Here is a 54955-nt window from a genome sequence, read left to right on the forward strand (position 1 = left end):
GAACCCGGAAGCTAAGCCTTTCAGCGCCGATGGTACTGCAGGGGGGACCCTGTGGGAGAGTAGGACGCCGCCGAACAATTTTTAGCCTCAACCCCCGGACACCGTCCGGGGGTTGAGGCATTTTTGCGTTCTAGGCTGTGGCCATGCGATACGACCTGGTGATCTTCGACAACGACGGCGTGCTCGTGGACAGCGAGCCGATCTCCAACACCCTGCTGGCCGGCTATCTGACGGAGCTTGGGCACCCCACCACGTTCGAGGAGTCCGTGCGCGACTACATGGGCTCGGCCATGCACACCATCCATGAGCTCGTCGAGGAGCGGAGCGGGAAGAAGCTGCCTGCGGACTTCGACGATGTCTTTCACGCGCGCGTGTTCGCCGCGTTCCAGGCCGAGTTGGAGGTCGTGGCCGGGGCCGGGGACGTGCTCAAGGGGCTCGCCGCGGCCGACGTTCCGTACTGTGTGGCCTCCTCCGGGAGCCACGAGCGGATCAGGGTCGGTCACCGGAAGACCGGGCTCGACGTCTGGTTCACGGACGAGACCATCTTCAGTGCCGAGGACGTCGGCCGGGGCAAGCCGGCGCCGGACCTCTTCCTCCACGCCGCCGAGCAGATGGGGGTCGCGCCCGAGCGGTGTGTGGTGGTCGAGGACAGCGGGCCCGGGGTGCAGGCCGCCCTGGCCGCCGGGATGGACGTCTACGGGTTCACCGCGATGACCCCGGAAGCCAAGCTCACGGGGGCCAAGGGCTTCTTCGCCAGGATGGAGGAGCTTCCCGCGATTTTGGGGACGTGATCCATCTACCCAGCGGTAGTTTCCGGCCGTACGCTGTGCCGCCATGACGGATGCACGTTTGCGGCGTGGGCGGGGATCCCTGGCGGTCAGTTTCTTCGTGCAGGGGGTCACCTTCGCCCTGCTCGTGACGCGAATACCGGCGATCCAGGACCAGTACGGGATCTCGGACGGGCTGCTGCCGGCCTTCCTGGCGGCGGTCCCGATCCTGGCGGGTGTGGCGAGCGTGGTGACCGAGAAGGTCGTCGCCAGGGTCGGGCCGGCGGTGGTACTGCGGTGGGCGCAGCCCTTCGTGCTGCTGGCTCTCCTGGCCGTGGGCCTGGGGTCCGAGCTCTGGCACGCCGCGATCGCCCTGGGACTCTTCGGGCTCGCCGTGGGCGCCCTGGACGCGTCCATGAACATGCTGGGCGTGAGCCTCCAGCGGGCGTACGGCCGGAGCATCATGCTCGGCTTCCACGCCGCGTACAGCCTCGGCGGGATCGCGGGGGCCTCGCTGGCCTGGGCGGGGGCGCACTGGCACCTGTCGCTGTTCGTGTCCTACCTGCCGGTGGTGGCCGTGCTGCTGCCCGTCGTGTTCGTCGGCAGCCGGTGGTACGTGGCCGGTTCCGGGGAGGCCGGCGCGGTCGAGGCGGGGGAGGGCAAGGGGAGCGGTGTCGTCTTCAAGGTGCTGCTGCCGCTCTGCCTCGTGATGACCTTCGCGTACATCGGGGACTCGACGGTCTCCAACTGGAGCGCCAAGTACCTCCAGGACGTGCTCGGCAGTTCGGAGGAGCTGGCGACCGTCCCGTACAACGCGTACATGGTGACGACGCTGCTCGGGCGGGCCGTCGGGGACTTCGGGGTGCGGCGCTTCGGGGCCGTCGTGGTCGTCCGGGCCGGCGCGGTGCTCGCGGCGCTCGGGTTCGCGGCGGTCGCGGCGGCTCAGGGTGCCTGGGCGGGGATCGCCGGGTTCACGGTGCTCGGGCTCGGGCTGAGCGTGATCGTGCCGCAGACCTTCGCCGCGGCGGGGCGGTTGTTCCCGGGGGCCAGCGACGCGGCGGTCGCGCGGCTCAACGTCTTCAACTACGTGGGCTTTCTCGTCGGGTCCCCTCTGGTGGGGGCGCTCGGGGACGCGTGGAGCTATCGGGGGGCCATGCTGGTGCCGATGGTGCTGGTCCTGGTGACGGTGGTGTACGCCACGTCGTTCGGTTCGCGCGAGGCCCGATACCGTGGCGGGCATGAGCGGCCGCGCACTGTTGATGTGGGATGAAGCTGTCACGCAGTACGACTTCGGGTCCGAGCATCCGATGGATCCGGTACGGCTCGCGCTGACGATGTCGCTGGTGCGGGCCTACGGGCTCGATCGGGCGGTGGACGTGGTCGCGGCGAAGCCGGCCGGGGACTCGACGCTGCGGCTCGTGCACCGCGAGGACTACGTGGCGGCGGTGCGGGCGGCCTCGGCGGACCCGCGCCACGCCGACCAGGCGTACGGGCTCGGCACGGTCGACGATCCGGCGTTCGCCGGGATGCACGAGGTGTCCGCGCTGATCGCCGGGCAGTCGGTGGGTGCGGCGGAGGCCGTGTGGCGCGGAGAGGCCCAGCACGCGGTGAACTTCGCGGGCGGGCTGCACCACGCGATGCCGGGCTCGGCCTCCGGGTTCTGCATCTACAACGACGCCTCGCTCGCCATCGCCCGGCTGCTCGAGCTCGGTGCCGAGCGGGTCGCGTACGTGGATGTGGACGTGCACCACGGGGACGGGGTGCAGGCGGCGTTCTGGGAGGACCCGCGGGTGCTGACGGTGTCGCTGCACGAGCATCCGCGGACGCTGTTCCCGCAGACGGGCTGGCCCGAGGAGACGGGCGCTGCGGGGGCCGGTGAGGGCGGGGCGGTGAACGTGGCGCTGCCGGCCGGGACGGGCGACGCGGGATGGCTGCGGGCCTTCCACGCGGTCGTACCGGAGCTGCTCGCGGACTTCCGGCCGCAGGTGCTCGTGACGCAGCACGGCGCGGACACGCACTTCGAGGATCCGCTGGCGCACCTGGCGGTGTCGCTGGACGCGCAGCGGGCGGTGCAGGAGGCCTGTCACGAGCTGGCGCACGCGCACGCGGAGGGGCGCTGGCTGGCCCTGGGCGGTGGCGGGTACGCGGTGGTGGACGTCGTACCGCGGTCGTGGACGCATCTGGTGGGGATCGTGGCGCACGCTCCGGTGGATCCGGAGTCGGTGATCCCGGCGTCCTGGCGGGACGAGGTGTACGCGCGGACCCGGCAGCTCGGGCCGGCGCGGATGACGGACGGGCGGTGGCCGGTGGGCTTCCGGGACTGGGCCGAGGGGTACGACCCGGCGGACCGGCTCGACCAGGCGGTGCTTGCGACGCGGAAGGCGGCGTTCCCGCTGCGGGGGCTGCTCGCCTAGCGATCTGAGGCGTTCCCCCGGGTCATCTAGAACGTTCTCCTGGGGGTTACGCCGACTGTGGGGTGTCCGGGAGGTTTGGACGTCCGGGCGGCGGTGTTCCGGCAGCATCGGACGGGTGTGGAGTACCGGGGCGCTGCGGGCGCATCTGTTGGCGTCGGGGTTGGCCGGGACGGTGGCGACTTCGCGGGAGGAGAACCTGCGGAGCTATCGGCTCTTCGCCGCGCGTGATCCGCGGGTGCTGCTCGGGCTCGACCCTGCGTGGGGGTGGGACGAGGCCGGGCTGCTGAGGCTGATGGCCGACAAGTGCGGGGTGTCGGGTGATCCGGCGCACCGGTCGGGGCCGGACGTGATCGATCCGGAGCGTACGGTGCGGGGGCTCGACGCCTTCGCGGCGCGCCTGGGCGCGGCGGCGGCGCGGCGGGTGCCGGTGCTGCTCGGGACGGGGCATCCGCACCGTCTGCTCGGTTTCTACGCCGCTCTCGCAGACGCCTTGTCGGCGGCGGGATGTCTTGTCCTCACACCGGCGCAGGGGAGATGTGTCGACATAACGACCCGGTTCGGCGTACGTACGTACCTCCTCGACTACGTACGCGGGGTCGCGCTGGTACGGGAACCGGGGCCGTCCGCCGGCGGGCGTGTGCCGGGGGCGCACTCCCACTCGCCGCTGCCGGTTAGGGCCGCTCTGGAGAGTGCGGCCGACGGTGGCGGGCCGCTGCCGGAGCTGGTGGTGGGGGACCACGGCTGGGTCTGCGGGGCAGGTCAGCTGGGTATCGAGGCCATCGGTCTTGCCGATACGGATGATCCGGCGTTGTTCGTCGGGGAGGCGGAGGGGCAGGTGTCGGTGGCCGTTCCGCTTGATGACGGCGTGCGCTCCGCCTCGTACCTCCCGCTCACGCGCTATGTACTCAATCGAGCGTGTCTGTCACGGTAAACGGCCGATGGCAGCTCCTCTTCCCCACTCGTACCACCCGCCCCTAGTCTGGAGAGTGAGCGCTCGGCGACGAAGAGTCACCGGAGGGGAAGCCGGTGGGCGTCGCGGCGGAAGGTACAGGTGGGTCATGGCTGCTGGCGATCGACCTCTCAACGAGGTCAAGTTTCTGACCGTGGCGGAAGTCGCCTCGGTGATGCGCGTGTCGAAGATGACCGTGTACCGCTTGGTGCACAGCGGTCATCTGCCGGCGATCCGGGTGGGGAGGTCCTTCCGGGTGCCGGAACAGGCCGTTCACGAGTACCTGAGGGAGTCCTTCGTGGGGGTGGGGACCGCGTAGCGGGCGCGCTGCGGTAAAGCCGGGAAAGCTCTGTATGGCCCTCGGATTACAAGCGTGGTCCTCGGGACGGTAGGCTAGGCCGACGTAGGTCGTGTGGGCCCAGACGCCCCGCACCGATTCCCGCCGAGGCGGGGATGTTCCGAGAAGTGAGCGAGGGTAGTCGTGGGCTCTGTTATCAAGAAGCGGCGCAAGCGGATGGCGAAGAAGAAGCACCGCAAGCTGCTCAAGCGCACGCGCGTTCAGCGTCGCAACAAGAAGTAAGGCGACAGCTGCTTCGCAGCGTTTGTGCGTCAGGCGTGGCCCTTCACCGTTCGCGGTGGAGGGCCACGCCTTTTGTACGGGGCCTGTGCAGGGCCCCGCTTTTATCCCGCGGAAATGTCGAGGCGCTACGGTGTCGACCAACGGAAGCGACCGACGGAAGACGGACGGAAGGCGCTGATCTTGGGCAAGGTCGTGCTCGTCACCGGTGCCGCGCGGCATCTGGGCGGCCGCTTCGTGCGGCGGATCCAGCGGGACCCGGAAGTGGAGCGGGTGATCGCCGTGGACGCGGTGGACCCCGCGCACCAGCTCGGCGCCGCCGAGTTCGTACGGGCGGACATCCGCCGGCCGGAGATCGCCAAGGTGCTCGCGGAGCACGACGTCGACACGGTGGTCCATCTGGACGTCACCGGTACGGCGCTGGGCGGCGGCGGCCGGACGTCGGTCAAGGAGACCAACGTCATCGGCACGATGCAGCTCCTCGGCGCCTGCCAGAAGTCGCCGCGGATCGGGCGCCTGGTCATCAAGTCCAGTACGAGCGTCTACGGCTCCGCGCCCCGGGACCCGGCCGTCTTCACCGAGACGACACCCGCGAAGTCCCTGCCGAGCGGCGGCTTCGCGAAGGACGCCGTCGAGGTCGAGGGGTACGTCCGGGGCTTCGCCCGGCGCCGGCCGGACGTGGCCGTGTGCGTGCTGCGGTTCGCGAACATCCTCGGTCCCCGGGTCGACTCCCCGCTCGCCGAGTATCTGGCGCTGCCGGTGCTGCCGACCGTCCTCGGCTACGACCCGCGGCTGCAGTTCGTCCACGAGGACGACGTCGTCGACGTCCTGCGCCTGGCGGCGCACGAACCCCGGAGGGCGACCCAGAACAGCGGCACGTTCAACGTGGCCGGGGACGGGGTGCTGCTCCTGTCCCAGTGCGCGCGGCGGCTCGGGCGGCCTACGGTGCCGGTGCTGCTGCCCGCGGTCACCTGGGTGGGCACCGCGCTGCGCACGGTCGGGATCACCGACTTCGCGCCCGAGCAGATCCGGCTGCTCACCCACGGCCGGGTCGTCTCGACGGTCCACACGCGCGAGGTCCTCGGCTTCTCGCCGCGCTACTCGACGGCGGAGGCGCTCGCCGACTTCGCGCGCGGCCGGGGGCCGGGGCTGCTGCCGCCCGAGCTGCTCGCCGGGGCGGTGGACCGGCTCGCCGGTCGCCTCGCCACCCCTGACGCTTCCACCCTTCACCACGGCGCCTGAGGAGACCCGACTGCGATGGCGGACGCCAAGGTCATTCCGTTCGACGACGACCGCTCACGGGCCCGTCGGCGGCCTGCCAGGGCCGAGGGCGAGGCGGCGGCCGTACGGGCCCTGCCGGGGCCTCAGCAGGCCTCCGGGGAGCCCGCTCCGGCTGCGAAGCCCGAGCCGACGCCGGAGCCCGAGCCGGCGCCCGTCGCGGGTGGGGGGAGCGGCTGGGAGCGGCGGCTCGCGGGCGGGCTCGCGTTCCTGCGGCGGCGCGTCACCGGCGAGTACGAGGTCGACGAGTTCGGCTACGACGAGGAGCTGACCGACCAGGTCCTGATGTCGCTGCTCCGCCCGCTGTACGAGAAGTACTTCCGGGTGGAGGTGAAGGGCGTCGAGAACATCCCGGCCGAGGGCGGGGCGCTGATCGTCGCCAACCACTCCGGGACGCTGCCGCTGGACGGGCTGATGATGCAGGTCGCCGTCCACGACCACCATCCGGCGGGTCGGCACCTGCGGCTGCTCGCGGCGGACCTGGTCTTCGTCCTGCCCGTCGTCAACGAGCTGGCCCGCAAGGCGGGGCACACGCTGGCCTGTGCGGAGGACGCGGAGCGGCTGCTGCGGGCCGGCGAGATCGTCGGCGTCATGCCGGAGGGCTTCAAGGGGATCGGGAAGCCGTTCGGGGAGCGGTACAAGCTCCAGCGGTTCGGGCGGGGCGGCTTCGTGTCGACGGCGCTGCGGGCCGGGGTGCCGATCGTGCCCTGCTCGATCGTGGGCGCGGAGGAGATATACCCGATGCTCGGGAACGCCAAGACGCTGGCGCGGGTCCTCGGTTTCCCGTACTTCCCGCTCACCCCGACCTTCCCCTGGCTGGGGCCGCTCGGGGCGCTGCCGCTGCCGACGAAGTGGACGATCCAGTTCGGCGAGCCGATCCCGACGGACTCGTACGCGCCGGAGGCGGCGGAGGACCCGATGCTGATGTTCAACCTGACGGATCAGGTGCGGGAGCAGATCCAGCACACGCTCTACAAGCTGCTGGTGCAGCGGCGGTCGGTGTTCTTCTGACCCGTGGGTCTCGGTGGCATGAAGAAGGGGCGCCCCCCGTCCGTGGGGGCGCCCCTTCTCCTTGCTAGCGAGCGTCCTCGCTGTCGATGCCGAGGCCCGGAAGGAGGCCCGGCAGGAGTGGCGGCAGGGTCACGTCCGGCACGTCCGGGGTCGGCTGGCCCTGGGTGGGTGTCGTCGGTGTGCCCGTCGGGGACGGGTTGAGCAGTCCGCCGGTGTTGCCGCCGAGGAGGCCGTCGTCCTCGTGCGAGCCGGTGCTGCTGCCCGCGCTCGGGGTGGTTCCCGTGCTGGACCCGGACGGGCGGGGCGCGGCGGAGTGGCTGCCCGAGGGGGACGTCTCCTGGCCGGCCGGCGGACGCTGGGTGTCCGCGCCGGGGGTGTCCTTCGGGGTGCCGGGCCTGCTGCGCGGTCCCTCGGAGTCGATGGCGCCCTTGCCGGGGGTGCGGGGGAGCACCGACTGGAGCGGCTCGACGTCTTCGTCTATGGCGTCGAAGACGTCCGTCACCTCGCTGCCGACGTCCGCCAGCTGGACGGGGAGCCGGTCGCGGAGGCCGTTCCAGGTGTCCCGGTGGGCCTGCGCGAAGGAGTTGAGACGGGCCATCGGGCCGATCTCGCCGTCCCGCTCGTACGCCTCGCGGAGCAGCCTGCGGCCCTCGGAGGCGTCGTGCTTCATTCCGCCCAGGACCCGGCGGATCTCGGCGAGGGACTCGTGGTCGAGCTCCCCGGCGCGGTCGCGCTCCATGAGGCGGCGGGCCTCGCTGAGGCGGGTGGAGGCCTGGTCGAGGTAGATGCCGCCGCGGTCCGCGTCGTCGTCCGCCATGCCCAGTTTGATGTCCTCCATGCCCCGCTTGAGCCCGTAGAGCGAGTCACCGGGGAGGGCGTCGGAACTAGCAGCGGCCACTCCGCCGAAGGCGCCCGCCGCCACACCGACCGTGAGGCCGCCGGCGGCGAGGCCCTTGGTCCAGCGGGACCGGGGTCGCAGCTTCCGGAGCGGGGACGCCCGGTGGGTTCCCTTGCCGGTGGATGTCCGCTGCTCCGGCACCGTAGGGCCCCCGGCCGCGCTGCCCTCCATGAGCATCGCTTCCATGGCGGCGACGAGCTGGGCTCGCTGCACCACCTTGACCTCGGGGTCGAGCTGTGGCTTCGGCAGCTCGCCCAGGCCGTTCGCCAAGGCCAACAGCCGCCCCTGTTCGGCGGGTTCGGCCGGTTCCGCCGGGGCCTCGGGCTGCTCGGCCGCCGCGTCCTCGGACGCCCGGTCCTCCAGGGCCTGGGCGAAGGCGTTCGCCCGCCGGTGCGCCGATACGTTCGCGATCACTGGCGGCACCTCCTCTCGTCATGACGGTCGACTCCCCGGGGTGTCCGGAAGGTTGCACGCCTTGAGCACATCCACACGAAAGAGTGAGTGGCTGCGGACATGGCGTGACCACAGGGAGCCTGCATCCCGCACAACGAGCGGCGCGGCACTTGGGTTACGCGCGAAAGATGATCGGACCAGTGCGTCATCGGGGCGTCACCGACTGTGAGTTGGACGGGGGTCGTGGGGATGTGGGGGGAAGGGTGGGCATGGGGGCGCGGACCGGGGTAGGGGGGTGCGTGTGGGGGGCGCGGAGCGGTCAGCGGGCGTCGTCCGGGAGGAGGCGGGCCAGGGTGCGGACGGCCCGGTACTGGAGGGTCTTGATCGCGCCCTCGTTCTTGCCCATGACCCGGGCGGTCTCGGCGACGGAGAGGCCCTGGAGGAAGCGCAGGGTCACGCACTCCTGCTGCTGGGGGTTGAGGCGGCGGACCGCGTCGAGCAGGGCGGCGTTCGACAGGGACTCCAGGACGGAGTCCTCCGGGCTGCGCTCGACCTCGTTGGCGTCGAGCATCTCGCCGGTGGTGACTTCCAGGCGGAAGCGGCTGGACTTGAAGTGGTCGGCGACCAGGTTCCGGGCGATGGTGACGAGCCAGGCGCCGAAGTCGCGGCCCTGCCAGGTGAAGGTGGAGATCCGGCGCAGGGCGCGCAGGAAGGTCTCGCTGGTGAGGTCCTCCGCCGTCGCCTTGCCGCCGACGCGGTAGTAGATGTAGCGGTAGACCGTGTCGCTGTACTGGTCGTACAGGCGGCCGAAGGCCTCGGCCTCGCCGGCCTGGGCGCGCTCGACCAGGTCCATCATGCGGGCGCTGTCGCTGTCCGCGGTGGGGCGGCGGGCGGTGGTCGAGGCTCCTGAGCGGGCGCCGCGTCTGCTCACGGCGGCGCCGCCGTCGGCCAGGGCGTAGCAAGGGCCGACGGGTGCCGGTGCGGCGAAGGCGAAGGCGGGGACAGGGCCGGCGTACGCGGTGGGGACGAAGCCGCGCAAGTGGTCGAGGACCGTTGCGCGCAGCGTAGCCAGGCCCGAGGTGTCAACCCCGACGTGTGGGTACACGGGACTCCCAGAGGCAGAGCTTCCATCACGTGCAGTGCGGGACCGTTCACCCGTCGTGGCGACGTGAGGGGTCCTTTGTGCGTCTGAGGAGAATAACGCTTCGTACAGGCAGCGCTACACCCAGTTGCTCAAATCACCGGTTACGTCGTATCTGTTACTGCTTGTAGTCGCATCAAGGCGCAGTTCGTGACCGGTTGTTGATCGCTTTGCTTCCGAGTGTGACTGCGCGGGCGATGCGTTGTGCTCAAGTACGGGGCGCGTGAGTGAACGGGGCCGCTGCGGGGTAAGGGGGCGAGAATGCCCGGGAGTCGACCTGTGCGGTGCTGTTCGACCACGGACGGGTGAGCGGGGCTGGTCCGGGGTTGTCGCAGATGATCGCAGCCGAAACGTATCGGCAGGACCCTGCCGTGAACCGGCGCCGGACCCGCGTCAGTGGCGGCGGCGGTGCAGGGCGACCGCGGCGGCCGTGCCGCCCGCCAGCGCGCCCAGGCCCGCGGCGGCGGGGATGCCGACCTTCGCGGCCTTCCGGCCGGTCCGGTAGTCGCGCAGCCGCCAGTCCCGGTCCTTCGCGTGCTTGCGCAGCTTGGTGTCCGGGTTGATCGCGTACGGGTGCCCCACCAGCGACAGCATCGGGATGTCGTTGTGCGAGTCGCTGTACGCGGCGCAGCGGGCGAGGTCCAGGCCCTCGGCGGCGGCCAGCGCCCGGACCGCCTCGGCCTTGGCCGGGCCGTGCAGCAGCTCGCCGACCAGCCGGCCCGTGTAGACCCCGTCCACCGACTCCGCGACCGTGCCGAGCGCGCCGGTGAGGCCGAGGCGGCGGGCGATGATCGTGGCCGTCTCGACCGGGGCGGCCGTCACCAGCCAGACCTTCTGGCCCGCGTCCAGGTGCGCCTGGGCGAGGCCACGGGTCCCGGGCCAGATGCGGTCGGCCATGTACTCGTCGTAGATCTCCTCGCCGATCGACATCAGTTCGGAGACGCGGTGGCCCTTGACGATGGAGAGCGCGCTGTCGCGGGCCTCCTGCATGTGCGCCGGGTCCTCGACGCCGGCCAGCCGGAACCAGACCTGCGCCCAGGCGAAGCGTGCGAGTTCACGGCGCTGGAAGAACTTCCGCTTGTACAGGCCGCGGCCGAAGTGGAAGATCGCGGCGCCCTGCATCACGGTGTTGTCGAGGTCGAAGAAGGCGGCTGCGCGCACGTCGCCGACGACCGGGAACTCGGGCTCCGCGGCCTCGGGTTCGGCGGCGGCGGACTCCTCGCGCTCCTGTTCCAGCTGGAGCGAGGACTTGCGCGCCGCCTCGGCGGCGGCCTCGCCTGCCAGGACGCTGCGCGCGGTGGCGGAGCGCCTACGGGGGGTGAGCCATCCCAGTGCGGCCATGCCGTTGAGCATAGCCAGTCTGTTCGGTACTTCCCGACTTGTGAGGATGCCGTCGTGTGAACAGTGGGGGACTCCACTGTTACCCGGCGCCAGAATGGACGCCATGTTCGGACGTACGAAGAAGAAGGCCGCCGCTTCGCGGACCGTCACGCTGATCGGCAAGCCGGGGTGCCATCTCTGTGACGACGCCCGCGCGGTGATCGAGACCGTGTGCGCGGAGACCGGAGCATCCTGGGAGGAGAAGGACATCACCCGGGACGAGGAGCTCCACCGGGCGTACTGGGAGCAGATTCCCGTCGTCCTGATCGACGGCGAACAGCACACCTTCTGGCGCGTGGACGCCGGCCGGCTCCGGCGCGAACTGGGTGCCTGACCGAAAGACGGCTACCATCATGGACGTTTTGTTGGGTTTCGGGGGCGGCATCGTGAGGAGAGTGTGCGGCTTTGCCCCCTTCGGGATCTCAACGCGCTGACACGCTCCGCGGTTCCGCGACGATGCGAACCGGCCGCGTGACCCCGGTCACTTTGGCCGGACAAAACGGACACCATCTTTGTGCACGCGTTCACAAAGACATAGCCTGCATTCGACGGGGCGGTCTTGTGACGTATGGCCGCCTGCAGCCCCGCTCATCCCGCAGGAGCACCGTGGCAACTGGCCGAACTCACCGACCGGCGACCCGTAGCCGAGGAATTCCCGAGGCCACCGTCGCCCGGCTTCCGCTGTATCTGCGCGCACTCACCGCGCTCTCGGAGCGCTCCGTACCCACGGTCTCCTCCGAGGAGCTCGCGGCCGCGGCGGGGGTCAACTCCGCGAAGCTGCGCAAGGACTTCAGCTACCTCGGCTCGTACGGCACCCGCGGTGTCGGCTACGACGTCGAGTACCTCGTCTACCAGATCTCCCGTGAGCTGGGGCTCACCCAGGACTGGCCCGTCGTCATCGTCGGCATCGGCAACCTCGGCGCCGCCCTCGCCGGCTACGGCGGCTTCGCCTCCCGCGGCTTCCGCGTCGCCGCGCTCATCGACGCCGACCCCGCCATGACCGGCAAGCCGGTCGCCGGGATCCCCGTCCAGCACAGCGACGACCTCGAGAAGATCATCAGCGAGGACGGCGTCTCCATCGGCGTCATCGCGACCCCGGCCGGCGTCGCCCAGCAGGTCTGCGACCGGCTCGTGGCCGCCGGAGTCACCTCCATCCTGAACTTCGCCCCGACCGTGCTCTCCGTGCCCGACGGCGTCGACGTGCGCAAGGTCGACCTCTCCATCGAGCTGCAGATCCTCGCCTTCCACGAGCAGCGGAAGGCCGGCGAGGAGACCGGTGCCGAGGAGGGCCCCGACGCGCTCGCCGAGCCGGAGCCCGAGCCCGCCGCCGTCGTACCGCCGGCCCCGCGCGCCACCACGGGCACCACCGGTCGCAAGGGACCCGACGGGGACGTCCCCGCGGTGATGCCGGCATGAGCCTTCTCGTCGTCGGCCTCAGCCACCGCAGCGCCCCCGTCTCCATCCTGGAGCGGGCCTCGCTGTCGGCGGACACCCAGACCAAGCTGCTCCAGGACACCCTCGCCGCCGAACCGGCCGCCGAGGGCACCGTCCTGGCCACCTGCAACCGCATCGAGCTCTACGCCGACGTGGACAAGTTCCACGCCGGGGTCGCCGAGCTGTCCACGCTGCTCGCGCAGCACAGCGGCGTCGGCCTGGACGAGCTCACTCCTTATCTCTATGTGCACTACGAGGACCGGGCCGTCCACCACCTCTTCTCGGTGGCCTGCGGACTCGACTCCATGGTCGTCGGCGAGGGTCAGATCCTCGGCCAGATCAAGGACGCCCTCGCCCTCGGCCAGGACCTCCACACCGCGGGACGCCTCCTCAACGACCTGTTCCAGCAGGCCCTGAGGGTCGGCAAGCGCGCCCACAGCGAGACCGGGATCGACCGGGCCGGGCAGTCGCTCGTCACCTTCGGCCTGGAGCAGCTCGCGCAGGACACCGACGTCGAGACCTGGGCCAAGGGCAAGAAGGCCCTCGTCATCGGCGCCGGCTCGATGTCCTCGCTCGCCGCCGCCACCCTGGCGCGCTCCGGCGTCTCCGAGATCGTCATCGCCAACCGCACCCTGGCCCGCGCCGAGCGGCTCGCCCAGATCCTGAACGAGCCCGGGGGAACGGGCGTGGCCGCACGCGCGGTCGAGATGGTTGCCGTCGGCGACGAACTGACACGTGCCGACGTCGTCGTCTCCTGCACCGGCGCCACCGGACTCGTCCTCACCGGCGAGGCCGTCGAGGCCGCCGCGCGCGGACGCCGCGACCCGCTCTTCCTCCTCGACCTCGCCATGCCCCGCGACATCGACGCCGCAGCCCACCGCATCCCCGGTGTCCGGCTCGTCGACATCGAGTCGCTCGCCGAGGCCTCCGCCGACGCGCCCATGGCCTCCGACGTCGACCAGGTCCGCGGCATCGTCTCCGACGAGGTCGCCGCCTTCGGCGCGGCCCAGCGCGCCGCCCACATCACCCCGACCGTGGTCGCCCTGCGCACCATGGCCGCCGAAGTGGTCGCCGGCGAGGTCGCCCGCCTCGAAGGCCGCCTCCCCGGCCTCGACGACAAGCAGCGCGCCGAGATCACCCAGACCGTGCGCCGCGTCGTCGACAAGCTCCTGCACGCGCCGACCGTGCGGGTCAAGCAGCTGGCCAGCGAGCCCGGCGGCGCCGGGTACGCGGACGCGCTGCGGACACTCTTCGACCTCGACCCGGAGACGGTGGCTTCTGTCAGCCGGGCCGACCTGAATGACGCCGACGTCAAGAACCGAGGGCGAGTATGACCGAGAGGGCACTGAGGCTCGGGACCAGGCGCAGCAAGCTCGCCATGGCCCAGTCCGGGCACGTGGCCGATGCCGTCCGGCAGCTGACCGGCCGGCCCGTCGAGCTCGTGGAGATCACGACGTACGGGGACACCTCCCGGGAGCACCTCGCGCAGATCGGCGGCACCGGCGTCTTCGTCGCCGCGCTGCGTGACGCGCTGCTCGCCGGCGAGGTGGACTTCGCCGTGCACTCCCTGAAGGACCTGCCGACCGCCCAGCACCCCGACCTGGTGCTGGCCGCGATCCCGCTGCGCGAGGACCCGCGCGACGTACTGATCGCGGGCGAGGGCGTCACGCTGGACACGCTGCCCGCGGGCGCGCGCGTCGGCACCGGCTCCCCGCGGCGCATGGCGCAGCTCCACGCGTACGCACGCAACCACGGCCTGGACATCACCTGCGTCCCGATCCGCGGCAACGTGGACACCCGCGTCGGCTACGTCCGCAAGGGCGAGCTCGACGCGGTCGTCCTGGCCGCCGCCGGACTCAACCGCATCGGCGGGACCGACGAGCTCCTCGGCGGCCTGACCGCCGAGCCGCTGGCCGTCGACACCGTCCTGCCCGCCCCCGGCCAGGGGGCCCTGGCCGTCGAATGCCTGGCGTCGAACACCGAACTCGTCGCCGCGCTCGCGCCGCTCGACGACCCGCACACGCGGGCCGCCGTGACCGCCGAGCGATCCCTGCTCGCCGCCCTGGAGGCCGGCTGCTCCGCACCCGTGGGTGCGCTGGCCGACCTGCTGGCCGACGACCCCGGTCACGGGCAGGTTGTCACCGAAATGCGCCTGCGCGGCGTCGTCGGCACCACCGACGGCTCGACGCTGGTGCAGCTGTCCACCACCGGACCCGTACCCACCTCGCACGACGAGGCCCTGGCGCTCGGACGCGAACTCGCGGACGAGATGCTCGCCAAGGGTGCGGCCGGTCTTATGGGGGAGCGAGCACTTTGAGCCCCACCAGCCCGACCACCAGCCCCCTGTCCCCGGCCTTCGCGGGCCATGGGCACGTCACGTTCCTCGGCGCAGGCCCGGGTGACCCCGGACTCCTGACCCTCAGGGCCGTCGAGGCCCTCGCGGGGGCGGACGTCCTGATCGCCGAGCCGGAGGTGCTCGAGGTCGTTCGCGGCCATGCGCGCGTGGGGGTGAGCACGCCTGAGCTGACGGTTGTTGACGAGGCGTCAACAACCGCCGGTGTCCCCGTGTTGAGGGATGCGGCCAATCTTGTCATGGAGGCCGCGCGGGGCGGCAGGCGGGTCGTCCGTGCGGTGACCGGCGACCCCGGCCTCGACGGGAACGCCGGAGCCGAGATGCTCGCCTGCGCCGCCGAGGGCATCCCCTTCGAGGTCGTCCCCGGAGTCGCGACCGCCGTCGGCGTGCCCGCGTACGCCGGTGTCCCGCTGCGCGACGCGCAGGGCACCGACGTGCGCTTCGTCGACGCGCGGACCGCCGACGAGCGGTGCTGGGCCGAGGTCGGTGCCTCGGACGGGACCGTCGTCGTCTCCACCTCCCTCGACTCGGTCGCCGCGGCGGCCGGTGAGCTGGTGGCGGCTGGCCGTAAGCCGGACACCCCGCTCACCGTCACGATCGCGGGTACGACGACGCGCCAGCGCACCTGGAACGCGACCCTCGGGACGATCGCCCAAGTCTTCAAGCAGGGCAAGGTCCTCCCCTCGCCCGAAGGCCACCGGCCCGTCATAGCCGTGGTCGGCGAGCGCAGCGCCCCGGCGCAGCGGGACCAGCTGTCGTGGTTCGAGTCGAAGCCGCTCTTCGGCTGGCGGGTCCTCGTGCCGCGCACCAAGGAGCAGGCCGCGTCGCTCTCCGACCAGCTGCGCTCGTACGGCGCCGTGCCGCACGAGGTGCCGACGATCGCCGTCGAGCCGCCGCGCACGCCGCAGCAGATGGAGCGCGCGGTCAAGGGGCTCGTCACCGGCCGCTACGAGTGGATCGCCTTCACCTCCGTCAACGCGGTGAAGGCGGTGCGGGAGAAGTTCGAGGAGTACGGGCTCGACGCCCGCGCCTTCGCCGGGATCAAGGTCGCGGCGGTGGGCGAGCAGACCGCCGCCGCCCTGGTCGACTTCGGTGTGAAGCCGGACCTCGTGCCGTCGGGCGAGCAGTCCGCGGCGGGTCTTCTCGAGGACTGGCCTCCCTACGACCCGGTCTTCGACCCGATCGACCGCGTCTTCCTGCCGCGCGCCGACATCGCGACCGAGACGCTGGTCGCGGGCCTCATCGAGCTCGGCTGGGAGGTCGACGACGTCACCGCCTACCGGACGGTGCGCGCGTCGCCGCCGCCGGCGGACACGCGGGAGGCGATCAAGGGCGGCGGTTTCGACGCCGTGCTCTTCACCTCCTCGTCGACCGTGCGGAACCTGGTCGGTATCGCCGGCAAGCCGCACAACGTGACGGTCATCGCCTGCATCGGGCCCGCCACGGCCAAGACGGCCGAGGAGCACGGGCTGCGCGTCGACGTGCTCTCGCCCGAGCCGTCGGTCCACAAGCTCGCGGAGGCGCTGGCCGACTTCGGGCTCCGTCGCCGGGAGTCGGCGCTGGAGGCGGGGGATCCGGTGACGCGGCCCAGTGAGCGGCGGCCGGGCGCCAGGCGACGTCGGACGACGTAGCCGGCATAGCGGTTCTGTGGGGTGCGGGTCCGGTTTCCGGGCCCGCACCCCTTGGCGTTGCGGGGCGCGCCTGGCTGCGCCCCCGCCCCTGCGCCTTGACCCGCACCACCAGTGGCGCCGCGCTTCCGATGCGGGTTCAGGTGCGGGAGCCTCTGGCGCCGGCAAGGGCGCCGTTCCGTTGGGCCCACCTGTTCCGCCCCGGCGGAACGCATGCCCACAACGGGGCGGGGCGTATGCCCACAAGGTGTTGGTAAAGGCACTGTGGGTGCAGGCGTAGCCTCGGGGCTATGAACTCGTACGGATCCTTTCCCGGGGCGCGGCCGCGGCGGCTGCGGACGACGCCTGCCATGCGCCGGATGGTGGCCGAGACGCGGCTGCATCCCGCCGACCTGATCCTGCCCGCGTTCGTGCGCGAGGGCATCACCGAGCCCGTGCCGATCCAGGCCATGCCCGGGGTCGTCCAGCACACGCGGGACACCCTGCGGAAGGCCGCCGTGGAGGCGCTGGAGGCCGGGGTCTCCGGGATCATGCTCTTCGGCGTCCCCGAGGACGAGAAGAAGGACGCCGCCGGGACCGCCGGCACCGACCCCGACGGCATCCTTCAGGTCGCCATCCGCGACGTCCGCGCCGAGGTCGGCGACGAGCTCGTCATCATGTCCGACCTGTGCCTCGACGAGTTCACCGACCACGGCCACTGCGGCGTCCTGGACGCCGACGGCCGCGTCGACAACGACGCCACGCTCGAACGCTACGCGGAGATGGCCCAGGTCCAGGCCGACGCCGGCGTCCACGTCGTCGGCCCCTCCGGAATGATGGACGGGCAGGTCGGAGTCGTCCGCGACGCCCTCGACACCATCGGCAAGGAGGACGTGTCGATCCTCGCGTACACCGCGAAGTACTCCTCCGCCTTCTACGGCCCGTTCCGCGAGGCCGTCGGCTCCTCCCTCAAGGGCGACCGCAAGACCTACCAGCAGGACCCCGCCAACCTCCGCGAGTCCCTGCGCGAGCTGGCACTCGACCTGGAGGAGGGCGCGGACATGGTCATGGTCAAGCCCGCGGGGCCGTACCTGGACGTGCTCGCCAAGGTCGCCGCGTCCGTCGACGTCCCCGTCGCCGCGTACCAGATCAGTGGCGAGTACTCGATGGTCGAGGCCGCCGCCGAGAAGGGCTGGATCGACCGCGAGAAGGCGATCCTGGAGACCCTCACCGGCATCCGCCGCGCCGGTGGTCAGATGATCCTCACGTACTGGGCGACCGAGGCCGCGCAGTGGCTGTCCGCCGGGCGCCGCTGACCGGGAGCTAGTCCCACCAGAAGGTCCACACCGGGGCGCCGATCAGCGCCTCGCGGGCGTACTCGCGCAGGCTCTCGTGGTGCCCCTGCGTGATGTTGTCCGGGCAGAACGCGAAGTGTTCCGCCGCCACCGCCTCGGCCTCCTCCGGAGTCCGGGGCGGTGCCGCCACCGACACCACCAGCTGGCCGCCGACGAGCGCCACGACCCGGGCGCCGAAACGGTCCTCCCAGGACCGCAGCACCGCGCACAGCCGCGCCACGTCGTTCTCGTGGTTCAACGGCCCCGTCCAGCCGATGACCGCCGGTATGTCGGCACTGCGCCGCGCCGGGACCAGCGCCGGTCGGGCCTCCGCCATCCAGGAGACCGACGTCGTCAGCGCCTCGGCGATCTTGGTCGCCTCCCGATCCGGGTCGGTGCGCAGACGCTGCGCCGGAGCCAGGCCCGGCCAGCCCGCAGCGAACGGGGCCACGATCTCCTCGTACCCCGGCTGCTCGCCGAACAGCTCCTTCACGGAGGCGGCCACGGCGGGGTCGGGGTCCCGCTCCTCCTCCGGTATCTCCGCGGCCGCGTAGTCCGCCCAGAACCCGGCCAGTACCTCGTCGGCGTCGTGGTCCGCCGGATCGCTCATCCACTCCGGCTCCGGATCCGACTCACCGCCCAGCAGCACCGGCAGCAGCCCCGCCGTACGGGCCGCCGGCCGCAGCGCCGCCCAGGCCCCGGGACCCGCCGGATCGTGCCCCGACCAGAAGTACGGAGCGTCCGCCGGGCCCGTGAGCGCGCCCGGCGGCAGGTCGAGGCCGAGGGAGCGGCCCGTCGGATCGGACACGAGCTTCGGCAGCTGGTTCGGGATCATCGCCATGATCAGAAGGTAGGGGGCCGCACCGACAACGGGGCGAGTGGTGGGGCGGCAGCGGGCGGCGCACCCTGGAGAGGTAGCCGACAGGTCCTCGGTGGAGGTGGTCCTCATGATGCACACGCTTGTCGGATGGCATGTGGAGATGGAATTCAAGGAGGAAGGTGACCGGACGCGGGCCGCGGCCATGGTCCGGCTCACCGACGGCACCGAGTTCCGGGCCCACGGCACCGCGAACCGGCACCCCTCGGACCCGGACCAGCTTCGGGTGGGCGAGGAGATCGCCGGCGCACGCGCCCTCATGGACCTCGCCTCGCAGCTGCTCCAGAAGGCCCACAAGGAGATCGACGAGGTGTCCGGCCGGACCTCTCACGCCATCCGCTGACGACGAAGCCCCCGGACGGAGATCCGTACCGGGGGCTTCACCTCGAAGCGTCAGAGGCGCTCGGGCGTCCGGATGCCGAGCAGGGCCATGCCCTGGTGCAGCGTGCGGGCCGTGAGCTCGCACAGGAACAGACGGTTCTCGACCTGCTCCGGGGTGTCCGCCTTCAGGACCGGGCACTCCGAGTAGAACGTCGTGTAGTGCGAGGCCAGCTGGTACAGGTATGCCGCCAGCTTGTGCGGCGCGTACTCCGCGGCCGTCTCCGCGATCAGCTCGCCGAAACCGTCCAGGTGCAGACCGAGGGCCCGCTCCGAGGCGGCCAGGCCGAGCTCCCGGTGCGCGACCGGCTTCGCGTCGCCGGCCTTCCGCAGGATCGACTGGATACGCGCGTACGCGTACTGCAGGTACACCGAGGTGTCGCCGTTCAGCGAGACCATCTGGTCCAGGTCGAACTTGTAGTCGCGGGCCGCCGACGTCGACAGGTCCGCGTACTTCACCGCGCCGATGCCCACCTGCGCACCACGCTCGGCGATCTCCGCCTCCGTGAGGTCCTGGGCCTTCTCCCGGACCACGGCCGAGGCACGGTCGATCGCCTCGTCCAGCAGATCCACCAGCCGCACCGTCTCGCCCTCACGGGTCTTGAACGGCTTGCCGTCCTTGCCCAGGACCGTGCCGAAGGCCAGCTGGACGGCCTTCACCTCGTCGTTCAGCCAGCCGGCGCGGCGGGCCGTCTCGAAGACCATCTTGAAGTGCAGCGACTGGCGGGCGTCCACCACGTACAGCAGCGACGTCGCCTTCAGGTTCTGCACCCGGTCCCGGATCGCCGACAGGTCCGTCGCCGCGTAGCCGAAGCCGCCGTCGGACTTCTGCACGATCAGCGGCACCGGGTTGCCGTCCGGGCCCTTCACGTCGTCGAAGAACACGCACAGCGCACCCTCGGAACGGACCGCGACGCCCGACTCCTCCAGGATCCGGCAGGTCTCCTGCAGCATGTCGTTGTACCCGGACTCGCCGACGACGTCGCCGTCCCGGATGTCCATGTCCAGCTTGTCGAAGACCGAGTAGAAGTAGATCTTGGACTCGTCGACGAACCGCTGCCAGAGCGCCAGGGTCTCCTCGTCGCCCGCCTGGAGGTCCACGACCCGGGCACGCGCCCGCGTCTTGAACTCCTCGTCGGAGTCGAACAGCGCACGCGAGGCCTTGTACAGCCGGTTCAGGTTCGACATGGCCTCCTCGCCGGAGACCTCCGCCTCCGAGGAGTGGTCCAGCTCGTGCGGGTGCTCGATCAGGAACTGGATGAGCATGCCGAACTGGGTGCCCCAGTCGCCGATGTGGTGACGCCGGACCACCGTCTCGCCGGTGAACTCCAGGATCTCGACCATCGCCGCGCCGATCACCGCGGACCGCAGGTGGCCGACGTGCATCTCCTTCGCCACGTTCGGCTGGGCGTAGTCGATGACCGTCGTGCCCGCCGACTCGTTGAACGGCACGCCGAGACGCGCGTCCGCCGCACGGGCCGCGAGGGTGTCGATGATCGCCGAGTCGGTCACCGTGATGTTCAGGAAGCCGGGGCCCGAGACCTCGATCTCCTTCAGGACGTCGTTGGCCGGGATGGCCTCGACGACCTTCGTCGCCAGCTCACGCGGATTGCCCTTGAGCTGCTTGGCGAGCGCCAGGATGCCGTTGGCCTGGAAGTCGGCCCGGTCGCTTCGTCGCAGCAGCGGGTCGGCGGACGCGGCGTCCGGCAGAGCCGCCGAGAGGCCGTCCGCGAGGCGCTGCTGCACGGTCGAAGCGAGGGAAGGGACCGAGGCCATGAGCTTCCGTTCCTGTTGAGTCCGTCAGGTCTGATTCGCTTGTCAAGTGTCCCATGGCGGCGCAACGTGATTTCCCCGCCTGTGGACAACCTCGGAGAGTGTCGTTCCGTCTGGGAGAATGGTCCTCGTAGGGCTGACAGGCAGAATCCCTCAGGAAGAAGGACGTACCGACCGTGGCTCAGAGCAGCACCGAGACCGACTGGGTCTCCCGTTTCGCGGACGAGGTCATCGCCGAGTCGGAGCGACGTGCGCCTGGCAAACCGGTCGTCGTCGCCTCCGGACTCTCCCCCTCGGGCCCGATCCACCTCGGCAACCTCCGCGAGGTCATGACCCCGCACCTGGTCGCCGACGAGATCCGCCGCCGCGGATACGAGGTCCGGCACCTCATCTCCTGGGACGACTACGACCGCTACCGCAAGGTCCCGAACGGCATCGAGGGCATCGACGCCTCCTGGGCCGAGCACATCGGCAAGCCGTTGACCTCGGTCCCGGCCCCCGCCGGCTCGCCCCACCCCAACTGGGCCGAGCACTTCAAGGCCGCCATGGTCGAGTCCCTCGCGGAGCTCGGCGTCGAGTACGACCCGATCAGCCAGACCGAGCAGTACACGGCCGGCGTCTACCGCGAGCAGATCCTGCACGCCATGAAGCACCGTGGCGACATCGACGCCATCCTCGACCAGTACCGGACGAAGAAGGCCCCGAAGAAGCAGTCCCAGAAGCCCCTCGACGAGGCCGAGCTGGAGGCCGAGGAGGGCTCCGGCGCCGCCGCCGAGGACGACGGCTCCGGGGGCGCCTCCGGCTACTTCCCGTACAAGCCCTACTGCGGTCAGTGCGAGAAGGACCTCACCACCGTCACGTCCTACGACGACGACACCACCGAGCTCGCCTACACCTGCACGAACTGCGGCTTCTCCGAGACCGTCAAGCTCAGCGAGTTCAACCGCGGCAAGCTGGTCTGGAAGGTCGACTGGCCCATGCGCTGGGCCTACGAGGGCGTCATCTTCGAGCCCTCCGGCGTCGACCACTCCTCGCCCGGTTCGTCCTTCCAGGTCGGCGGGCAGATCGTCGGCATCTTCGACGGCGTCCAGCCCATCGGCCCCATGTACGCCTTCGTCGGCATCAGCGGCATGGCCAAGATGTCCTCCTCCCGCGGCGGCGTGCCCACCGCGGCGGACGCCCTGAAGATCATGGAGCCGCAGCTCCTGCGCTGGCTGTACGCCCGCCGTCGGCCCAACCAGTCCTTCAAGATCGCCTTCGACCAGGAGATCCAGCGGCTCTACGACGAGTGGGACAAGCTGGAGGCCAAGGTCGCCGACGGCTCCGTCCTGCCCGCCGACGCCGCCGCCCACTCCCGCGCCGCCCGCACGGCCGCCGGCGAGCTGACGCGCACCCCGCGTCCGCTCCCGTACCGCACCCTCGCCTCCGTCATGGACATCACCGCCGGCCATGACGAGCAGACCCTGCGGATCCTCACCGAACTCGACCCCGAGAACCCGGTGACCTCCCTCGACGAGGTCCGGCCGCGCCTCGACCGCGCCGAGAACTGGATCACCAACCAGGTCCCGGCCGACCAGCGCACCATCGTCCGCGAGGAGCCCGACACCGAGCTCCTCGGCACCCTCGACGACCAGGGCCGCGAGTCGCTCCGCCTGCTCCTGGAGGGCCTCGACACCCACTGGTCGCTCGACGGACTCACCACCCTCGTCTACGGCGTCCCGAAGGTCATGGCCGGTCTCGACCCCGAGGCCAAGCCGACGCCCGAGCTGAAGCTCGCTCAGCGCGCCTTCTTCGCCCTGCTCTACAAGCTCCTCGTCAGCCGCGAGACCGGCCCCCGCCTGCCCACGCTGCTGCTCGCGGTCGGCGCGGACCGGGTGCGCAAGCTGCTCGGCGCGTAGCGTTCAGAGGCTTCGGACCGGGCTGCGGGTCGACGGACGGAGTCCGGCGCAGCCGGTCGAAGCCCGAGAGGCCCCTTGGGGCCGAGCGGTGCGAGGGCGGCGTGGGGAAAGGGGTCCGGCCCCCGCCTGCCCACGCTGCTGCTCGCGGTCGGCGCGGACCGGGTGCGCAAGCTGCTCGGCGCGTGAGCGCGTGACCCGAGTACGTGAAAGGGCCGCCACCCGGATCCGGGTGGCGGCCCTTTCACGTACGACGTCTCTCCTACGGGGTGTCCACGTCGGCCCTCGCCTGCTGGACGCGCTCCTGGGCACCCGGCACCGCCTGCCGCAGCAGGTCGATGTCGTTCGGCGGGAACTCCGGAAGGCCGTACTGCTCGGCCACCAGACGCGCCAGCTCGGCCTCGGCCGGGAACTGCTCGTGCTCGAGCACGTACGAGCCCATGACCTTGTAGACGACGTCCTCGAAGTCGTCGACCCGCTGCTCCGGCTGCTCCACGTACTCCGGGTACTCCACGAACTCCTCCGGACCCGCCGGCGGCACGTCCTCCGGCCCCTGCGGAACCGGGACCGGCATGGGCTCGAGACCCTCCACGATCTGCGGGTTGTACGTGCCCTCGTACGACTCCGGGGAGACCTGCGTGGCGTCGAACCACGGACTCTCGTGGTTCACCGGCCCGACCGGGGCCTGCCCCTGCCCGGGAACCTGCACCTGGACCTGCCCCGGAACCTGCTCCGGCATCTGGCCCTGGACCTGCGCCGGAACCTGCCCCTGGACCTGCGCCGGCAGCGCCGCCTGCTGCTGCGGCTCCGCCAGTGCGACCGGCTGCGGCACCGGCGACAGCGAATCCGCAGGCAGGACGACCGGCTCGATGCCCGCCGCCGCCAGGCCCTCCGGCGCCGTCTCCGCCAGTGGCACCCCGTACCGGGCGAGACGCAGCGGCATCAGCGCCTCCACCGGAGCCTTGCGCCGCCACCCCCGCCCGAAACGCGCCTGCAGCCGCGCCTGGTAGACCAGCCGCTCCTGCTCCAGCTTGATCACCTGCTCGTACGAGCGGAGCTCCCACAGCTTCATCCGCCGCCACAGCCGGAACGTCGGCACCGGCGACAGCAGCCAGCGGGTGATCCGGACGCCCTCCATGTGCTTGTCGGCCGTGATGTCCGCGATCCGGCCCACCGCGTGCCGCGCGGCCTCCACCGCCACCACGAACAGCACCGGGATCACCGCGTGCATCCCCACGCCCAGCGGGTCCGGCCAGGCCGCCGCGCCGTTGAAGGCGATCGTCGCGGCCGTCAGCACCCAGGCGGTCTGGCGCAGCAGTGGGAACGGGATCCGCAGCCAGGTCAGCAGCAGGTCCAGCGCGAGCAGCACACAGATGCCCGCGTCGATGCCGATCGGGAAGAAGTACGAGAAGGTGCCGAAGCCCTTCTGCAGGGCGAGCTCGCGCACGGCGGCGTACGAACCCGCGAAACCGATCCCCGCGATGATCAGCGCACCGCCGATGACGAGGCCGATGAGTATTCGGTGTGTGCGTGTCAGCTGCATCGCGGCCACCCGCGAACCCTCCCGTCAATCGACATCCGGCGCGCACAGAGTGGCACATGTGAGCGAAGCCCGGCCCTCGGGGGGAGGGACGGGCTCCGCGCGAATGTGGCACTCTGCGCCGGTTTGTGACTACTTGTTGGCTGCGGCGACCGCTGCCACGGCCTCCTTGACCGCAGTCCCCGCACCGTTCGTGATCGTCTTCTCCGACGGCGTCTCGGCACCCGCGTAACCGGCGCCGTTGTACGACAGCAGAACCAGCACGTTGCCCGTACGCACCAGGACCGACGTGTACTGGAAGTCCTCGTCCGTCTTGCGCAGCTGGTACGTGACGGTCTTCGCCTCGTCCCCGATGCCGTTCGCCGTGACGGTCTTCAGCTTCTTCGCGCCCGGCGTCTCCTGGACCTTCGCCAGCTCCTTCGCCAGGTTCTCCTGGGCGCGCTCCTGACCGCTGCCGAGCACCGCGTCGGAGTCGTAGCGGTAGAAGGACACGTCCAGCCAGCGGTACTGCGAGCCCTTCACGCCCTTGTCGTCGAGCCCGTTCCACGAGCAGCCGCCACGGCTGGCCAGGTCACTGGAGGCCGCCGGCGTGCCGCCCTTCGTCTTCGCCTTCGGCACCAGCGACGCCGTCGTCTTCGCCGAGATCGCCTTGCAGACCTGCGGAAGCTTCGCGAACTTCGCCGGCTTGACCTTCTTCGTCGACTGCGAGGGCGACGGCGTCACGGACGCCGACGCCGACGTCTGGCCCTGACCCTGCTGCCCCTCCCCCTGCGTCTTGCCGGAGTCCCCGGAATCCGAGGAGGAGCACCCCGCGGCGACGAGCATCACCGGGACGGCGGCGCAGGCGAGTATGCGGGAGAGACGCGTTCGCGGAGCTGATCGCTGCATGGTTCCTTCAGTCGCTTGTCGTACGGTCGGCCGGTGACCCGTCGGCCGGAGCCACGGGCGCGGCCATGGCCACGGCCACGGGTACGCCGACACGTTACGTGGTCGCCGTCCGCTCACGGATCGCGGCCGAGCGGCTACTCCTCCAGCCGCTCGGCCAGCTGCCGGGCCAGATTCCGGGCCTTTTCCTGCAGTTCCGCGCTGTCCGGTGCCTCCGCGGAACCCGTGCTCTGCTCCCGGTACGAGATCGTCACGATCACGTTCGATGTGCGGAAGACCACGCTGACGGCACGCTGATGACTGTTCGCACCCGTCGTGCTGAGGACGTCGTCGACGAACGCGATGTCCCCGAGGCCCTCGAGGACGCGCGGCTCCAGACCGGTCGCCGACTCCGTGGCGCTCGGGTCGGCGGGACCGCCCGTCGGCGTCTTGGCCGGCGGAGCCGTGGCCGCGGCGGTGGCGGTGGCCGAGGTGGTCGGGCTGCCCGTGGGGGGCGCCGTCGCCGTCGCCGTCGGGCTCGGCGGCGCCGTGGGCGGTACCGGGATGCCCGCCGCGAGCTGCTTGCGGACGTACACCTCCTGCGCCCGGTCGTCATCGCTGACCGCCGCGTCGTACGACACCACCCGCTCGATGTCGAGGGACAGCCGGTGCGAGGTGTCCGGGGTGTCGGCCTTCCACGTGCAGCCCACGCGCCGGTCCGTGTCGTACGTGACCGCCGCGATGCCCCGGTACGCCTTGTCGCGCTCGGTGTCGGGCAGCGCGGCCGCGCCCGGGAGCAGGTCCTTGAGGGTGGCCTGCGGAACGGCGCCGCAGGGCTCGAACAGGGTGCGGTAGCGGCCGGGGGGTGCGACGGGGGCGGAGGCCTGGCCGGCCTTGGCGTCGACGGCGATGTCGTCGGCGGGGGTCCCGCCGGAGCACGCGGTGAGGCCGGCGCCCAGGCCGAGGCCGAGTGCGAGGGCGACGGCGGTGCGAGCCGCGGACCCGGTGCGGCCGGGTGCGTACCTCTTTCGCTGCACGGTCCCAGGCTCCCTTCACCCGAAGTCTTTCCCGAAAACTGTTTGCCGCGCGAACCCGGCCGATGGACACAATGTCTATCGCACACGCAGCCGTTGATGCCGGTCCGCTGTCACCTGTACGGGCTTTGGCTCCGGTTTTTGCGTTATCAGTCTTTTCGGGGGAATTGGGGAAGTATGTCGTACGTAGAGGTGCCCGGCGCGAAAGTACCGATCAGGATGTGGGCCGACCCCGCCTCGGTCGAGGGTGGCGCCATGCAGCAGCTGCAGAACGTGGCGACGCTTCCGTGGATCAAGGGCCTGGCCGTGATGCCGGACGTGCACTACGGCAAGGGCGCGACCGTCGGCTCGGTGATCGCGATGCAGGGTGCGGTCTGTCCGGCGGCGGTCGGTGTGGACATCGGCTGCGGCATGTCGGCGGTCAGGACGTCCCTGACGGCGAACGACCTGCCGGGCGACCTCTCCCGCCTCCGCTCGAAGATCGAGCAGGCGATCCCGGTGGGCCGGGGCCTCCACCGCGAGGAGGTGGACCCGAAGCGGCTGTACCAGTTCCCCGCGGCGGGGTGGGAGGACTTCTGGGCGCGGTTCGACGGGGTCGCGGACGCGGTGAAGTTCCGTCGGGAGCGGGCGGCCCTGCAGATGGGGACGCTCGGGTCCGGCAACCACTTCGTGGAGTTCTGCATCGACGAGTCCGGTTCGGTGTGGCTCATGCTGCATTCCGGGTCGCGGAACATCGGCAAGGAGCTCGCCGAGTACCACATCGGCCAGGCGCAGAAGCTGCCGCACAACCAGGGCCTCGTCGACCGCGACCTGGCGGTGTTCGTCGCGGACACCCCGCAGATGGCGGATTACCGGCACGACCTCTTCTGGGCTCAGGAGTACGCGAAGTACAACCGCGCGATCATGATGGCGCTCTACCAGGAGGTCGTCCGGAGGGAGTTCCGCAAGGCCAGGGTGACCTTCGACCCGGTGATCTCCTGCCACCACAACTACGTGGCGGAGGAGCAGTACGAGGGCATGGACCTGCTGGTCACGCGGAAGGGCGCGATCCGGGCCGGCTCCGGGGAGTTCGGGATCATCCCGGGCTCGATGGGTACGGGCTCGTACATCGTGAAGGGCCTCGGGAACGCGGCGTCGTTCAACTCCGCCTCGCACGGCGCCGGCCGGAAGATGAGCCGGAGCGCGGCGAAGCGGCGCTTCTCGACGCGGGACCTGGAGGAGCAGACGCGGGGCGTGGAGTGCCGCAAGGACTCCGGCGTCGTCGACGAGATCCCGGGCGCCTACAAGTCGATCGAGAAGGTCATCGACCAGCAGCGGGACCTGGTGGAGGTCGTCGCCAAGCTGAAGCAGGTCATCTGTGTGAAGGGCTGAGGGGTTCCCTTCGGGGACGAGAGGGGCCGGTGCGGCGCACCGGCCCCTCTCGTGCGTCCGCGCGACCGGGCCCTACAGCTCGCGGTGGACCTTGGTGTTGGAGGCCTGGGCTCGGGGGCGGACCACCAGGAGGTCGATGTTGACGTGCGGGGGGCGGGTGCAGGCCCAGGTGATGGTGTCGGCGACGTCGTCGGCGGTGAGGGGTTCGGCGACGCCCGCGTAGACCTTGGCCGCCTTGTCGGTGTCGCCGCGGAAGCGGGTCGTGGCGAACTCGTCGGTCTTGACCATGCCGGGGGCGATCTCGATGACGCGCACGGGGGTGCCGACGATCTCCAGGCGGAGGGTCTCGGCGAGGACGCGGGCGCCGTTCTTCGCGGCGACGTAGCCCGCGCCGCCCTCGTAGGTGGAGTGGCCGGCGGTGGAGGAGAGGACGACCACCGTGCCGTCGCCGCTCGCGGTGAGGGCGGGGAGCAGGGCCTGGGTCATGTGGAGGGTGCCGAGGACGTTGACCTCGTACATCCGGCGCCAGTCCTCGGGGTCTCCGGTGGCGACCGGGTCGGCGCCGAGGGCGCCGCCGGCGTTGTTGACGAGGACGGCGAGGGTGCGGAAGGCGGTGGCGAACTCGTCGACGGCGGCGCGGTCGGTGACGTCGAGGGCGTAGGCCGTGGCCTGGTGGCCGGCTTCGTTGATCTCGGCGGCGAGGTCCTCGATGCGGTCCTTGCGGCGGGCGGTGAGGACCACGCGGTAGCCGGCGGCGGCCAGCTGTCGGGCGGTGGCGGCGCCGATTCCGCTGCTCGCTCCGGTGATGACGGCGATGGGGGTGCCGGCGGCAGTCATGACGTGCTCCTCGCGCGTGTGGTCGATTGCGGGTGGATCGCCCGGTCAGGATAGGCGGGCGTGTTCAGCGGCCTCGTGGGGCGTACATGATCACGGCCATGCCGGCGAGGCAGATGAGGGCGCCGGTGACGTCCCAGCGGTCGGGGCGGTAGCCGTCGGCGGCCATGCCCCAGGCGAGGGAGCCGGCGACGAACACTCCGCCGTAGGCGGCGAGGACGCGGCCGAACTCGGCGTCGGGCTGGAGGGTGGCGACGAAGCCGTAGACACCGAGGGCGATGACTCCCGCGCCGATCCAGATCCAGCCGCGGTGCTCCCGCACGCCCTGCCAGACGAGCCAGGCGCCGCCGATCTCGAAGAGGGCGGCGAGGACGAACAGGGCGATGGAGCGGGCGATCAGCATGAGGGCAGGGTGTCATGACGGGGACACGCGGGCTGATGAGTTGTCAGACTATGTGATCAGGCATCGGTATTTTGTGGTTATGCGTGGATTGCGGAAGGGTTGGGCCGGGGTCGTTCTCGCGGCCGTGACGGTGGTGGGTGCGGGCGGGAGTGCCGGTGCCGTGGGGCCGGCGGTCGGGGCCGAGGCGGATCTGTCCCATCACGGGCACGTCTCCCTCTGGGAGGGGAGGGTCGGTGTCTGGCTCGTCAGCGAGAACCACGGGCCTTCCGACATCTCCCAGGCGACGGTCCGGATCGCCTTCTCCGAGCCGATGGCGGGGGGCGAGGAGCTGCCGCCGGCCTGTCTGTGGAGCAGCGACCGGGTGGTGTCCTGCCGGACGGGCGCGCTCGGGGCCGCGGGTGGTACCGGCGAGCTGGCGCTCGACCTGCGGACCGCGGCCCTTCCGGACGAGATGACGGTCGAGGTCACGACGGCCTGGAGGGACGGGGTGGCCGACCGGAATCGGTTGAACGACCGCCATCGTGTTCTCGTGCTCGCCACCGGGGATCCTTACGTCTTCTGAGTCCGGTTCTGAGTCCCGGCCTCCCTTCAGTTGCTCGCCCAGTGGACGTAGCCGTCGGGGCGGATCAGTACGGCGGCCTTCTTCGCCGGGTCCGTCCAGGTGGCCCGTACGAGGTGCTTCGGGGTGACGGGGGCGGTCGCCGGCAGGGCCGGGGTCGCTCCCTCCGGGGCGATCAGGACGAACTCGCCCTGGCGGAGCAGCTCGTAGAGCCGGCCTTCGCGCAGGTGGGCGTCGGGTGCGCGGCGGCCCGAGGGGCGGGCGCTGCCGGGCGTGGGGGCGTAGGAGACACCGATGCCGCTGATCATGCCCACGGCGCGGGCCGAGGCGGGCCGGATCGCGCCCAGGAGCCGGACGGCGAGGGAGCGGGCGGCGCGGGTGAGCGGGGTGTGGGCCATCGCGAGGCGGACGATCGCGCCGCTGCTGCGGAGCACCATGGTGCCGACGGGGTGGCGCTCGGACTGGTAGCTGTCGAGGAGGGCCTCGGGGTCGGGTGCCTCGCCGCGGAGTACGGCGGTGAGCTTCCAGGAGAGGTTGGCGGCGTCCTGGAGGCCGGTGTTCATGCCCTGGCCGCCGGCGGGGGAGTGGACGTGGGCGGCGTCTCCGGCGAGGAAGGCGCGGCCGACGCGGTAGGCGGGGGCCTGGCGCTCGTCGCTGTGGAAGCGGGAGATCCAGCGGGCGTCGTGCATGCCGTGGTCCGTGCCGAGGGCCTTGCGGGCGATCTCGCGGACCTCTTCGAGGTCGACGGGCTCGCTGTCGTCGACCTGGCGGGCGCGGGTCCAGCCCATGACCCGGTACCAGCCGTCGCCGAAGGGGGCGATGAAGGCGAAGGTGTCTCCGGCGCCGGCGACGCTGAAGGAGTCGGTGGGCGCGTCGGTCAGGCGCACGTCGGCGAGGACGATGGAGCGGATCACGGACCGGCCGGGGAAGGGCAGGCCGAGGGCGGTGCGGACCGAGCTGCGGTGGCCGTCCGTGCCGACCAGGTAGCGGGCGCGGAGCGTGAGCGGGGTGCCGTCGGGGTCGGTGAGTTCGGCGGTGACGCTGCCGGCGTCCTGGCGCAGTCCGCGCAGCTCCGTCCCGTACCGGAAGGTGACGCCCGCGTCGACCGCGCGGCGCTCCAGGAGGCGCTCGACCTCGTACTGCGGGGTGACGAGCAGGTGGTTGAAGCGGGTGGGCAGCCGGGTCATGTCCATGTCCAGGCGGCCGAAGAGCCGTGCGCTGGTCAGGGTGGTGCCGGTGGCGAGGAGTTCGTCCGCGAGGCCGCGGGCGTCGAGCTGCTCGAGGGTGCGGGCGTGGACGCCGAAGGCGCGGGTCATGTTGCCCAGGCCGTGCGGTCGGCGCTCGACGAGGGTGACGTCGATGCCGGCGGCGGCGAGGTCGCCGGCGAGCAGGAGGCCGGTGGGGCCCGCGCCGATGACGAGTACGTCCGTGTCCGTGGTGCTGTTGGTGCTCATGGCTGCCTCCAGGGTGCCCACGATCGTTTGCCAACGAATGTTGGTCAACAGCTGTTGGTCAACGCTTGTTGGCAACGGTAGGGCGGCTCGAATGGCGTGTCAACACCCGTTGGCCTACAGTTGTTGGTATGACGACCGTCCGCCGTTCCGACGCCACCCGGGCCGCCATCCTGGAGGCCGCCCGCGAGCGCTTCGCCTCCGACGGATACGAGCGCGCCACCATTCGGGCCATCGCCCGTGACGCCGGGATCGACCCGTCGATGGTGATGCGCTACTACGGCAGCAAGCAGGGGCTTTTCGCCGCCGCGTCCGCCATCGAGATCGGCATGCCCGAGCTGGGCGCCCTGCCCGCGCAGCACGTCGGCGTCGCCCTCGTCACCCACTTCCTGGAGCGCTGGGAGAGCGACGAGGCCCTCACCGCGATGCTGCGGGTGGGGGTCACCAACGAGGTCGGGGCCGCGCGCGTGCACGAGATCTTCGCCGCGCAGCTCGGCCCGGTCACCCGGGGCGTCTGCCCCGACCCGGCGGACGCGCCCCGCCGTGCGGCGCTCGTCGCGTCCCAGATCCTCGGCATGGCGCTCGTCCGTTACGTGCTGCGGCTGCCGCCGGCCGTCGAGATGTCCGCCGAGGAGGTCGTGGCCTGGCTGGCGCCCACCGTGCAGCGCTATCTCACCGCCGAGGCGCCCTGAGCCGCCGGGACCGTACCTGATGCCGGGGTGGCTCCTGCCGGAGTGACGCCACGGTGCCTGGTTCGTACAATCTCTGCATGACGCAGAAGAGTTCCGTCCGGCGCGAAGCGCTCATGACCGAGCTGTACGGGGAGGCCCGGCGCTACATGGCCGCCTACGCCCTGTTCAACCAGGCCGTCGCCGACCACCTGGGGCTCCACCCGACCGACGTGCAGTGCCTGAACCTCCTCAGCCTGGAGGAAGGGCCCGCGACCACCGGACGGGTCGCCGAGCTGACCGGGCTCACCACCGGCTCCGCGACCCGCCTCGTCGACCGCCTCGAACGCGCCGGCTACGTGACCCGCGAGCGCGACACCGAGGACCGGCGCCGGGTCCTGGTGGCCCTCGTCCCCGAGCGGATGGCGGAGCTCGGCGAGCTCTGGCGCAAGCTCAACAGCACCTGGGGCACGATGTTCGACGTCTACAGCGACGCCGAGGTCGCGCTGCTCATCGCCCACATGCGGCGCACCGTCGAGGTCAGTGCCGCGCAGGTCGAGCGGCTGCGCGGGGGCGACCTCGACTGACGCGTGCCCCGTTCGGGGCGGGTCTCTTCAGTGCGCCGCCGCCCCGCCGAACTCTCGCACCGCGTCCGAGACGATCGCCTCCAGGCGGGCGTGGTGCGCTCCGCGCCAGTAGACCCGGCCGCACTCCCCGCACTCGGCGAACACGTCGTACGTCTTCTCCGTGCCCTGCTCCAGGCGCTCCCGCACCGTGTCCTTGTCGGCGTCGGTCAGCTCCCCGTTGCACGCCGTGCAGCGCGTCCACGGCGCGAGCCGCGGCGCGAACCTCTCCAGTACGTCGCGGAGCTGGTCGTCCGGGCGGTCGCTGTAGATGTAGGCCCCCGCCCACAGTTCCCGGCGGCGCAGCAGGCCGCGGTCCCGCGACAGCATCACGCGCCGCTCGCTCGCGGAGAGCGCGGCGAGGGCGGGGTCGCCGATGTCCTCGCTCTCGTACGCCGCGTCCACGCCCAGCAGGCGCAGCCGGCGGGCCAGTGTGCCGAGGTGCACGTCCAGGAGGAAGCGGAGCGGTGCGCCGGGCGGTGCCTGCTGGGGGCGGACCACGTCCTCCACCTCGACGGTCTCGCCCGCGCCGGGCACGTGCGAGGCGTCCACCGGGTGCCCGTCGACCAGCAGTCGTCCTGCCTCCGTGAGCGGCACGCCCAGCGACTCCACCACGTGGCCGAGCGACGAGGTGCCGTCGGTGGTCAGGGGGGTGCGGCCGGTGCGGCGTTCCGCCGGGACGAAGAGGTGGAGGGCGGGGGCGAAGCTGATCTGGATCTGGGGTCCGTTCACGGGGTCAGGATGGCATTGCGGGCTGGTGGGGGGCCAGGCAATTCGGTTCCGGGCGCGGGCCCGCAACGGCGGTGCCTTACGCGCGGAAGGCCTCCGCGTGGTCCTGGGTCCAGGTCGTGAACGTGCGGGGCGGGTGGCCCGTCAGGGTCTCGATCGTTCTGGTCAGGGGGGCCGGGTGGCCGTCGTGGGAGGACCAGTAGGCGAGCAGGGCGTTCGCGAACGGGGCCGGGAGGAAGGGGGACACCGACTCCTTCCACTCCTCCGGGGTGACCGTTCTGTACGGCGCCGGGCGGCCCGTCGTCTTCGCCAGGATCGCCAGCTGCTCCGTGAAGTCCAGCGACTCGGGGCCCGTCAGGTGGTACGCGGAGCCTCGCAGCCGGGGCTCGGTGAGCACCGCGAAGGCGGCCTCGGCGACGTCGCGCTCGTGGATCGGGTCGACGTGCGCGTGCGGGTACGGCAGTGCCGGTCCGTGGCCGTCCTTGAGTGCCCATGCCCACTGCAGGGCGTTCGTGGCGAAGGCGCCGGGGCGGAGGTGGGTGGTCTCGAAGGCGCCCGAATCGGCGGCGGTCGACAGGGCCTGCTCGGCCGCCAGGTGGGACGAGGCGATCGGGTTCTCGGCTGCGTCCGGGGCGAGGACCGAGCTGGAGGAGAGCAGGACGACGTGCTCGACGCCGGCGGCGCGGGCCCGGTCCGCGAACGTGTCGGCGTGCGCCGCCTCCGCGTACAGGAAGACGGAGTCCACGCCGTCCAGCGCGGTGTCGAAGGTGGCCGGATCGGTGAGGTCGCACCGCACGGTGTCGACGTTCGGAGGTGGGGAGAGGTCCGCCGGTTTCTTCGATCCGGCCCTGGCCTCGATGCCCGCCGCGTCGAGCAGGGCGAGCAGGGTGGCGGCGACCCGGCCGCGACTTCCGGTGACGAGGACGGTCATGTGGGGCTCCTTGGGACGTCATGGCTGCGTTGCGCATTCTCTGCGCCGTGCAGATAAATGTCCGTGGTTCCGTCTTTTCCGTCAACCCTGAAAAACCTGGGGTACCGTCCCCGACATGAAGATCATCGACCTCGCCCCGGGCGACCCCCGGCTGGAGAGCGACCTCCTGCCCGTGCTCTCCGAGCTCCGCCCCCACCTCACCCCGGAGCTCTTCCGCGAGATCTACGAGGGCGGGCACCCTCAAGGGCTGCGGTTCAGCGCCGCCTACACGGACGGCGGCCGCTGCGTCGGTACGGCCGGCTGGCGGATCGTCATCAACACCAGCTCCCTGCGCAAGCTCTACGTCGACGACCTCGTCACCGCCGCCGCCGATCGCTCCACCGGCGTCGGCCACGCGCTCATCGCCCACCTGGAGGACCACGCCCGCGCGGCCGGCTGCCACGAGCTCAACCTGGACTCCGGCACCCACCGCACCGGCGCCCACCGCTTCTACCTGCGCGAGCGCTTCGACATCGTCGCCTTCCACTTCACCCGGCCGCTGACCGCGCCGGACGCCGGCTAGCCCAGGTCGAACCGCCAGTCGTTGCAGCGCATCGGGCGTCCCGGCGGGTACTCGAAGTCCCGCTCGCCGAGCAGCTCGAACCCGGCCTTGCGGCACACCGCGTTCGACGCGGCGTTGTCCGCGGAGGGGAACGCGTGCAGGTGGCGGTGCCGCCCCGCAGCCCGCGCCTCGGCCACCACCGCGCGTGTGGCGGACGTGGCGAGGCCCCGGCCCTGGAAGCCCGGCAGCACCGCCCACCCCGTCTCGTACACCGGCTCGCCGTCCCAGGTCTGCGCCCAGAAACCGATGCTGCCCACCACGGCCCCCTCCGGCAGCACGATCCGGAACATGCGCCCCGCGCCCGTGTCGTCGGCGCTCAGGTCCACGTACCGCCGGTGCCGCCGGACCAGCTGCTCCTCGGTCTCCGGCCCGCCGAGGTGGTGCATCGACTCCGGCGCGTTCAGGGCGCGCAGCAGACCGGCGTCCTCCTCGGACCAGGGCTCCAGGCGTACGGATGAGGTGTCGTCGTCCATGTCCGTACGCTAGGTCAGGGCACTGACACCGCGCGGGCATACGCCGTGGGCGGTACCCCGATCGTCGCCGTGAAGTCCCGTACGAGATGGGCCTGGTCGCTGTAGCCCAGCTCCGCGGCGAGGCCCGCCCAATCGGGGACCCCCGCCGCCTCCGCGCGCTCCAGGGCCTCGTGGAACCGGTAGCGCAGGATCACCCACTTCGGGCCGACCCCGACGTGGCCGGCGAACAGGCGCTGGAGCGAGCGCGCCGACAGTCCGCTCGCGGCGGCCAGCCGGGCCACCTTGCGGACCGTCCGGTCCGAGCGGATCAGGTCCACCAGCTCCATGGCCTGCTCGGCGGCCGGGTCCGGCGCCGGACCGTGGGCCAGGAGGAACGCGTCGAGCGCCGCCACGCGCGCGTGGTCGTCCTCGGGAGACAGGACGGCGGCCAGAGGGCTCGCGCTCCCGCCCGGGAACACGTCTCCCAGCGGCACCCGCCGGCCCGTCCACTCCGAGACGGGCCACGCGGGCGCGAAGGGCCTGAAGCCGCCCGGTCGGAACTGCACCCCGCAGACCCGGCCCGTCTCCGTCAGCTTCTGCGTGAACAGGCCCAGCCCCACCCCCGACACCTCGGCCCAGGCCCTCGCGTCCTCCGCGGGGGCGCCCAGCCGTCCGTACCTCTGGAAGACGGCGTTCACCGACGGGTGCGGGACGAGATGGCTCGCGTACGGCTCCGGCAGCTCCCAGTCCATCAGCCAGTAGTGCTCCAGGTACGGCCGCAGCTCCGGCGCCGGGACGTGGCGGCGGAAGCGGACCCGGGAGAGCAGCTCGGCGGGGTCGACGATGCCCCGGGTGTCCCGTCGGGGGCGGGGGGCGGAGGCGGACATGGTCCGCATGCTAGATGCGGAGCGCGGCCCGGTCAGCGCAGTGGGCCCGCCGGGCCCAGGGTGAGCCGGGAGACGACCTGGCCGAAGGCGTGCTCCTCCTCGGGTGTCAGGGGCACCGATTCCTGCGGGTGCCAGACCCGCTCCAGCGGGGTGACCGCCGGCTCGCGGCGGGCGCGCGCCCTGGCGCGCAGGTTCAGCGTCAGCCACGCCACCGTCGAGACGGCGAGCAGGCCGAAGAGCGTGATCACGCGGGGGTCCGAGAACGGGCCGGGCAACGACATGGCTCACTCCAGGTTCCTACTACTTCCTCCCGACCCGTTCAGTTAACACCCCTTGGGACGGTTTCGGCAGAGGTGGCCTGGGAGGCAGGCCCTCTTGTGCGGTCCGGGGAAGCGCTCCAAGGTGACGGACGAGGGAGATTCAGGCCGGGGAGGGAGCAGCCGCATGTCCGGAACAGAGGGATGGGGATTCACGGACGACAGGGGTACGGAGCTGGGGGCCGCCCGCGTGCCGCTGCGCGTCGTCGCGTACGTGCGGGCCGGTGCGGCGCTGCTCGACCTGGGCGTGGCGCCGGTCGCCGTGTACGGCTCCGGGCACGACGGCGCGGCGCTCGATCCGGCCAAGGCGGGCGGTCTCGGGGCGGCCGGAGTGTCGTACCTCGGGCCCGGCCGGACCCTGGACGAGGGGGTGCTGCGCGAGCTGCGCCCGGACGTGATCGTCGACGTGACCTATGACGGCAAGAGTCCGTACGCGCTCGACGAGGCGGTCGCCGAACGTCTCGGGGTCCCGCTCGCCGCGCTCTCCGTCGGCAACGAGCCCACCCTGCCGGCGATCCTCGACCGCTTCTCCACGCTGGCCACGAGCCTCGGCGCCGAACCCCTCGAAGACGCCTCCGCCTCCGACGCGGAGCACCTCGCCTCCGCCGAAGCCGCCCTCCGAGACCTCGCCGCCCGGTCCCCTCTCGACGTGCTCGCGCTCTCCGGCGCCGGGCCCGAGCAGGTGCATCTCGCCCGGCCGCAGGCCTGGCCCGAGCTGGCGCATCTCGCAGGGCTCGGCGTGCGGCTGCTCGACCCCGGCCCGGGGCCCGGCGCCAACTGGCTCACCGGCGACTGGGGCCGGGTCGCCGCGCTCCGGCCCGGGCTGGTCCTCTTCGACGAGCGGGCCAACGCGACCCCGCCGTACGAGCTCCCTTCCGGGGTCCGCCTCACCCCCTGGAACCCCGAGACCCCGCCCAGCCCCGCCGCGTACGCCCGCTTCTTCCGCGTCCTCGCGGAAGCGCTGGCGGCGTAGGCCCTAGACCAGGCTGGTGCGGAGGGAGTCGGCGAACTCCTCCGCGCGGGCCAGCTGGGCCCGCAGTTCGGCGACGCGTTCCGCCGCTGCCGTCTCGTAGCGGCGGACGCGGGCCACCAGCGCCGCCCGCTCGTCCGGTTCGAGTGCGCCGCCGGACAGCCGGTCGACGGCCGTGAGGAGTTCGCGGGTCTCGTCGAGGGTGAAACCGAGCGGCTTCATCCGGCGGACCACCATCAGCCGGGACACGTCCGCGTCCGTGTAGAGGGGGAAGCCACCCGGCGAGACCGCGGAGGGGACGACCAGGCCGCTGTCCTCGTACTGCCGGATGGTCCGCAGCGACAGTTCGGTCCGTGCGGCGACCTCGGCGATCTGCAGGGGCCGGCCGGTCATGCGTACTGCGCTCACGCGTCTCGTCCTTCCTCGTACGGGGATCCCCAGGGCGTGCGGGCTCCCCTCAGGGCGCGGCATCCGCGCATTACATACCATTCGTCCTAACTTCAGCACTTATGAGAGCTGGAAGTGCGGCGAAACGCCTGCTCGTAGGTCGTCCGTTGGACACCGGGCGGCTCGGGGAGACCCTGTTGCCCAAGCGGATCGCCCTCCCCGTCTTCTGCAGCGACCCGCTCTCCTCCGTCGCCTACGCCACCGAGGAGATCCTGCTCGTCCTCGGCCTCGGCGGTCTCGCCGTACTCCATCTGGCCTGGTACGCGGCGGCCGGCATCGTCGTGCTGCTCGTGGTCGTCGTCGCCTCCTACCGGCAGACCTGCTACGCCTACCCGGGCGGCGGCGGGGCCTATGTCGTCTCCGCCGAGAACCTCGGCCGCAGGGCGGCGCTCACCGCCGCGTCCGCGCTGCTCATCGACTACGTGATGACCGTCGCCGTCTCCGTCGTCTCCGGGGTCGCCGCCATCACCTCCGCGGTCCCCTCGCTCGACGGGCACGCCGTGTCCTTGTCGGTGTCCTTCGTCGTGGTCCTCGCGTGGATGAACCTGCGCGGGGTACGCGAGTCGGGGCGCTGGTTCGCCGTCCCCACGTACGCCTTCATCGCCGTCGTCTACCTGATGTTCGCCGTGGCCGCGGTGCGGATGGCGACGGGCACGACGATCCGCGCCGAGTCCGCCGATCTGCCCGTGGAAGAGGTCTCCGCCTACTCGGGCATCGCGCTCGTGCTGCTCGCCCTGCGCGCCTTCGCCTCCGGCTGCACCGCGCTGACCGGTGTCGAGGCCATCAGCAACGGCGTCCCGGCCTTCGCGAAGCCGAAGAGCCGCAACGCGGCCATGACGCTCGCGATCATGGGCGCGCTCTCCGCGACCATGTTCTTCGGGATCACCGTGCTCGCCATGGTCTACGAGGTCCACGTCGCGGAGGACCCCACGGAGCTCGGGCTCGCCCCCGGCACCCCGATGTCCACCGCGCTCGCCCAGATCGGCCGGGCCACCTTCGGCGACTGGCACGTCCTCTTCTACGCGCTCCAGGCCGTCACCGCGGGCGTCCTGGTCCTGGCGGCCAACACCGCCTTCAACGGCTTCCCGATGCTCGCCTCGGTCCTCGGCCGTGACCGCTACGCGCCCCGGCAGCTCGTCCACCGCGGCGACCGGCTCGTCTACTCCAACGGCATCGTCCTCCTCGCGCTCGCCGCCATCGCCCTCATCGTGGCCTTCGACGCGCAGCTGACCCGCCTCATCCAGCTGTACATCATCGGCGTCTTCGTCTCCTTCACCCTTTCCCAGGCCGGCATGGTCAAGCACTGGAGGCGAGAACTCGCCGGCCCTTCCGGCACCGGGGCCGCCGACCGCCGCACCATCCACCGCCGGCTCGCGATCAACGCCTTCGGCGCCTGCCTGACGGCGGTCGTCCTCGTCATCGTCCTGATCACCAAGTTCACCCACGGTGCCTGGCTGGTCGTCATCGCGATGCCGCTGCTCTACGCCGGGATGAAGGCCGTCCGGCGGCACTACGACACCGTCGCCGCCGAGGTCGCCGTCGCACCGGGGGACCGGCCCCACACCCTCGCCGAGAACCACATCCTCGTCCTCGTGGCCTCCGTCAACGCCCCGAGCCTCCGCGCGCTGTCGTACGCCAGGACCCTGCGCCCCGACTCGCTCACCGCCGTCACCGTCGCCGAGGACCCGGCGGAGGCGGAGGTGCTCCGCGCGACCTGGGAGGCGCACGGCATCGACGTACCGCTGAGGGTGCTCAGCTCCCCGTACCGCTCGATCGTCCAGCCCGTCCTGCGGCACGTCCGGGACGCGCCCGAGCGGACGGGGGAGTCGGTGGTCTCGGTGGTCATCCCCGAGTACGTGGTCGGGCACTGGTGGGAGCGGTCGCTGCACAACCAGATCGCGCTGCGTCTCAAGGCCCATCTGCTGTTCATGCAGAACGTCGTGGTCATCGACGTGCCCTACCGGCTCGCCTCGGCCCGTGAGCTGGCCGCCGAGCGCGCCGGAACCCCCTCGCCGTAGGAGGTCAGGGCCAGACGAGACAGTACGGCTGGTGTCCCGCCTCGTGGAGGCGGACCGAGAAGTCCTGCCACTCGTGGAGGAGCTGGTAGACGTCGAAGGCGTCGCGCGGGCCGCCGCGGTCCGGGACCGTCGACCAGATGAAGGCGGCGGCACCGACCGACTCCTCGCCGATCCCGCGCAGCGGGTCGACGACGGTCATCGGCAGCTTCACGACCGCGTAGTCGGGGTGCAGCACGACCAGCTCGAGCGGCGGCACCTTGTGCAGGGGCATGCCCTGGATACCGGTGAGGACCATGGCCGCTATCGTCTCGGGCTTGATCTTGGTGAACATGCCGCCCATGCCGAGCTCGTCCCCGCCGAGCTCCTCGGGGCGCATCGAGATCGGGACCTGGGCCGCCGTGGCGCTGTTGGGCGCGCCGAAGTACTTGTACGTCACCCCCAAGCTCCGGCCCCCGGTCGTCGGGGCCGATTCCGCAGGGGGCTCCGGGTTCGGCCGGTGCTCCGAAGCGGTCGGCTCCTCGGTGCGCCTGCGCCGGTGCCTCCCCCGCCGGGCAGACTCCGGACCCAGGTCGTCCGTCCCCTCGCCCGGTCCGCCACCGCGATGCATATCTCCACCCGACTGCTTTTTCTCGGCAACACGACCCCGCCGCGCAACCCGATCATCGTGTCAGTGACCTCCCCCGCGTTCGTACGGTGAAACACCTGTCCGCAAGAACGCCGTGGCCTCTGACACCATGGATTCCGTGAGTCATCCCTATGACGCCCCAGTTTCGCAGACGCGGACGGGGAGCGCCTCGGCGTAACAGACAGGATGCTCACCGCCGTCCCTCCGTTCCCGATGTCGTGCCCGAAGTCGTTCTCGCAGGTCAGGATCACAGTGCCGTATTCATACGAAGCCCCAGTCTCACAGACGCTTTTCGACCGCGCTTCCCTCGTGACGCCCGGCGGCGTGAACTCACCGGTGCGTGCCTTCCGGGCCGTGGGCGGAACGCCCCGGTTCATGGTGTCCGGTACCGGTCCGTACCTCACCGACGCGGACGGTCGTGAGTACGTCGACCTCGTCTGCTCGTGGGGGCCGATGATTCTCGGCCACGCGCACCCCGAGGTGACCGCCGCCGTGCAGGCCGCGGTGGCCCGCGGCACCTCCTTCGGGACGCCCGGCGAGGGCGAGGTCGCGCTCGGCGAGGAGATCGTCGCGCGGATCGAGCCGGTCGAGCAGGTGCGTCTCGTCTCCTCCGGTACGGAGGCCACGATGTCCGCGATCCGGCTCGCCCGCGGGTTCACCGGGCGCGCCAAGGTCGTCAAGTTCGCGGGCTGCTACCACGGCCACGTGGACGCGCTGCTCGCCGCGGCCGGTTCCGGTCTGGCGACCTTCGGCCTCCCGGACACGCCCGGTGTGACCGGTGCGCAGGCCGGTGACACGATCGTGCTGCCGTACAACGACCTGGACGCGGTGCGGGCGGCGTTCGCCGCGCACCCGGGCGAGATCGCCTGCGTGATCACCGAGGCCTCGCCCGGCAACATGGGCGTGGTTCCGCCGCTGCCGGGCTTCAACCAGGGCCTCGCGGACCTGTGCCGGGAGAACGGCGCGCTGTACATCTCCGACGAGGTGATGACCGGTTTCCGTACGAGCCGGGCCGGCTGGTACGGCGTCGACGGCGTGAAGCCCGACCTGATGACCTTCGGCAAGGTCATGGGCGGCGGCTTCCCGGCCGCGGCGTTCGGCGGCCGCGCCGACGTCATGGGGCACCTCGCCCCGGCCGGCCCGGTCTACCAGGCGGGCACCCTGTCGGGTAACCCGGTCGCGACCGCCGCGGGCCTCGCGCAGCTGCGGCTGCTCGACGAGGCCGCGTACGAGAAGGTCGACGCCGTCTCGGCGGAGATCCAGGGCCTGGTCACGGGCGCGCTGGCCAAGGAGGGCGTGGCGCACCGGCTGCAGACCGCGTCCAACATGTTCTCGGTGTTCTTCACCGCGGACGAGGTGCGGAACTACGACGACGCCAAGAAGCAGGAGGCGTTCCGCTTCAACGCCTTCTTCCACTCGATGCTGGCCGACGGCGTGTACCTGCCGCCGTCCGCGTTCGAGTCCTGGTTCGTGTCGACCGCGCACGACGAGCGGGCGATCGAGCGCATCGCCGCCGCGCTCCCGGCAGCGGCCCGCGCCGCCGCGGAGGCCACGGCATGAGCGAGCGGACCACGCGGGACCAGGACATCACCGTCGTCCACCTGATGCGGCACGGCGAGGTCCACAACCCCGACGGCGTGCTGTACGGGCGCCGCGCCGGCTACCACCTGTCCGAGCTGGGCCGTCAGATGGCGGACCGGGTCGCCGAGCACCTGGCCGAGCGGGACGTCACGTACGTCGTGGCCTCCCCGCTGGAGCGGGCGCAGGAGACGGCGACGCCGATCGCGAAGACGCACGGTCTGGATCTGGCCAGTGACGAGCGGCTCATCGAGGCGGCGAACGTCTTCGAGGGCAAGACCTTCGGCGTCGGCGACGGCGCGCTGAAGAAGCCGGGCAACTGGAAGCACCTCACCAACCCGTTCAAGCCGTCCTGGGGCGAGCCGTACGTCGAGCAGGTCGTGCGCATGATGGGCGCGCTCGACGCGGCGAAGGACGCGGCGCGGGGGCACGAGGCGGTCTGCGTCAGCCACCAGCTGCCGATCTGGATCGTGCGGAGCTTCGTGGAGAAGCGGCGGCTCTGGCACGACCCGCGGCGCCGCCAGTGCACGCTGGCCTCGCTGACCTCGTTCACGTACCGCGGCGACAAGATCGTCTCGGTCGGGTACAGCGAGCCGGCCCGGGACCTGGTCCCGGCGCACCTCCTCGCGGGTGCGAAGCCGGTCAAGGGGAAGTCGAAGGCCTTCGGGGCGTAGCCACACACGCCGAGGGGCCCGGCCCCGCGCGCCGGAGGGTAATCCCCGTCAGGGTTCCCTCGTCCCCTCTGGACAGGGGGGTGCCCGAGCGCCACAGTTCAGGGCGGTTGGATGATGTTCATGTCATCCGACCGCCCTAAAATTTTTGTGCGATTTTCCGGAACCTCCGTGTTCCTCCCGGCATCTCACTCATTGTCGGTTTGGATGACGTTTAGGTCATACGTCAGCGCGAATGGGGATGTCATGCGCGGGATCAGCGGGATCAGTCGAAGGGGGCTTCTCGGGGCGGGCGTTGGGGCCGCTGCGGCGGTGGGTCTCGCCGCATGCAGTACCAACAATCAGGACAAGCCAGGACGTTCCGGACCGGCTAAGGGGGGCGACGTCTCGGCGGACCCGGGAACGCCCACCCCGACCAAGGACGACGCCCGCCCGATCGGCGACGGTTCCACCGCCGACACCGGCAAGCAGCCGCACCAGCCCGACGCCCCCGTCCCGCTCGAACCCGGCCAGACCCCTCCCCAGTTCGTGATCTTCTCCTGGGACGGCGCCGGCGAGGTCGGCAACGGCCTCTTCCCGCGCTTCCTCGAACTCGCCAAGAACAACGACGTGGCGATGACCTTCTTCCTCTCCGGGATCTACCTCCTCCCCGAGTCGAAGAAGAACCTCTACCGCCCGCCGAACAACCGCGTCGGCGCCTCCGACATCGGCTACCTGACCGACGAGCACATCAAGGAGACCCTGAAGCACGTCCGGCAGGCCTGGCTCGACGGCCACGAGATCGGCACCCACTTCAACGGGCACTTCTGCGGCGGCTCCGGCTCCGTCGGCAACTGGACCCCGGCCCAGTGGCAGAGCGAGATCGACCAGGCCGTGAAGTTCGTCACCGAGTGGAAGACCAACAGCGGCTGGACCGACCTCGACCCGCTGCCCTTCGACTACTCCAAGGAGCTCGTCGGCGGCCGCACCCCCTGCCTCCTCGGCCAGGAGAACCTGCTGCCCACCGCCAAGCGCCTGGGCTGGCGCTACGACGCCAGCTCGCCCGGCGGCCGCCAGACGTGGCCGACCAAGCGCCAGGGCATCTGGGACCTGCCGCTGCAGGCCGTGCCCTTCCCCGGGCACTCCTTCGAAGTCCTCTCCATGGACTACAACATGCTCGCCAACCAGTCGAAGAACACGACCAAGGGCATGCCCTCGCGCTATCCCGGCTGGCGCAAGCAGGCCGCCGACGCGTACCTTTCCGGCTTCACGCGCGCGTACGAGTCGAATCGCGCGCCCTTCTTCATCGGCAACCACTTCGAGCAGTGGAACGGCGGCATCTACATGGACGCCGTCGAAGAGGCGCTCAAGGGAATGGCCGGAAAGAAGGACGTGCGGCTCGTCTCCTTCAAGCAGTTCGTGGACTGGCTCGACGTCCAGGACCCGAAGATCCTGGAGAAACTGCGCACTCTGGAGGTGGGGCAGAAGCCCGACGGCGGGTGGAACGCATTCCTCCGGCCCGACGCTCCGACCGTGAACCCGACCGTCACCTCCACCCCGACCGCCTAGTTCTTCCGACCCACCGCTTAGGCGATCTTGACAAGGGGCTTTACGGGCACGTAGGGGGGTGCCCAAGATCCCCCAAACGCCCATGCGAAACTTTTCACATGAGCCTTAGCCGTGCCCCCCGACGCACCCGGCGCACCCTGACCGCCGTCGGGATGCTGTCCGCCGCCGCTCTTGTGCTCTCGGCCTGCGGTGGCGAGAACAACGGCAAGTCCGGCGGCGGTGGCAACACCAACTTCGTGACCAACACCGGTGGCATCTCCACCGTCGCCAAGGGCGAGCGCACGGCCCCCGACGAGATCGCCGGCGAGACCCTCGAAGGCAAGCGGCTCGACGTCGCCGACCTCAAGGGCAACGTCGTCGTCCTCAACGTCTGGGGCTCCTGGTGCGCCCCGTGCCGCGCCGAGGCCAAGCACTTCGCGAAGGTCTCCAAGGACTTCGAGGGCAAGGGCGTCGAGTTCGTCGGACTCAACACCCGCGACCCCAACCAGCAGCCCGCGCTCGCCTTCGAGGAGGACTACGGGATCCCCTACCCGAGCCTCTACGACCCGCAGGGCAAGCTGATCCTCTTCGGCTTCCCCAAGGGCACGCTCAACCCGCAGGCCATCCCCTCCACCGTCGTCCTCGACAAGGAGGGCAAGATCGCCGCCCGCTCCCTCATGGCGCTCGACGAGAAGAAGCTCCGGTCGATGATCGAGCCCCTCCTCAGGGAGAAGTGAGCCCGTGAACGAGACGGTCACCAGCGGAGCCCTGCTGCTCGCCCTGCCCATCGCGGTCCTCGGCGGCCTGGTCTCCTTCTTCTCCCCCTGCGTCCTGCCGCTCGTCCCCGGCTACCTGAGCTACGTGACCGGCGTCACCGGCACCGATCTCGCCGAGAGCCGCCGGGGCCGGATGACCGCGGGTGCCGTCCTGTTCGTCCTCGGCTTCACCGCCGTGTTCGTCTCCGGCGGCGCGCTCTTCGGCTACTTCGGGGCGACGCTCCAGGAGTACCGCGAGACGCTCACCACCATCCTCGGCGTGCTCATGATCCTCATGGGCGTGTTCTTCATGGGCCTGATGCCCTGGTTCACCCAGCGGGAGTTCCGCTTCCACAGGAAGCCCGTCGCCGGACTGATCGGCGCCCCGCTTCTCGGCGCGCTCTTCGGCATCGGCTGGACCCCGTGCATCGGCCCGACGCTCGCCTCGGTCAACGCCCTCGCCCTGGAGCAGGCCAGCGCCGGCCGCGGGGCGGTACTCGCCTTCGCGTACTGCCTCGGCCTCGGCGTCCCGTTCGTGCTCGCCGCCATCGCCTTCCGCAAGGCGCTCGGCGCGTTCGGATGGGTGAAGAAGCACTATGTGTGGGTCATGCGGATCGGCGGCGGCATGATGGTCGTCACCGGTGTCCTGCTCCTGACGGGCGCGTGGGACAGCATGGTGGCCACGATGCAGGGCTGGTCCAGCGGTTTCACGGTGGGGATCTGAGTTCCATGAGCAAGACCGATACGAGCGAGACCGGGCGTGCCGCCGAGGAGGCGGCCGGAGCCCAGCTCTCGACCGCTCCTCAGGAGGAGACCGACACCGCCATCGGCGGCCCCACCCTCGGGGTCATCGGCTGGATCCGCTGGTTCTGGCGGCAGCTGACCTCCATGCGGGTCGCGCTGATCCTCCTCTTCATGCTCTCCCTGGGCGCCGTCCCCGGCTCCCTCATCCCGCAGAACAGCGCGGACGAGCTGAAGGTGCAGACCTTCAAGGCCGCCCACGAGACCCTCACCCCGCTGTACGAGAAGCTCCAGTTCTTCGACGTCTACAGCTCCGTGTGGTTCTCCGCGATCTACATCCTGCTGTTCGTCTCCCTCATCGGCTGCATCGTGCCGCGCAGCTGGCAGTTCGTCGGCCAGCTCCGCAGCCGCCCGCCGGGCGCCCCCCGGCGCCTCGACCGGCTCCCCGCGTACACCACCTGGCGCACCGAGGCCGAGCCCGAGCAGGTCCGCGAGGCCGCGCTCACCGTCCTCAAGGGCCGCCGCTTCCGCGCCCACACCGTCGGGAACGCGGTCGCAGCGGAGAAGGGCTATCTGCGCGAGGCCGGGAACCTGGTCTTCCACATCGCCCTGATCGTCATCCTCGTGGCCTTCGCCGTCGGCCAGCTCTTCAAGTCCGAGGGCGGCAAGCTGATCGTCGAGGGCGACGGCTTCTCCAACACGCTCACCCAGTACGACGACTTCAAGTCCGGCTCCTTGTTCGGCACCGACGACCTGGAGCCGTTCAGCTTCAAGCTGGACTCGTTCACCGGCACGTACGAGAAGAACGGCCCCCAGCGCGGCACCCCGCGCACCTTCGAGGCGGCCGTCACCTGGTCGCAGGGCGGCCCGGACAAGAAGACGGTCATCCGGGTCAACCAGCCGCTGGAGGTCGGGGGCTCCAAGGTCTACCTGATCGCCCACGGGTACGCGCCCGTCGTCACCGTCAAGGACGGCCGCGGCAAGACCGTCTTCCACGGCGCGGTGCCGCTGCTGCCCATCGACAACAACATCACGTCCACCGGCGCCATCAAGGTCATGGACGGCTACCGCGACAAGAACGGCAAGAAGGAGCAGCTGGGCTTCCAGGCCTTCTTCGTGCCGACCTTCGCGGGAGCCGGCAAGGGCACGATGTTCTCGCAGTTCCCCGCGCTCGACTTCCCCGTCATGGCGCTCACCGGCTTCCACGGCGACCTGCGCGTGAACTCCGGCCTGCCGCAGAACGTGTACCAGCTCGACAAGTCCAAGATGACCCAGTTCAAGGACGGGTCCGGCAACAAGCTCGCGCAGCGCATGCTGCCCGGCGAGACCATGACGCTGCCCGACGGCGCCGGCTCGATCACCTTCGAGAAGGACGTCAAGGAATGGGCGAGCTTCCAGATCTCGCAGCAGCCCGGAAACGGCCTCGCCCTCACGGGCGCGATCGCCGCGATCGCCGGTCTGAGCGGTTCGCTCTTCATCCAGCGGCGCCGCGTCTGGGTGCGTGCCGTGCGCGGTGAGGACGGCGTGACCGTCGTCGAGATGGCCGGCCTCGGCCGCAGCGAGTCCGCCAGGCTGCCGGAGGAGCTGGGCGACCTCGCGGTCGCGCTCACGGCGGACGCGCCTCCCGCGGCGGACGCCGCACCGGAACCGGAACCCGCGGAAGAACCCGCAGAAGACCCTGCCCCTTCTGGAGAGGCCGACAAGTGAACCTCGCCGCCACCGCGACCAACGAGAGCCTGGCGCAGCTGAGCGACCTGCTCATCTACTCCTCGATGGCCGTCTACACCCTGGCCTTCTTCGCCCACATCGCCGAGTGGGTGTTCGGCAGCCGCAGCAAGGTCGGTCGCACCGCCGCCGCCCTCACGCAGCAGGCCTCGACCGCCCCCGCCGCCGCCGTGACCGTGAAGGTCAAGCAGGCCGGAGGCACGGCCGTCCTCGACAAGCCGAAGGTCGTCACCCGTTCCGCGGCCGGCACCCGTGACGTGCCGGACGGTCCCGGCGCGGCCGGCGGCACGGTCAAGGGCGACCTGTACGGCCGCATCGCCGTCTCGCTGACCGTGCTCGCCTTCGCCATCGAGGCGGCGGGCGTGGTCAGCCGGGCGCTCTCCGTGCAGCGCGCCCCCTGGGGCAACATGTACGAGTTCTCCACCACCTTCTCCACGGTGGCGGTCGGCGCGTACCTCGGCTTCCTCGTCGCCAAGAAGAACATCCGCTGGATCGGTCTGCCGCTGGTCACCACGGTCCTGCTCGACCTGGGCATGGCCACCACCTGGCTGAAGACCCCCAGCGACCAGCTGGTCCCCGCGCTCGACTCGTACTGGCTGTGGATCCACGTCTCCACCGCGATCTTCTGCGGCGCCGTCTTCTACATCGGCGCGGTCGGGACCCTGCTGTACCTCTTCCGCGACTCGTACGAGAACAAGCTCGCGACCGGCGGCAACCCCGGCTCCTTCGCCCGCTCCGTCCTGGAGCGGCTGCCCTCCGCGGCCTCGCTCGACAAGTTCTCCTACCGGGTCAACGCGGCCGTCTTCCCGCTCTGGACCTTCACGATCATCGCCGGCGCGATCTGGGCCGGCGACGCGTGGGGCCGCTACTGGGGCTGGGACGCCAAGGAGGTCTGGTCCTTCATCACGTGGGTCGGTTACGCGGCGTACCTGCACGCGCGCGCGACGGCCGGCTGGAAGGGGCGGAAGGCCGCGTACATCGCACTCATCGCCTTCGCCTGCTTCCTCTTCAACTACTACGGCGTCAACATCTTCGTGAGCAGCAAGCACTCCTACGCCGGCGTCTGAGCTGGCACGGGGACTGCCCCGGGGTGACGCTGGAGGTATGAGCGAGATCCCCCGGGGCAGGAGCGAGACCCACGACGGCGACCGGCACCTGCTGCATTTCGTCGTGGACCTTCCGCAACCGATGCCGATGGTCTGGGCGGCCGTCGCCTCGCCCGAGGGCCTGCCGGGCTGGCTCTGCGAGGCGGACCCGCTGGAGCCGCGGCTCGGCGGGAGGGTCACCCTCCGCTGGCTCAACAGTGACACCGAGGTCTCGGGGCATGTGACCGCCTGGGATCCCGACTACGTGGCCGAGTACACGGTCGGCCCGACGCACGGCCGGATCCGGTTCCATCTGGAACCGGGGTCCGGGGGCGGCGGGTCGACCGTTCTGCGTTTCACGAACGAGGTGCGGGGGACGCCGGAGTACCGGCTCGACTGTCTCGCCGGGTGGCACGACCACTTCGAGCGGCTCGCCGCGGCGCTGTCCGGTCACCCGACGGACTGGCGGGACTGGTCGCCGGAGCGGTGGCGGCACCTGCGGGAGCTGTACGAGCGCGACGACGCGCCCTGGCCCAAGTGGGTGCCGTAGACGGCGCAGCCCCTCACCCCCTCTTCGGAGGCAGACACGTCTCCGTCGGGGGGCGGCCCTCCGGCCAGGCCGTCTGGACGAAGCGCTGGGTGCCGTCCTGGGCCAGCTCCACGATCGGGACCGCCTTGTTGTACGGGTTGCCGTAGTTGTCCAGGCAGATCCAGCCGCTCGCGCCCTCCACCCGCAGGGAGCCCTTGACCTGGGGCCACTGGGTCCCCACGTCCTCCTTCGCCGGGTAGAGCGCGCCTTCCGGGGTGGCCTGGCGGATCGCGTGGACCGCCGTCGCCATCGCGTCGTACGCGATGATCGCCTGGCCGTCCGCGAGCGCCACCGGCTTCTTCGCGGCGCGGGCGACGTCCGTCAGGAACGTCGAGTACGCCACCACCGAGCCGCCCGTCGCCGGAATCCGCCGCCCCGGCGCCGGCTTCCAGGCGTCCGGATGGGCGAGCGAGGCGTACCGCACGGTCAGCTTCGCCTTCAGCGCCTTGCGGTCGAGCTTCTTGTCCGCGCCCAGGTAGGAGCCCTCGTCGCCGGTGAGGACGGTGAAGGCGCGGTCGGTGCAGCCGCGCGAGCCGAGCGCGTTGATGAACTGCCGGAGCTGGGTGTGGCGGCCCGCGAAGAAGACGGTCTCGGCGCGGGTGTCGCAGATCAGATGGGTGATCTGGCGGAAGGTGTTGGCGGTGGTGCCCTCCTCGGTGGGGTCGGCGGGCGAGGTGAAGAGCCCCGGTTCGTGGGGGGCGCCCTTGAGGTTGGCGGCGAAGGCGGCCTTCAAGGTGTCGGTGTAGTGGTCGCCGGTCCGGGTGTCCTGGACGAGGAAGGCCTTGGTCGCGTCCACCCGGCCGAAGTGCGAGAGGGCCTTGGCCTCGTCGGTGTTGGTGGGGGAGACGCGGGCGAGCCCCGGGTAGCGGTTGTGGCCGGCCCCGGGGCCGTTGGCGATGTCGTCGGCGGTGATGGTGGTGCCGACGACGGCGATCCCGGCGGCGGTGAGGGCGGCCACCGACTCCCGTACCTCGGTGGAGGAGGTGGCGACGCCGGAGACGGCCCGCAGCCGGTAGGGGTCGCCCGTCATGGAGACGAGCCGGTCGACGGTCTCGCGCCAGTGGGCGTTGCCCTTGCCGGTGTTGGCGAGGACCAGGCGGATCTTCGGGGTCTCGCTGTTGGACTCGTGGTTGGCCCGGTACTGGTAGGCGTACGCGCCCTGGACCTCGTGCAGGACCTTCTCCCGCATGCCGCTGTCGGTGGAGGTCAGCGGCAGGAGCACGGCGACGGTCGCGTACTCGCCGGCCTTCAGCGTGGAGTTCTCGCGTCCGATGGCCCCGGCGACCTCGTCGAGGTTCGGCATGCCGAAGGCGTGGCCGTCGCCGTTGACGCCGACGCACTCGTCGCTGCCGGCGGGGCGCGCCACGCCAGGGGCGCAGGAACGGTCCTCCGGGGTGGTCAGCCGTGAGATGCCGTAGCCGCCGAGACCGAGGACCACGGCGGCGGTGACGAGTGAGGCGACGAGCTTCTGGCGGGGGGTGCGGACGCGCCGGCGCAGCCGGAGGGCCAGTCGGTCGGGCATGGCGTCAGACTCCGTTCTCACGGCCCGGCGGCAGCGACGGCTCCCGCCAGGCACGGATGTCGCGCGGCCAGTGGCCTGCCGCGTCCCAGAGTGAACCGCTGCCCGTCAGATGGCGGCCGGAGAGCCGGCGCAGCTCGTGCGCGAGCCGGTCGGCGACCTCGTCGTCGGGCAGGGCGAGCGGATCGGTGAGCAGCCACAGGGCGTGCAGCAGCCGCCGTACGGACAGGTGGAGTTCGGTGGTGTCGGGGTCGAGGCCGGCGGGCAGCGCGGCGGTCGGCTCCTGGCCGAGGGCGACCGCCCGGCGCGGGTCGGGGCCCGGCCGGTCCCGCTCGCGGGGGTACGGGGCGGCGGCGATGAACCGCAGCCGGCCGAGCCAGCCGAGGACGTCCTGCTCGGGGAAGGTCTCCCGCAGGTGCGTCACGGCCTCCTCCGTGTGGCCGAGGGCGAGACCGTGGTGGAGGCGGTACGGGCCGGGACCGGGCCCGTAGTGCCGGTACAGGGTCTCGTGGACGGCGCGCCAGGCGGCGTACCGCGGATGGTCGCCGTCCTCGAAGCGCAGCCGGTACAGGAGCAGCGCGCGCAGCAGCGGGTCGGCGACGAAGTGGCCGGGGCCCTCGCCCCAGTCCTCGGCGCGCAGCTGGTCGCGGACCCGCAGCGCCACGTCCCCGTCCAGGGACTCGGCCTGGAGCCGGGCGTGCGCCAGCATCCGGGCGGACTCCTCGTCGTGGGTGGCGGCGAGCACGGCGTACGGCCCCGGCCGGCGCACCGGCAGGAGTTCGGCGAGGAGCGTCGGGGCGACGGGCACCGGCCGGGCGTCCTCGCGCAGCTCCACCGCCAGGTCGAGCAGCCGGCCCGGGGTGAGGCCGTCCCGCAGCTCCGCGGGGGCCTGCCCGGCGGCCCGGCCGAGGAGTGCCACGCCGAGGGGGCGGCCGCCGGTCAGCCGGTGGACGGCTCGGGCCAGTTCGGCGGGGACGCGGCCCGCCGGGTCGTGGTGGTCGAAGGCGGACCGGGTCTGGGCGGGGGAGAGCGGGGTCAGCTCGACGGCGAGGATGCCGGAGCCGACGCTCGCCCCGCGCGGGCAGGGCGCCCGGTGCGCGGTCTCCGGCAGCCTGGTGCGGGTGGCCTGCCGCAGGCCTTCGTGGTCGCGGACCCGGGAGGTGGTGAGGACGACGACCTTGTCGCGGCGGCCCTCGGCGGCGCGGGCGCGCAGGATCGGCTCGACGAGCTGCCGGCCGAGCGGTTCGTGCGCGTTGTCGAGGAGGAGCACGGGCCGGCCGATGCGGGCGCCGCGCTGGAGTCCGGTGTAGGCGTGGCGGAGGTCCTCGGTGAGGGCGCCGACGAGGAAGGCCTCGGCCTCGCGGCGGCGCCTGCCGTCGTGCTCGAAGTCGACCGCGAGCTGCTGGAGACCGGCTTTGCCGCGACCGCCGGCGTTGCGGTAGCTGCCGTACCAGCTCTCGGAGGAGCGCTGGAGGCGGCCGAACACCTCCTCCAGGACGGTCTCCACGGTCGCCTCGGCGAGCAGCCCGGCGAGCGGGGCGGCGGCGTCGGCGAAGGTGGCGGCGAGCTTGGTGAGGACCTTGCCGACCCAGTTGGTGGCGGCGCCCCTGGTCGCGTCGACGGTCGCGAGGAGCGGCCCGAGGCGCTGGAGGTCGCGCCGGGCCCTCTCGTCGTCCTCCTGGGACCAGGCGAGCGAGGCGACCGCGACCAGGCCGAGCGACAGCCGGGGGAACCGCACGGGCCGGGCGCCGAGGACCTTCGGCGACAGCTGCACGGCCAGCTCGGACAGGGCGCCCGTGACCGGGGTCCAGCCGGGGCCGTGGTCGGCGGGCGGCTCGATGTGGGCGCAGTCGAGGAGGGCGAGCGGGGTGTAGCCCTTGTAGCGGTTGCGGACCTCCTTGAGCAGGGCTGTCTTCCCCATGCCGCGCCCGCCGGTGAAGACCGTCACCGGCGGGTCGTCCCCGTGCTCGTACGCGACCCGCGCGGCCCCGTGCCGGGTGAGCCCGACGAGCCGCGCGGCGAGCCCGCCCTCGTCCAGGACCGCCTCGCGGCCGTACAGCTCCCTGTCCACGCCCCTGCCACCCCCGTCACAGTCAACTCAAGGATATCGACGGGGTGTTGGGAAAGCGGTCGCCTTTTCGACTCTGTTGTGGACCTGTTCTCAGTCCGTGGCGATGGCGTCGAGCTGGGCCCGCAGCTCGGTTCGATGGCACTCCGGAGGGCATCCGCACATGTGATACCAGTTGATGGTCAACTGCCCGTGGCAAGCCTCGGGCTTGCTGCTCGAGTCGTCGGTGGCTTCGACGAGGCCCGGCTGCGTCCAGCTCTTACGCGGTGAGCGTGAGGGCAGGGGCTTGTGACTCAGCCCCGCAGACCCACAGCCACCAACCGCGGGCGGCGATGTTGTGGGAGGAGTTCAGGTCCGCGTGCTCGACGAAGCCGCAGGCCCTGCATGCGAACACGGCCCGGGAAGGTCGGTTGCGCCGATCGATGTGGTGGCACTGGGAGCATTCCTGGCTGGTATAGGCCGGGTCGACGTACACCACCGGTACTCCCGCCCGCTTGGCCTTGTAGGCGATGAACGTGCTGAGCTGGTGGAAGGACCAAGAGTGCAGGGCGACACGTTGGGGCTTGCGGAGCCGTACCCGCTCGCGGATCCCGGAAAGGTCTTCCAGGGCGATCCCGCGACCGGTGCGTTCAGCCTCTGCCACGATGCACTTACTGATCTTGTGATTGACGTCCCGGGCCCGCCGGGCCTCCTTGCCCGCATGGCGCCGAGCTCGCCGCTTGGCCGACTTCGTCCCCTTCTTCTGCAGCTTGGTGCGTAGCATCCGGTCGGCCTCGCGGCGGCGGTTCAGACGCCGTCCACTGTGACGGGTGCCGGTGGAGGTGGTGGCGATGTTCACGATCCCCAGATCCACACCCACGAACCCGTCGGGCGTGCGGTTCACGTCGACCTCGGGGATCTCGCAGACTGCGTGCAGGTACCAGGCCCCGTCCACGTGGACGAGTTCTGACTCCCCCTTCCGGTACGCGGCAAGTGTCGCCAGTTGCTCGGCCTGCCCGGTGAACGTGACGCCCTTCATCCGGCCGGCGGTGGTCCAGATCGACACCGTCCGCTTGTCCAGCTGCCAGGACAGGCAACGGTCATCGAACGGTTGCGCGGCGCCAGGACGGAAGACAACCGGTTTGCCCGTGGCCTTCGTGTAGCGCCTGGAGCCCCGCCGACCTAGATTCCCGGCCCGTAGATTCGCCTTCAGCGTGGCGTAAGCGTCCGCGACTTTGCGCAGCACATGGAGCGAGGGCTGAGCCGACAGGCCCCGCGCTTTCAATCCGGCGTAGGCGAGAACCTGAAGTGCCGACCGCGATGTCCTACCGTGCTCGAAGGCGCGGTAGGAAAGCCAATTAGCGGCCTCGTTGCACGCGCGCAGGGTCGCCTCAAGCGCAGACGCCTGACTGGGCGTCGGCAGCAGCTTCACGCGTACCACGAGCTTCATGCCCCGAACGGTATTCCGCCGAACAGACGGGCGCTGGGCTAGTTTTCGACCATCAGTCGAATGCGCGAATCGTCGCACAAGTATTCGCTACCGTCTGGCTCGTCGGCGCGACCGTCAGCCCGCGTGCTGATCCGTCCGCTCTCGCTGGTTCACGGTGCACCGTCACCGATGTCCTCGCCCCAGAGCGCGGGATACCGGTCGATGAACTCCCTCATCAGCGCGGCGCATTCGGGATCGTCGAGCACGACGACCTCGACCCCGTGCTCGGCGAGCCAGTCGTGCCCGCCGTGGAAGGTCTCCGCTTCCCCGACGACGACCCGCGAGATCCCGAACTGCCGCACGAGCCCGGAGCAGTACCAGCAGGGCGACAGCGTGGTGACCATCGTCGTCCCCCGGTACGAGCGCTGCCGGCCGGCGGCCCGGAAGGCGTCGGTCTCGGCATGCGCCGACGGGTCTCCGTCCTGCACGCGCCGGTTGTGGCCGCGCCCGAGCGGCGTTCCGTCGGCGCCGTAGAGGGCGGCGCCGATCGGAATCCCGCCTTCGGCGAGCCCGGCGCGGGCTTCGTCGAGGGCGGTGCCGAGCCACCGGCGTGCCTGTTCCAGATCCATGCGGGGAGCCTTCCCCGGCGGGGCGCCGGAGTCACGCTCCGGAAGGCTGCTCATCCGCCGGACAGGCCCTAGGTCACGGGAAGCTTGTAGCGCATCCGGTAACGGTGTGCCGCCTTCGTCATCAGCGTGACTTCGATCGGACGCCGGTCGTCCGAATAGACCACCCGGAAGGCGACCAGAACGGGCATGTCCTTCGGAAGTTCCAGCGCCACGACCTCCTCCTCCGTCGGGATCTCGGACGACAACTCGTCCACGAACTCACGCGGGGGAAAACCCATCGAGTCGAGCAGTGCCGGGGTGCCGCCTCGAATGCGCTTCTTCTCCAGCACGGCTGTGCCCTCAACCAGGCTCAGCGGGTAGTACGACCGGGTGAGCTCTGTCGGCTCCTCGTCCAGGAACAGGATCTGCTTGCGCAGCACGGCTCGCTCGCCGTCCTCCAAGCGCAGGGCTTCGGTCACTTCCTTCGGCGGGACGACGACCTCGACGCCGAGGATCTGGGACCTGCCGGCCTGCTGCCGCTTCGCGGCCTCGGTCATCCATGGGTGGGGCTCGCCCGGCCCGGCCGGCGTCATGTAGGCGATCGGTTCGACGGACTGCTGGGCGTGCTGCCGCACGTATACGCCCTTGCCCGGGAGTCCTTCGAGGAGTCCCTCGGCCTTCAGCATCTGAAGGGCCTTCTGGACGGTCGTGTTGGCCACGCCGCCGTGCTGCTCCATCAACTCGGCCGTCGAGCCCAGCTTGCTTCCCGGAGGAAGGTCTCCGCGGGTGATCTGCCGCCGGAGCTCCGCCGCGATCTTCTGGTGCGGCGATCTCGGATCCTTGAACTCCTTCGCCATCACAGGCCCTGCTTCCCGAGCCGATACGTGAGGTGCCTGCC

General features: G+C 71.2%; 55 protein-coding genes and 1 rRNA gene (1 of these 56 cut by a window edge). 32 read left to right on the plus strand and 24 right to left on the minus strand.

Annotation, left to right across the window (positions count from 1 at the left end; genetic code table 11):
• From rrf to ACFYX3_RS38245, 9 genes are all read left to right on the plus strand, one after another.
• A 5S ribosomal RNA gene (gene rrf, locus ACFYX3_RS38205) occupies positions 1-76 on the plus strand; the annotation flags it as partial.
• Between the two features lie 67 nt (positions 77-143).
• Entirely contained in the window at positions 144-791 is a 648-nt protein-coding gene (locus ACFYX3_RS38210; RefSeq protein WP_389024084.1) for an HAD family hydrolase, read from the plus strand.
• 43 nt (positions 792-834) lie between these two features.
• Positions 835-2037, plus strand: a complete 1203-nt coding sequence (locus tag ACFYX3_RS38215; protein WP_389024087.1) for an MFS transporter — start codon at positions 835-837, stop codon at positions 2035-2037.
• Complete coding sequence (locus ACFYX3_RS38220; protein WP_389024090.1) at positions 2006-3181, plus strand: acetoin utilization protein AcuC; 1176 nt, start codon at positions 2006-2008, stop codon at positions 3179-3181. The genes ACFYX3_RS38215 and ACFYX3_RS38220 overlap by 32 nt, the downstream gene beginning before the upstream one ends.
• 115 nt (positions 3182-3296) lie before the next feature.
• The gene (locus ACFYX3_RS38225; RefSeq protein WP_352030295.1) at positions 3297-4112 is read left to right on the plus strand and encodes a phosphatase; all 816 of its coding nucleotides are present in this window, start codon (positions 3297-3299) and stop codon (positions 4110-4112) included.
• A gap of 127 nt (positions 4113-4239) precedes the next feature.
• Entirely contained in the window at positions 4240-4449 is a 210-nt protein-coding gene (locus ACFYX3_RS38230) for a helix-turn-helix domain-containing protein (RefSeq protein WP_030223786.1), read from the plus strand.
• Positions 4450-4611: 162 nt separating this feature from the next.
• Positions 4612-4710, plus strand: coding sequence for a 30S ribosomal protein bS22 (locus tag ACFYX3_RS38235; RefSeq protein ID WP_003948845.1), 99 nt, complete (start codon positions 4612-4614; stop codon positions 4708-4710).
• A gap of 180 nt (positions 4711-4890) precedes the next feature.
• Complete coding sequence (locus ACFYX3_RS38240) at positions 4891-5949, plus strand: NAD-dependent epimerase/dehydratase family protein (protein WP_184932540.1); 1059 nt, start codon at positions 4891-4893, stop codon at positions 5947-5949.
• A gap of 15 nt (positions 5950-5964) precedes the next feature.
• A complete protein-coding gene (locus ACFYX3_RS38245; protein WP_389024095.1) occupies positions 5965-6996 on the plus strand; it encodes a lysophospholipid acyltransferase family protein in 1032 nt (343 codons plus the stop codon).
• 64 nt (positions 6997-7060) lie between these two features.
• Here ACFYX3_RS38245 and ACFYX3_RS38250 read toward each other — a convergent pair whose 3' ends face one another.
• From ACFYX3_RS38250 to ACFYX3_RS38260, 3 genes are all read right to left on the minus strand, one after another.
• Entirely contained in the window at positions 7061-8308 is a 1248-nt protein-coding gene (locus tag ACFYX3_RS38250; RefSeq protein WP_389024098.1) for a DUF5667 domain-containing protein, read from the minus strand.
• 298 nt (positions 8309-8606) lie between these two features.
• Positions 8607-9392: an ECF subfamily RNA polymerase sigma factor, BldN family gene (locus ACFYX3_RS38255; RefSeq protein WP_116160370.1), complete on the minus strand. Its 786-nt coding sequence runs from the start codon at positions 9390-9392 to the stop codon at positions 8607-8609.
• 429 nt (positions 9393-9821) lie between these two features.
• Positions 9822-10769: an HAD family hydrolase gene (locus tag ACFYX3_RS38260; RefSeq protein WP_376594265.1), complete on the minus strand. Its 948-nt coding sequence runs from the start codon at positions 10767-10769 to the stop codon at positions 9822-9824.
• 94 nt (positions 10770-10863) lie between these two features.
• On the opposite strand from ACFYX3_RS38260, the gene ACFYX3_RS38265 reads away from it, so the two are divergent.
• The 6 genes from ACFYX3_RS38265 (at position 10864) to hemB (ending at position 17518) form a co-directional block, all read left to right on the plus strand.
• Positions 10864-11142, plus strand: coding sequence for a glutaredoxin family protein (locus ACFYX3_RS38265; protein ID WP_389024102.1), 279 nt, complete (start codon positions 10864-10866; stop codon positions 11140-11142).
• Between the two features lie 272 nt (positions 11143-11414).
• The gene (locus tag ACFYX3_RS38270) at positions 11415-12224 is read left to right on the plus strand and encodes a redox-sensing transcriptional repressor Rex (RefSeq protein ID WP_376594264.1); all 810 of its coding nucleotides are present in this window, start codon (positions 11415-11417) and stop codon (positions 12222-12224) included.
• Entirely contained in the window at positions 12221-13576 is a 1356-nt protein-coding gene (locus ACFYX3_RS38275; protein WP_382660099.1) for a glutamyl-tRNA reductase, read from the plus strand. Before ACFYX3_RS38270 ends, ACFYX3_RS38275 begins: the two co-directional genes overlap by 4 nt.
• A complete protein-coding gene (hemC, locus tag ACFYX3_RS38280; RefSeq protein WP_389024107.1) occupies positions 13573-14559 on the plus strand; it encodes a hydroxymethylbilane synthase in 987 nt (328 codons plus the stop codon). Before ACFYX3_RS38275 ends, hemC begins: the two co-directional genes overlap by 4 nt.
• On the plus strand, positions 14556-16226 hold the full coding sequence (locus tag ACFYX3_RS38285; protein ID WP_351188942.1) for a uroporphyrinogen-III synthase: 1671 nt from the start codon (positions 14556-14558) through the stop codon (positions 16224-16226). Before hemC ends, ACFYX3_RS38285 begins: the two co-directional genes overlap by 4 nt.
• Before the next feature lie 287 nt (positions 16227-16513).
• Positions 16514-17518, plus strand: coding sequence for a porphobilinogen synthase (hemB, locus tag ACFYX3_RS38290; RefSeq protein WP_389024111.1), 1005 nt, complete (start codon positions 16514-16516; stop codon positions 17516-17518).
• A gap of 7 nt (positions 17519-17525) precedes the next feature.
• On the opposite strand, the gene ACFYX3_RS38295 is transcribed toward hemB, so the two are convergent.
• Positions 17526-18377 (minus strand): DUF4253 domain-containing protein, encoded by an 852-nt coding sequence (locus ACFYX3_RS38295; protein ID WP_389024114.1) that lies wholly within the window; start codon positions 18375-18377, stop codon positions 17526-17528.
• Positions 18378-18486: 109 nt separating this feature from the next.
• Here ACFYX3_RS38295 and ACFYX3_RS38300 point away from each other — a divergent pair, with 109 nt between their 5' ends.
• Positions 18487-18756 carry a DUF1876 domain-containing protein gene (locus ACFYX3_RS38300; RefSeq protein WP_116165466.1) on the plus strand — a complete coding sequence of 90 codons (270 nt, stop codon included), beginning with the start codon at positions 18487-18489 and terminating at the stop codon, positions 18754-18756.
• A gap of 50 nt (positions 18757-18806) precedes the next feature.
• Here the strand turns inward: ACFYX3_RS38300 and argS are convergent, their stop codons facing one another.
• Positions 18807-20567 (minus strand): arginine--tRNA ligase, encoded by a 1761-nt coding sequence (gene argS / locus ACFYX3_RS38305; protein WP_389024116.1) that lies wholly within the window; start codon positions 20565-20567, stop codon positions 18807-18809.
• Between the two features lie 173 nt (positions 20568-20740).
• Here argS and lysS point away from each other — a divergent pair, with 173 nt between their 5' ends.
• Positions 20741-22462: a lysine--tRNA ligase gene (gene lysS / locus ACFYX3_RS38310; protein ID WP_376594252.1), complete on the plus strand. Its 1722-nt coding sequence runs from the start codon at positions 20741-20743 to the stop codon at positions 22460-22462.
• A gap of 259 nt (positions 22463-22721) precedes the next feature.
• Here lysS and ACFYX3_RS38315 read toward each other — a convergent pair whose 3' ends face one another.
• From ACFYX3_RS38315 to ACFYX3_RS38325, 3 genes are all read right to left on the minus strand, one after another.
• On the minus strand, positions 22722-24011 hold the full coding sequence (locus ACFYX3_RS38315) for a DUF2637 domain-containing protein (RefSeq protein WP_389024119.1): 1290 nt from the start codon (positions 24009-24011) through the stop codon (positions 22722-22724).
• Positions 24012-24131: 120 nt separating this feature from the next.
• Positions 24132-24887 (minus strand): DUF3558 domain-containing protein, encoded by a 756-nt coding sequence (locus tag ACFYX3_RS38320; protein WP_389024122.1) that lies wholly within the window; start codon positions 24885-24887, stop codon positions 24132-24134.
• Between the two features lie 134 nt (positions 24888-25021).
• Positions 25022-25900: a DUF3558 domain-containing protein gene (locus ACFYX3_RS38325; RefSeq protein WP_389024125.1), complete on the minus strand. Its 879-nt coding sequence runs from the start codon at positions 25898-25900 to the stop codon at positions 25022-25024.
• A gap of 174 nt (positions 25901-26074) precedes the next feature.
• Between ACFYX3_RS38325 and ACFYX3_RS38330 the strand changes: the two genes are divergently transcribed.
• Positions 26075-27268: an RtcB family protein gene (locus ACFYX3_RS38330; RefSeq protein WP_376582516.1), complete on the plus strand. Its 1194-nt coding sequence runs from the start codon at positions 26075-26077 to the stop codon at positions 27266-27268.
• Between the two features lie 72 nt (positions 27269-27340).
• On the opposite strand, the gene ACFYX3_RS38335 is transcribed toward ACFYX3_RS38330, so the two are convergent.
• Together ACFYX3_RS38335 and ACFYX3_RS38340 are read right to left on the minus strand one after the other, a co-directional pair.
• Positions 27341-28105 (minus strand): SDR family NAD(P)-dependent oxidoreductase, encoded by a 765-nt coding sequence (locus ACFYX3_RS38335; protein ID WP_382660080.1) that lies wholly within the window; start codon positions 28103-28105, stop codon positions 27341-27343.
• A 64-nt stretch (positions 28106-28169) separates the two neighbouring features.
• Positions 28170-28505 (minus strand): YnfA family protein, encoded by a 336-nt coding sequence (locus tag ACFYX3_RS38340; protein ID WP_116160384.1) that lies wholly within the window; start codon positions 28503-28505, stop codon positions 28170-28172.
• A 79-nt stretch (positions 28506-28584) separates the two neighbouring features.
• On the opposite strand from ACFYX3_RS38340, the gene ACFYX3_RS38345 reads away from it, so the two are divergent.
• Complete coding sequence (locus tag ACFYX3_RS38345; RefSeq protein ID WP_389024130.1) at positions 28585-29067, plus strand: hypothetical protein; 483 nt, start codon at positions 28585-28587, stop codon at positions 29065-29067.
• A gap of 26 nt (positions 29068-29093) precedes the next feature.
• Here the strand turns inward: ACFYX3_RS38345 and ACFYX3_RS38350 are convergent, their stop codons facing one another.
• Positions 29094-30518 carry an FAD-dependent oxidoreductase gene (locus tag ACFYX3_RS38350; RefSeq protein WP_389024133.1) on the minus strand — a complete coding sequence of 475 codons (1425 nt, stop codon included), beginning with the start codon at positions 30516-30518 and terminating at the stop codon, positions 29094-29096.
• 128 nt (positions 30519-30646) lie between these two features.
• On the opposite strand from ACFYX3_RS38350, the gene ACFYX3_RS38355 reads away from it, so the two are divergent.
• The gene (locus ACFYX3_RS38355; RefSeq protein WP_382660073.1) at positions 30647-31207 is read left to right on the plus strand and encodes a TetR family transcriptional regulator; all 561 of its coding nucleotides are present in this window, start codon (positions 30647-30649) and stop codon (positions 31205-31207) included.
• A gap of 77 nt (positions 31208-31284) precedes the next feature.
• On the plus strand, positions 31285-31770 hold the full coding sequence (locus tag ACFYX3_RS38360) for a MarR family winged helix-turn-helix transcriptional regulator (protein WP_382660071.1): 486 nt from the start codon (positions 31285-31287) through the stop codon (positions 31768-31770).
• A 27-nt stretch (positions 31771-31797) separates the two neighbouring features.
• On the opposite strand, the gene ACFYX3_RS38365 is transcribed toward ACFYX3_RS38360, so the two are convergent.
• Positions 31798-32538, minus strand: a complete 741-nt coding sequence (locus tag ACFYX3_RS38365; protein WP_376582506.1) for a Mut7-C RNAse domain-containing protein — start codon at positions 32536-32538, stop codon at positions 31798-31800.
• 76 nt (positions 32539-32614) lie between these two features.
• Positions 32615-33466, minus strand: a complete 852-nt coding sequence (locus tag ACFYX3_RS38370) for an NAD(P)H-binding protein (protein ID WP_382660069.1) — start codon at positions 33464-33466, stop codon at positions 32615-32617.
• A gap of 115 nt (positions 33467-33581) precedes the next feature.
• On the opposite strand from ACFYX3_RS38370, the gene ACFYX3_RS38375 reads away from it, so the two are divergent.
• A complete protein-coding gene (locus tag ACFYX3_RS38375) occupies positions 33582-34028 on the plus strand; it encodes a GNAT family N-acetyltransferase (protein ID WP_389024138.1) in 447 nt (148 codons plus the stop codon).
• On the opposite strand, the gene ACFYX3_RS38380 is transcribed toward ACFYX3_RS38375, so the two are convergent.
• From ACFYX3_RS38380 to ACFYX3_RS38390, 3 genes are read right to left on the minus strand one after another with little or no spacing between them, the layout of a single operon-like run.
• Entirely contained in the window at positions 34025-34540 is a 516-nt protein-coding gene (locus tag ACFYX3_RS38380; protein ID WP_389024141.1) for a GNAT family N-acetyltransferase, read from the minus strand. The genes ACFYX3_RS38375 and ACFYX3_RS38380 overlap by 4 nt on opposite strands.
• Before the next feature lie 14 nt (positions 34541-34554).
• Positions 34555-35406: a DUF6597 domain-containing transcriptional factor gene (locus tag ACFYX3_RS38385; RefSeq protein WP_389024144.1), complete on the minus strand. Its 852-nt coding sequence runs from the start codon at positions 35404-35406 to the stop codon at positions 34555-34557.
• 32 nt (positions 35407-35438) lie between these two features.
• Positions 35439-35687, minus strand: coding sequence for a hypothetical protein (locus ACFYX3_RS38390; protein ID WP_389024147.1), 249 nt, complete (start codon positions 35685-35687; stop codon positions 35439-35441).
• 163 nt (positions 35688-35850) lie between these two features.
• On the opposite strand from ACFYX3_RS38390, the gene ACFYX3_RS38395 reads away from it, so the two are divergent.
• Positions 35851-36696, plus strand: a complete 846-nt coding sequence (locus ACFYX3_RS38395; RefSeq protein ID WP_389024150.1) for an ABC transporter substrate-binding protein — start codon at positions 35851-35853, stop codon at positions 36694-36696.
• A 3-nt stretch (positions 36697-36699) separates the two neighbouring features.
• Here the strand turns inward: ACFYX3_RS38395 and ACFYX3_RS38400 are convergent, their stop codons facing one another.
• A complete protein-coding gene (locus ACFYX3_RS38400; RefSeq protein ID WP_389024251.1) occupies positions 36700-37086 on the minus strand; it encodes a MerR family transcriptional regulator in 387 nt (128 codons plus the stop codon).
• Positions 37087-37202: 116 nt separating this feature from the next.
• On the opposite strand from ACFYX3_RS38400, the gene ACFYX3_RS38405 reads away from it, so the two are divergent.
• Positions 37203-39158: an APC family permease gene (locus ACFYX3_RS38405; RefSeq protein WP_389024153.1), complete on the plus strand. Its 1956-nt coding sequence runs from the start codon at positions 37203-37205 to the stop codon at positions 39156-39158.
• Positions 39159-39162: 4 nt separating this feature from the next.
• Here the strand turns inward: ACFYX3_RS38405 and ACFYX3_RS38410 are convergent, their stop codons facing one another.
• The gene (locus ACFYX3_RS38410) at positions 39163-39765 is read right to left on the minus strand and encodes a hypothetical protein (RefSeq protein WP_376582490.1); all 603 of its coding nucleotides are present in this window, start codon (positions 39763-39765) and stop codon (positions 39163-39165) included.
• 231 nt (positions 39766-39996) lie between these two features.
• Between ACFYX3_RS38410 and hemL the strand changes: the two genes are divergently transcribed.
• From hemL to ACFYX3_RS38450, 8 genes are all read left to right on the plus strand, one after another.
• A complete protein-coding gene (gene hemL, locus ACFYX3_RS38415) occupies positions 39997-41343 on the plus strand; it encodes a glutamate-1-semialdehyde 2,1-aminomutase (protein WP_116165469.1) in 1347 nt (448 codons plus the stop codon).
• A complete protein-coding gene (locus ACFYX3_RS38420) occupies positions 41340-42035 on the plus strand; it encodes a histidine phosphatase family protein (protein ID WP_376582488.1) in 696 nt (231 codons plus the stop codon). Before hemL ends, ACFYX3_RS38420 begins: the two co-directional genes overlap by 4 nt.
• A 243-nt stretch (positions 42036-42278) precedes the next feature.
• Positions 42279-43580 carry a hypothetical protein gene (locus tag ACFYX3_RS38425; RefSeq protein ID WP_389024156.1) on the plus strand — a complete coding sequence of 434 codons (1302 nt, stop codon included), beginning with the start codon at positions 42279-42281 and terminating at the stop codon, positions 43578-43580.
• A 98-nt stretch (positions 43581-43678) separates the two neighbouring features.
• A complete protein-coding gene (locus tag ACFYX3_RS38430) occupies positions 43679-44296 on the plus strand; it encodes a TlpA family protein disulfide reductase (protein WP_389024159.1) in 618 nt (205 codons plus the stop codon).
• Between the two features lie 4 nt (positions 44297-44300).
• Positions 44301-45038 carry a cytochrome c biogenesis CcdA family protein gene (locus tag ACFYX3_RS38435; RefSeq protein WP_389024162.1) on the plus strand — a complete coding sequence of 246 codons (738 nt, stop codon included), beginning with the start codon at positions 44301-44303 and terminating at the stop codon, positions 45036-45038.
• Between the two features lie 5 nt (positions 45039-45043).
• Positions 45044-46762 carry a cytochrome c biogenesis protein ResB gene (locus ACFYX3_RS38440; protein ID WP_389024165.1) on the plus strand — a complete coding sequence of 573 codons (1719 nt, stop codon included), beginning with the start codon at positions 45044-45046 and terminating at the stop codon, positions 46760-46762.
• Positions 46759-47847: a c-type cytochrome biogenesis protein CcsB gene (gene ccsB / locus ACFYX3_RS38445; protein ID WP_389024168.1), complete on the plus strand. Its 1089-nt coding sequence runs from the start codon at positions 46759-46761 to the stop codon at positions 47845-47847. The genes ACFYX3_RS38440 and ccsB overlap by 4 nt, the downstream gene beginning before the upstream one ends.
• 37 nt (positions 47848-47884) lie before the next feature.
• The gene (locus ACFYX3_RS38450; protein ID WP_389024170.1) at positions 47885-48415 is read left to right on the plus strand and encodes an SRPBCC domain-containing protein; all 531 of its coding nucleotides are present in this window, start codon (positions 47885-47887) and stop codon (positions 48413-48415) included.
• A gap of 13 nt (positions 48416-48428) precedes the next feature.
• Here ACFYX3_RS38450 and ACFYX3_RS38455 read toward each other — a convergent pair whose 3' ends face one another.
• From ACFYX3_RS38455 to ACFYX3_RS38480, 6 genes are all read right to left on the minus strand, one after another.
• Positions 48429-49976, minus strand: a complete 1548-nt coding sequence (locus ACFYX3_RS38455) for an ABC transporter substrate-binding protein (protein WP_389024172.1) — start codon at positions 49974-49976, stop codon at positions 48429-48431.
• 4 nt (positions 49977-49980) lie between these two features.
• Entirely contained in the window at positions 49981-52044 is a 2064-nt protein-coding gene (locus ACFYX3_RS38460; protein WP_389024175.1) for a hypothetical protein, read from the minus strand.
• Between the two features lie 256 nt (positions 52045-52300).
• Positions 52301-53470 carry an RNA-guided endonuclease InsQ/TnpB family protein gene (locus ACFYX3_RS38465; protein WP_389024178.1) on the minus strand — a complete coding sequence of 390 codons (1170 nt, stop codon included), beginning with the start codon at positions 53468-53470 and terminating at the stop codon, positions 52301-52303.
• 149 nt (positions 53471-53619) lie between these two features.
• On the minus strand, positions 53620-54078 hold the full coding sequence (locus ACFYX3_RS38470) for a nucleoside deaminase (RefSeq protein WP_389024181.1): 459 nt from the start codon (positions 54076-54078) through the stop codon (positions 53620-53622).
• Positions 54079-54146: 68 nt separating this feature from the next.
• A complete protein-coding gene (locus ACFYX3_RS38475; protein ID WP_389024184.1) occupies positions 54147-54914 on the minus strand; it encodes a GntR family transcriptional regulator in 768 nt (255 codons plus the stop codon).
• Positions 54914-54955: the end of a GntR family transcriptional regulator gene (locus ACFYX3_RS38480; RefSeq protein WP_389024187.1), read on the minus strand. Its footprint extends 504 nt past the window's final position; 42 of the gene's 546 nt are visible here — the last part of the coding sequence; its start codon lies off the right edge, out of view; its stop codon occupies positions 54914-54916. The genes ACFYX3_RS38475 and ACFYX3_RS38480 overlap by 1 nt, the downstream gene beginning before the upstream one ends.

It is taken from the genome of Streptomyces sp. NPDC002463, assembly GCF_042889835.1.
Taxonomy (GTDB): domain Bacteria; phylum Actinomycetota; class Actinomycetes; order Streptomycetales; family Streptomycetaceae; genus Streptomyces; species Streptomyces nymphaeiformis.

Coding starts and splice junctions, on each gene's coding strand:
- ACFYX3_RS38320 (WP_389024122.1), bottom strand. CDS start 24,887: ATGCAGCGATCAGCTCCGCGAACGCGTCTCTCCCGCATACTCGCCTGC.
- ACFYX3_RS38430 (WP_389024159.1), top strand. CDS start 43,679: ATGAGCCTTAGCCGTGCCCCCCGACGCACCCGGCGCACCCTGACCGCC.
- ACFYX3_RS38220 (WP_389024090.1), top strand. CDS start 2,006: ATGAGCGGCCGCGCACTGTTGATGTGGGATGAAGCTGTCACGCAGTAC.
- hemL (WP_116165469.1), top strand. CDS start 39,997: ATGTCGTGCCCGAAGTCGTTCTCGCAGGTCAGGATCACAGTGCCGTAT.
- ACFYX3_RS38230 (WP_030223786.1), top strand. CDS start 4,240: ATGGCTGCTGGCGATCGACCTCTCAACGAGGTCAAGTTTCTGACCGTG.
- ACFYX3_RS38390 (WP_389024147.1), bottom strand. CDS start 35,687: ATGTCGTTGCCCGGCCCGTTCTCGGACCCCCGCGTGATCACGCTCTTC.
- ACFYX3_RS38215 (WP_389024087.1), top strand. CDS start 835: ATGACGGATGCACGTTTGCGGCGTGGGCGGGGATCCCTGGCGGTCAGT.
- ACFYX3_RS38425 (WP_389024156.1), top strand. CDS start 42,279: ATGCGCGGGATCAGCGGGATCAGTCGAAGGGGGCTTCTCGGGGCGGGC.
- ACFYX3_RS38380 (WP_389024141.1), bottom strand. CDS start 34,540: ATGGACGACGACACCTCATCCGTACGCCTGGAGCCCTGGTCCGAGGAG.
- ACFYX3_RS38440 (WP_389024165.1), top strand. CDS start 45,044: ATGAGCAAGACCGATACGAGCGAGACCGGGCGTGCCGCCGAGGAGGCG.
- ACFYX3_RS38465 (WP_389024178.1), bottom strand. CDS start 53,470: ATGAAGCTCGTGGTACGCGTGAAGCTGCTGCCGACGCCCAGTCAGGCG.
- ACFYX3_RS38395 (WP_389024150.1), top strand. CDS start 35,851: ATGTCCGGAACAGAGGGATGGGGATTCACGGACGACAGGGGTACGGAG.
- ACFYX3_RS38420 (WP_376582488.1), top strand. CDS start 41,340: ATGAGCGAGCGGACCACGCGGGACCAGGACATCACCGTCGTCCACCTG.
- ACFYX3_RS38335 (WP_382660080.1), bottom strand. CDS start 28,105: ATGACTGCCGCCGGCACCCCCATCGCCGTCATCACCGGAGCGAGCAGC.
- hemB (WP_389024111.1), top strand. CDS start 16,514: ATGAACTCGTACGGATCCTTTCCCGGGGCGCGGCCGCGGCGGCTGCGG.
- ACFYX3_RS38470 (WP_389024181.1), bottom strand. CDS start 54,078: ATGGATCTGGAACAGGCACGCCGGTGGCTCGGCACCGCCCTCGACGAA.
- ACFYX3_RS38300 (WP_116165466.1), top strand. CDS start 18,487: ATGCACACGCTTGTCGGATGGCATGTGGAGATGGAATTCAAGGAGGAA.
- ACFYX3_RS38360 (WP_382660071.1), top strand. CDS start 31,285: ATGACGCAGAAGAGTTCCGTCCGGCGCGAAGCGCTCATGACCGAGCTG.
- ACFYX3_RS38260 (WP_376594265.1), bottom strand. CDS start 10,769: ATGGCCGCACTGGGATGGCTCACCCCCCGTAGGCGCTCCGCCACCGCG.
- ACFYX3_RS38375 (WP_389024138.1), top strand. CDS start 33,582: ATGAAGATCATCGACCTCGCCCCGGGCGACCCCCGGCTGGAGAGCGAC.
- ACFYX3_RS38400 (WP_389024251.1), bottom strand. CDS start 37,086: ATGACCGGCCGGCCCCTGCAGATCGCCGAGGTCGCCGCACGGACCGAA.
- ACFYX3_RS38265 (WP_389024102.1), top strand. CDS start 10,864: ATGGACGCCATGTTCGGACGTACGAAGAAGAAGGCCGCCGCTTCGCGG.
- ACFYX3_RS38275 (WP_382660099.1), top strand. CDS start 12,221: ATGAGCCTTCTCGTCGTCGGCCTCAGCCACCGCAGCGCCCCCGTCTCC.
- ACFYX3_RS38245 (WP_389024095.1), top strand. CDS start 5,965: ATGGCGGACGCCAAGGTCATTCCGTTCGACGACGACCGCTCACGGGCC.
- ACFYX3_RS38475 (WP_389024184.1), bottom strand. CDS start 54,914: ATGGCGAAGGAGTTCAAGGATCCGAGATCGCCGCACCAGAAGATCGCG.
- ACFYX3_RS38350 (WP_389024133.1), bottom strand. CDS start 30,518: ATGAGCACCAACAGCACCACGGACACGGACGTACTCGTCATCGGCGCG.
- ACFYX3_RS38295 (WP_389024114.1), bottom strand. CDS start 18,377: ATGGCGATGATCCCGAACCAGCTGCCGAAGCTCGTGTCCGATCCGACG.
- argS (WP_389024116.1), bottom strand. CDS start 20,567: ATGGCCTCGGTCCCTTCCCTCGCTTCGACCGTGCAGCAGCGCCTCGCG.
- ACFYX3_RS38345 (WP_389024130.1), top strand. CDS start 28,585: ATGCGTGGATTGCGGAAGGGTTGGGCCGGGGTCGTTCTCGCGGCCGTG.
- ACFYX3_RS38410 (WP_376582490.1), bottom strand. CDS start 39,765: ATGCATCGCGGTGGCGGACCGGGCGAGGGGACGGACGACCTGGGTCCG.
- ACFYX3_RS38385 (WP_389024144.1), bottom strand. CDS start 35,406: ATGTCCGCCTCCGCCCCCCGCCCCCGACGGGACACCCGGGGCATCGTC.
- ACFYX3_RS38355 (WP_382660073.1), top strand. CDS start 30,647: ATGACGACCGTCCGCCGTTCCGACGCCACCCGGGCCGCCATCCTGGAG.
- ACFYX3_RS38210 (WP_389024084.1), top strand. CDS start 144: ATGCGATACGACCTGGTGATCTTCGACAACGACGGCGTGCTCGTGGAC.
- ACFYX3_RS38370 (WP_382660069.1), bottom strand. CDS start 33,466: ATGACCGTCCTCGTCACCGGAAGTCGCGGCCGGGTCGCCGCCACCCTG.
- ACFYX3_RS38450 (WP_389024170.1), top strand. CDS start 47,885: ATGAGCGAGATCCCCCGGGGCAGGAGCGAGACCCACGACGGCGACCGG.
- ACFYX3_RS38340 (WP_116160384.1), bottom strand. CDS start 28,505: ATGCTGATCGCCCGCTCCATCGCCCTGTTCGTCCTCGCCGCCCTCTTC.
- ACFYX3_RS38330 (WP_376582516.1), top strand. CDS start 26,075: ATGTCGTACGTAGAGGTGCCCGGCGCGAAAGTACCGATCAGGATGTGG.
- ACFYX3_RS38455 (WP_389024172.1), bottom strand. CDS start 49,976: ATGCCCGACCGACTGGCCCTCCGGCTGCGCCGGCGCGTCCGCACCCCC.
- ACFYX3_RS38405 (WP_389024153.1), top strand. CDS start 37,203: ATGAGAGCTGGAAGTGCGGCGAAACGCCTGCTCGTAGGTCGTCCGTTG.
- hemC (WP_389024107.1), top strand. CDS start 13,573: ATGACCGAGAGGGCACTGAGGCTCGGGACCAGGCGCAGCAAGCTCGCC.